Raw genomic sequence first — 57,671 nt, forward strand, 5'->3', positions numbered from 1 at the left:
TTGATCCTCTCTTACAAATAAATGTGCATCATCTTGTGTAAAAGAGCGGACCCGCAGCAAGCCATTTAAGCTTCCGGATTGCTCATGGCGATGAACAAGCCCGAGTTCGGCAAAGCGGATCGGCAGTTCTTTATAGCTGCGAAGTTTATGATTGAAGATTTTTATTGCTCCAGGACAGTTCATTGGTTTTAACGCATAACGTTGGTCATCTACTTCAGCGAAATACATATTTTCGTGATAATGCTGCCAATGCCCTGACCGTTCCCATATTTGCTGCTTCATCAAAAGTGGTGTTCTAATTTCCTCATAGCCTGAAATTTCATGTTCTTCTCGCCAAAACCGTTCCAATTCATTGCGAATGGCCATTCCCTTTGGCAAATAAAATGGCATTCCAGGAGCTTCTTCATCGGTCATAAATAATTCAAGCATACTTCCTAATTTTTGATGATTTTCTTTTTCCATTTTGCTAGCCTCCATCTTTTATAATATAAAAAAGACCATACTCTCCTCTGTACAAGGGACGAGTATGGTCGTGGTTCCACCCAATTTTCACAGCAAAAAAGCTGTGCTTCATTTCATAACGGTTTCCCGGTTATGGTTTCATTTTTAAAAAAATTCCCCATAACAGCTCAGCAGGCGGTAAATTCAATCATTTTCTTCGAAGCTTCCAGCCAAGGCTTCGTTCTCTTGTATAGAAATGATCGATTGAATTCATGTCCTCATCAGCGCATTTATATATAAATTTTTAATGCATATAAAAAGACCGTACTCTCCCTCCTAAAAGGGACGAGTACGGTCGTGGTTCCACCCAAATTCCACAGCAAAAGCGGCTGTGCTTCATTTCATAACGGTATCCCGGTTATGGTTTCACAAAAAAGATGATTCCCCATAACAGCTCAGGAGGCGGTAAATCTTCTGTATTTTCTCGAGGCTTCCAGCCATTGACCTCGTTCTCTGGTTAAGAAAATTGAAAAAGATTCATGTCCTCATCAACGCTTTAATTATTGATTTTTTTGTATTATATGATGAAGAGGAAAACTTTGTCAACAGTAGTTTTATGAAAACATTTATGTTAAAGATTAGTATATGATCATTAGATTAAGTTATTTAGGAAGGTGTAAAAATGGAAATCAAACAACTGGCCGTCAATGATACGGCGCCGATGGATTTACTGCTGCTTGCAGATCCTTCCGAGGAAATGATTTTATCTTACTTGCGAAGAGGAATTTGCTATATAGCGAAATGGGAGCATGAAACAGTCGGTGTATATGTGCTGCTCGAAACGCGTCCGAATACGGCTGAAATTGTTAATATTGCCGTGGCCACAGCACATCAGGGGAAAGGAATAGGGAAAACGTTAATTTTACACGCTATAAGATTGGCAAAAAATCTTGGTTATCATACTTTAGAAATTGGCACAGGAAATTCAAGTATTCATCAACTGGCACTCTATCAAAAGTGTGGATTTAGATTAAATTATATCGAGCACAATTATTTTAGTAAGCATTATAAAGAAAAGATTATGGAGAACGGTATTCACTGTGTTGATATGATTCGATTGACAATGGATCTTAATGACATATCGTAAAGTATACTGTTAAATTTGTACTATGATTATCATCCAATAAAGGCTATACGATTATAAATGTATATATGTTTATAAATTATGGCAACATTAAATTTTATTTTTAATTCGAGATAAATTCTTTGCCATTATTCTCTTTTTTAGTTAGGATAAATATAGTTCATATTACCTAACAACGGAGGATTTCCAAATGGCTATTTTTGATTATAAAGTGAAAACGGCAAGCGGTTTAACAACGACCTTGGAGAAATATAAAGGCAAGGTTATACTAATTGTAAATACTGCGACTAAATGTTCATTCACTCCTCAATTAACAGATTTACAAAAGCTTCAAGAAAAGTATGGAGAACAAGGTTTTCAAATTCTTGCTTTTCCATCCAATCAATTTGCGGATCAAGAGCCTTTAAAAGACGGAGAGATTGCTGAGTTTTGTGCAATAAAACACGGAGTGAATTTCCCAATATTTAAAAAGATTGATGTTCGCGGTGATAACGCTCATCCGTTATTTACATACTTATCAGAGCAGAAACCTTTTGATGGATTTAACTTAAATCATCCGGTCTCTAAATTGTTAATGTCTATTTTGAATAATCGTTATCCTCACTATTTGGTAGGAGATTCAATTAAGTGGAATTTTACAAAGTTTTTGATTGATCGTGAGGGCAATGTCATTGAACGGTATGAATCAACGGCTGAACCGTATGAAATGGAACCAGCTATTGAAGGATTACTTGAAGAAGCAGGCATATAAAGTGAAAGAAGGGATTGTTTATGCCTTTCTTTTTGAAACGAAAAGCATTTAAATTGTAAGGGCCAATACGGCTCTTTTTTTCGTTTACCCCAAAAGCGGGAAGCTTGGACTAGTACTATTTACCAAAGTGTTAGTTTTGGTTTAATATGGAAGAAGATAAGTGAGAGGATGTGTGATGAGTTGAAGACGGTCATTCTATCAATTGTTTTTTCAGTTGTTATTCATTTCATTTATATAATTGGTAATTTAGTTGCGGGCTATATCAAATCAAAATATTACAAACCAGATATTGAGAAAATGTGGAACAATCCTGAACCAATCCCCAATGAAGTAGCTTTCGGCGGAGCAGTTTCACCCTTCTTCTATGTATTTACCTTTATCGCGGCAGCATTTGTTTGCGGCTTAATAATCTTTTCTTACAAGAAATTGTTGAGTTAAACAACTGGGAATGTTTTATGGTGTACCTTTCTGCTCGCTGCTATTTTTTTAGATTTTTATATATTCAAATATCTATTTTTACATAAACGAAAATATAATAGTAGAAAGATTGGGGGGAAGATTTATGAATTTTAAATTTGATGAAGCCATTGAGATATTAGAAAGAACACCAAATATGTTAAGTGCTTTTTTAACTGGAATAAGCGCTCAATGGACGAATAGTAACGAAGGTCAAGACACATGGAATGTAAAAGAAGTCATTCTTCATTTGATTGAAGGTGAGCAATCCAATTGGATTCCGCGGCTGCAGTTTATTATCAAGGAAGGAGATAAAAAGGCATTTCCGGCATTTGACCGCTTTGCTCATTTACACAACAAAAGCACTACAGTAGAACAAGCATTAATCTTTCTTAAAAGGCTGAGACAAGAAAATATAAAAATCTTAAAAGAACTGATTTCTTCTGAAGAACTGCTTGAACAAACAGGCTACCACCCTGCCTTCGGAACAGTAAAAGTACGTGAGCTTATTTCAACCTGGGCAGTTCATGATTTAACTCATATTACGCAAATAGCTAGAATTATGGCTGAAAGATATCGATTAGATGTAGGTTCATGGATCGAATACTTAGGCGTTTTAAATACGGATAAATAAAGGAGATGCTTATGAAAATTAGAAAAGCAGTCATAGAAGATGCCCCGGCAATCGCCAGAGTTCATGTAGATAGCTGGCGTGAAACATATAGCGGAATTGTACCGAAAGCCTACCTGGAAGCTCTCTCTTATGAAAACAGAGAAAAGTTGTGGATTAATATGATTCCGAATACTGCAGTTTATGTTGCACAAAACGAGCTTGGGGAAATCGTTGGATTTGCTAACTGCGGAAACGAAAGGACAGGCAAGTATAAAGGATATCCTGGAGAAATATATACACTATATTTATTAAAAAAAGAACATGAAAAAGGAATTGGAAAGTCTCTATTTCAACACTGTACAAATGCATTGAGCCAAAAGGGCATAAATTCTTTCCTGCTTTTTGTTTTAGCCGATAATCCTACAGTAACCTTTTACGAAAAACTCGGTGGAGAGAAGTTGGATCGCGTAAACATAGAAATAGGAGGAGAAACTCTAGAAGAAATCGCATTTGGTTTTGATGTAATTAAGACAACAGACAAGTAAGTAACAAATCTAGTGGATATTTCCTATTTCTATTGTTCAGAATTCTTAGATAACATAGTATAATACTCATATTGAACATATGAAAGCAGGTGCACCATGTTAAGAATCGGAATTATTGGAGTTGGAGCAATTGGAGAAAGGCTGCTAAATACATTTTTGCAGCATGAAGAGGTGGAAATAGCGGGTTTATGTGATCAAAACCAAGAAAGATTAAACTCGTTTAAAAGTCAGCTTCCAGATGTGTCAACATATACAGATTACAGAGAATTACTGAAGGATGATAAGATCACTCTTATTTATTTGGCTGTCCCGCCTAAGTATCACCACCAAATTGCGTTGGATATTATCAGTACAGGCAAGCACTTACTATGTGAAAAACCGCTTGCGAATTCGCTTGCTGAAGCAGAGGAAATGGCCAGCGCTGCGAAGAAGGCGGGGATTGTACACGCAATCAATTTTCCAATGGTATATAGCAATGTTTTTCATCTATATAAAGAAAAAATACAGAGTGGTTCAATAGGTGAATTGAAAAAAGTAGAAGTTAATTTTCAATTTACTGAATGGCCACGTCAATGGCAGCAAAACGATTGGATAGCTGGCAGGGAACAAGGTGGCTTTATCCGTGAAGTTGCGCCCCATTACATACAAATGCTGCAGTATATCCTTGGCGACCTGCAGGTGACTGCTAGTTTCGCAGATTATCCTGAGGACCCGGCAAAATGTGAGACAGGCTTTATCAGCAGACTGGAAACAGCAAATGGGATACCTGTCCTTTTCAACGGCATTAGCGGGATTGGTCAAAAAGAACATTTATCATGCAAAGTATATGGAGAAAAAGGAACGATTGACTTAGTCAATTGGAGCATCCTTTCAGAAAGCAAGAAGGATACAAATAGTGAAGTCCTGGATGTTAATCGTGAAAAACAATTTGACCTTGTTCATGAATTGATAAAAGGAACAAAAGGTGAAACTTCACTATTAGTCGATTTTGACGAAGGAGTAAAAGTTCAAAGAGTATTAGAGGATTTACTGCATCAATAAATGAGATGTGACATAAGTATTTAACACACCAATAAAACCGAATGGTTAGGAAGTCATCTTTCTAATCATTCGGTTTTTTTATTTATGATTACAAAATATATTTTATTAACATGAGTGAAATGGAGCGGAGGATCCTCGACTCCAGTGGGCAATAGAGAAAAGGGTGAGACCCCGCAGCAGCCCTGCTGCGAGGAGGCTCAGCTTCCTCCCCGCGGAAAGCGAGGGTCCGCAGCGCAATGGAACGGACTTGTTTAATTACACAAATCAAAATATTGAATATTCGTGTTTTAGAAAGATTAATTTCATTTTGTCCCAGCCTCGTTTTTTTATGTCTTTTCATTTTTACTATTAAACTTGAGTTTTCTTAACCATGAGATTATCTGTTTTTTATAATCTGAACCTGTTTCATTATAAGAATTATAGGTTAATGATTCAAATACATAGCATTTTTGTCATATTTGTTGAAATAAAACGATCATGTATGTATAATTCTTCTCATAACTGTCTCGTGATGGTTTAGTCGCAGTTTTAATAAAAAGCATAATAAAAGGAGAAACGTTATAAAATGTATAACGTTATAGATACATAGAAACGAAATCTTTAAGGAGGTGTGCCATTTGGGAAATCCTTGCTGAGAATTGGTCAAGTAGCAAAACTAAGCGGTTTAACAACGAGAACGATAGACTATTATACACAGAATAACTTATTGCCAGTTGAGCGTTCAAGTTCAAACTATCGCTTATATCCTGAAGAAGCACTTGTAACTCTTGAAAAAATAAAAAAGCTGAAAAAAGAACAGATGTCTTTAAACGAAATAAAAAAGCATATACAAACAGATCAGCAAACCAATCTTATTATTAAAGAAGTGGAAGATAAAATTACATCTCTATATGAAAAAATACATCTGCTTGAGGAATCACTTGATCAGCTTCCGGATAAAGAGAGAGAACAAGTATGCTTAAACTTAGAAGAACAAATGAAAAAGACATTAATAAAATTATCCGCGATTTACTAATATGGAGGTGAATCCCTCATCAGAGGGAAGTAATTGGACATAATTACCATTACAAACTTAATTTTACTTGTTATTTTAATTGCAGCGACTGGATTTTTCGTTGCATCAGAATTTGCAGTCGTAAAGATTCGCATGTCGCGCATTGACCAGTTAATTGCTGAAGGAAATAAGAAAGCGATTATGGCAAAAAAAGTTGCAAGTGATCTTGATTATTACTTGTCAGCATGTCAATTAGGTATTACAGTTACTGCTTTAGGTTTAGGGGCATTAGGAAAGCCGGCCGTTGAAAGCTTACTGTATCCAGTCTTCGATTGGATCAATCTATCTGGGCCGGCTTCATCTGTTGCTTCCTATGCTATTGCCTTCTTGCTTGTTACCTTTTTGCATGTGGTTGTGGGTGAAATGGCACCTAAAACACTTGCCATTCAATTTGCCGAAAAAATGACGATGCTTCTTGCAGCACCACTGTATTGGTTTGGCAAGATCATGTACCCATTTATTTGGTCTCTGAATGGCACATCAAGATTATTATTAAAAGGTTTTGGTGTCCAGCCGGCAGGTCATGACCAGGCTTACTCAGAAGATGAGCTAAAGATTGTAATGGCTCAGAGTTTTCAGGGCGGGGAAATCGATGAGACTGAGCTAGGGTACATGGAAAATGTTTTTGCTTTTGATGAACGGATTGCAAAAGACATTATGGTCCCCCGTATAGATCTTGTGACACTTGATAAAGATATGACACAGCAAGAAATTGTGGCTGTTTTGGATGAACATAATTACACACGTTACCCTGTTATCGAGGGTGGCGATAAAGATAACATTATTGGTGTAGTCAACGTCAAAAAGATGTTAACGCTTATTGCAGCTGGTAAATCAATTAAGATTGAAGATTTTGTTCGAGATCTGCCTTTTATTCCTGAAGCAGCAAGAATACAGGATGCATTATTAAAAATGCAAAAGGAACAAGTTCATATGGCTATCATTATAGATGAATATGGCGGAACTTCTGGTGTGATCACAATGGAGGATGTTTTAGAGGAAATCGTCGGTGAAATTCGTGATGAATTTGATGCAGATGAAGATGAAGAAATCGTTCAAAGTGGTGACAATCAGTACATGATCAATGGCCGTACACTGCTTGTCGATCTTGAAGATCAATTTGGATTGAATTTTGAAGAGAGTGATGATATTGCAACAATAGGAGGGTGGCTGCAGCATCAAAAAGTGGATCTGCTACAATCTGGAGATACTTTTACACATGCTGAAAACACTTGGACTATCATTGAAATGGATCACTTTCAAGTGAAAGTAGTCATGCTTGAAACTTCAACTAATTAACCATAGCAATAAACGTAAACAACTTGGAGGTGAATCCCTCAGGGAGAGGGAAATAATTGGACGGATTAATAATGTTAAATTTATTTTTAGTGGCCGTATTTATCGGACTGACTGCCTTTTTCGTGGGAGCTGAATTTGCGATCCTTAAGGTTAGAATGTCCAGGATTGATCAGCTCATTGCTGAAGGTAATAAGAAAGCAGTTCTGGCAAAAAAAGTGGCACATGAGCTTGATTATTACTTATCTGCCTGTCAGCTTGGTATAACCATTACTGCACTTGTTCTTGGGGCTTTAGGTGAGCCGACCGTTGAAAGAATGCTTCATCCGGTGTTTGAGCACTTTGATATATCAGAACCATTATCAACCTTTCTTTCTTACGCAATCTCATTAGCTATTGTTACTTTTTTACATGTGGTTTTAGGAGAGCTTGCACCTAAAACCCTGGCTATTCAGTACGCAGAGAGAATGACACTTCTGCTTGCACCAGGATTATATTGGTTCGGAAGAATAACTAACCCATTCATTAAAGCATTAAATGGTTCAGCTACCTGGCTGCTTAGTTTATTTGGTGTAAAGCCTGCAGGTCATGAAACGATTCACTCTGAAGAAGAATTAAGATTAATTGTTACACAAAGCTATGAAAGCGGCGAGATTAACCAAACTGAACTTTCATATTTAGAAAATATCTTTGCTTTTGATACACGAGCTCTTTCAGACATCATGATACCAAAAGAGAAAATTGTGATGTTAAATAAAGACATGGCTTTTACAGAAATGATCGAAGTTTTGGAAGCGAATGATTACACACGATATCCTGTTAAAGCAAATGATAAAATCATTGGCTTTATTCATACAAAAGAAATGATGACAAGCATTGCTGCTGGAAGAAATGGGGCCATTGAAGATTTTATTCATGACATTCCCCGATTCCCAGAGAGTATTTCATTAAAAGAAGTGCTCCTTAAAATGCAGCAGAACCACGTTCATATAGGCCTAGTCATCTCTGGAAAAGGTGAAACAACAGGTCTTGTTACCATGGAAGATATTTTAGAAGAAATTGTTGGAGAAATTAAAGACGAATATAATGGAGAGTAAAGGAAAAGGTCATTCTTATGGATGACCTTTTTTCCATTGTTATGTTAAAGTTATGATATAGGGGGTAGGAATCATGCACCTAAAGTTGTACTTGGCAACACTGTTTGAAATCCTTATTTTCATTCTTATTGGTTTTACTGGTGCCCATTATGGACTTAGGATGCTTTATGAGTTATTTGGAGTAGAATATATAGGGAATATTGGAATAATCTCTTTTGCTTTAGCTTTTTTCCTGTTATGTTCATTTACCATCGTCCGTGTGTTACTTTTTAAAAGAAAGACAATCCTCTTAAATGAAAGAATGCATTCAATTACCTTTTGGTTGATTTTTATTTTGTCTGTTATTTCACTCATCTTACCCTTATTACTAGATCTATATAGGAAGTGATAATAATTCAGCAAAAAATTAAACTTGTCGTCCTCTTAATTGCCTCTATTGCTTTACTAATATTTCCGCTTATTATGCCAATCTACTATTTGCCATTCTATTATCTTTTAGCTGTCTTCCTGCTGCCTCTATCCATTTATCGCGTAATTAGACATGAACATTTTGAACAGAAATTTCTGCGCAGATGGAAAAAAGCAAGAGAAAAAGGGTATTGGATAAATGTGCTTATAGAAGGTGCTCGATCGATACTTCTATTAATAGCAGTGGCTATATTCACAACAGTGTTTGTTTATGGATTGACACCTGTAAGTTTATTTAGACAAGATTCAGGAGAAATAAATATTGCTTTCCTACTGTTCTTTATTATATTTTTGCTTGTATTTTATTTTATTGCCGGACTTATTCAGTATTATGAAAATGAAACAAGATATAATAAAGCAAATGAGTCAGAAGGTAAGAAATAGAATTAGTGAATAAGAATGGTTTTTGTAACACTAAAAGAAATCATAGGAAGGATATAGGAGGCAAGCAAAAAAATGACTATTATTGATATTACAAGAACTCTGAAAAACGGAATGCCAGTTTGGCCAGGTGATACGCCATTTTCATATGAAATCAGCTCTTCAAAGGCTGAAAATGGTTCAGCGAATGTTGGCAGAGTCGTCATGAGCACGCATACTGGCACACATGTAGATGCGCCTTTTCATTTTGATGAAAAAGGGAAGAGAATTGAAGAGTTAGATTTATCCTTATACATAGGGAAAGCTCTTGTCATTGAGATTGTGAAAAAAGAATTTATAACCGTGGCGGATCTCCAAAAGCATGACCTGCAAGGGTATGAGAGGCTGCTTTTTAAAACTGGATCATGGCCGGATCCAGCCACATTCCCTGAAACCTATACATGTATAGCTCCTGAAGCGGCGAGCTATCTTGCCGTTTCAGGTGTCCGGCTAATCGGAGTAGAGTCTCCATCGGTTGATCCGCTTAACAGCAAGGAAATGCTTGCTCATCATGCATTAAATAATAAAGGCATTCACATTTTAGAATCAATTGATTTACATGAGGCTGAGCCAGGGGAGTATGAATTAATTGCGATACCCCTCAAAGTAGAGAAGGCAGATGGAAGTCCAGTAAGAGCTGTACTTAGAAAAGAATAAAAAAGCGCCTGTTCATTTGAACAGGCGCTTTTAAATATGTAACGTTGAATACAAATCAACAATATGGTATGATAATAAACGGACTAAAGAATAAGTGGTTTCATTCATAAATATCTAATTATACTTTACTACAAAAACAAATGAATGTCAACCATCTTGCTTTAAAATTTTCATATTAGGAGCGGTAGCATGAGCGAAGAATTGAAAAAGAAGCAGGAAGAACAGCAAAGAGTCAATCTCGTAGTGAAGGAAATTAAGGAGAAAATAAAGCAGCAAGCAGGTTTAACAGATGTAATCGGTTCAGAGGCAAAGTATTTAAAGGAAACATTCTGGGAGGATGTTACTGTAAACTTAGATGAACCCGATGATGTTATTGAAACCTTTACAAGTATGAAGCAGCAGGCTGAACTTTTAGCTGAGCGTGAACGAAGCAAAGGCATTATTGATCAGCAATTAAACACATTACTGCGATTAGAAGATTCACCTTATTTTGCACGAATCGATTTTCATGAAGATGGTGAGAGTTCTCCAGAGCCGATCTATATCGGAATTGCATCCCTTATGGATCAAAATAATGAAGATTTTTTAATTTATGATTGGCGTGCACCGATTTCAAGCATGTATTATGATTTTTCACCAGGTGAAGCCGAATATAAAACACCATCTGGCATCATTCATGGCGAGATGACATTAAAGAGGCAATTTATGATTAAAAACGGTCTCATATCTGCTATGTTTGATACAGGTCTGACCATTGGTGACCAAATGCTTCAAGAAGTTCTTGGCAGCCAGGCAAATGCAAAAATGAAGAGCATTGTTGCGACTATACAAAAAGAACAAAATGCTTTAATTCGCAATGAAAAAAATCAAATCCTTGTTGTACAAGGAGCTGCCGGCAGTGGAAAAACCTCAGCAGCTTTGCAGAGAGCCGCATTTTTACTATATCGCCACCGTGATACATTGCAGGCAAGCAATATCTTGTTTTTATCACCTAACCCTTTGTTTAACAGCTATGTTGCAAGTGTTTTGCCTGAACTTGGAGAAGAAAACACGGAGCAAATGACTTATCAGGAATATTTAAAAAGGCGTTTATCGGGGAGTTTTGATATTGAAGATCCATTCAACCAGCTGGAAGAGCTTTTGATTTCTGCAGATTCACACGATCTTACACTAAGGCTGGAAGAAATTCAGTATAAGTCGCAAATAGCTTTTAAATCCTTTGTTGATGAATTTATCGCATCCTTATCCAGCAAAGGGCTTATCTTCAATGACTTGGTATTCCTGGGACGCAAGCTGATTGATGCCGAAGATATATACCAGCAGTTTTACCAATATGATCATTCGCTGCCGATACCAAATCGAATTCAGCTTTTACAGGAGTGGCTTTTAAAGGAAATTCGTCAATTGGAGAAAAAAGAACGTAAAGCTTCATGGGTTCAAGAAGAAATTGAGCTATTGGACCGAGAAGATTATTTAGAGGCATTTCAGCATCTCCAGAAAAAGGATGAAGAGTTTACTGAAGTTGAGCAAGAAGAGAAATATTTAATTAATAAGGTTGTTAGTCAAAGGTTTAAACCTTTAAAAAATCATGTGAAAAAACTTAAATTTATTGATTTAAAGAAACTTTACGAAGAACTTTTTTCAAGAGAGAATGACACGCTTTATTGGAAAGAGATAAGAGAAAAAACGATCAGAGAGATACAGCAGAATACTTTATCTTATGAGGATGCTACTGCATTTTTGTATTTAAAGGATCAAATTGAAGGCAGAAAAACCAATGGTTCCATTAAGCATCTCTTTATCGACGAGGCACAGGATTACTCGCCTTTTCAGTTTGCTTATTTGCGTTATTTATTTCCATACAGCAACCTGACTTTACTGGGTGATATTAACCAAGCAATTTACTGGCATTCTTTAGATCGCAGCACGATTTTTGCTGGTGAAGAAGCTGAATTTTTAACACTGACAAAAAGTTATCGCTCGACAAAGCAAATCGGTCAATTTACGGCAAGTTTAATTCCGAATGGTCACCTAATTGAACCGTTTGATCGGGAAGGCGAATTGCCGCTTATCAAAACAGTAGAGGAAGAGCATTTATACTCTTCCTTGAATGCAGACATTCATGACTTGCAGCAAAAAGGCTTTAAAAACATTGCCATTATCAGTAAAACAGCGCATAAAAGCACTAGAGTTTATGAGAATTTAAAAGAGAATATCACTGTCAGTCTGATTGACAAAACCACACTAAAATACGAAGAAGGCGTTCAAAGTATTCCCGCCTATTTGGCAAAAGGAATAGAATTCGATGCCGTAATCGTGATAGATGCAGATGACTATCAATTGGAACGTGAGCGAAAATTGTTTTACACTGCCTGTACTAGGGCAATGCATGAACTGCATCTCTATCAGACCAAAGGTACAAATTTATTTTTAAAAGAAGCTGATCCTTCAAGTTATCAACTTGAAGGAATTGAAAAAAACATATGAATAAAACAAAAGAGGCTGGGAAATAATTATTTAACACTCTTATAGAACCGAATGGTTAGGAAGTATCTTTCTAATCATTCGGTTTTTTTGCGATTATAAAATATATTTTATTAGCATGAGTGAAATGGAGCGGAGGACACTCGACTCCTGTGGGCAATAGAGGAAAAGGTGAGACCCCGGAGGAGCTTGCTTCGAGGAGGCTCAGCTTCCTCCCCACGGAAAGCGAGAGTTCGCATCGCAATGGAACGGACTTGTTTAAATACCAAACCAAGATATTGAAAGTTCGTGTTTTAGAAAGATTTATTTCGGTTTGTCCCAGCCTCTTTTTGAACGACATTAATAATAAGTACCACTTTTTATATATACTAATGTTTTATAAAAACAATTCTAAAGACCTATTAAATGATTATATGGGAATATTTACATGTAATATCTTTCTATTTTATAATGACAATTAAAAAAAGCGTGTTACTATTATCCTAGTGTAAGAGAATGGGGGATTCCTTTGGTTTTTAAGAGAAAGAAACAGATCATAAATCAAGTTAATCATAATGTTAATGTAACTATTAGTGTAAATAAAGGATGCAATAAACAAATTGAGATGATTGGTCTGACTGACGAGGATTTGCAGCAGCTTGTATCACTGCAGCCATTGGTGAAAGAGCAAATCACGAAGATTGTGGATGAATTTTATGAGAAGGTAGAAAAAGAGCCGCTGCTTGTGCAAATTATTCAGCAGCATAGTTCAATACAACGTTTAAAGGTTACGCTGCAGCGTCATATTTTCGAGATGTTTAATGGAATTGTTGACGATAATTATATAAATATGCGCAGAAGAATTGCCAATATGCATGTCAAAATCCAATTGCCAACAAAATGGTATTTAGGCGCATTTCAAAATTTACTTATATCCATATTGGATATTATAGAAGAAAATGTTGCTGTGAGAGAGGACATCTTTTTAAAGATGAAAGCAGTCACGAAAATTTTCAACTTAGAACAACAAATTGTACTAGAAGCTTATGATGATGAAATTCGTCGAATTCAGGCAGAAGCTGACAAGGAAAAACAGATTCTTGTTGATAATGTGACAAACTCCTCACATAATCTCGCTGCGATATCACAAGAAACACAAGTATCTTTCCATTTGCTTCATCAGCAATCCGATCATATTGTTCAGGTAGCCCAGCGGGGAAGTGAATTATCGACAATCGCAGAAAACAGTGCAGAATTGGGCAGCAGCCAGCTTAAGCAGCAGAATGAAAATATGGTCAATATCGAAAATGCTGTTTCTAAAATTTCAAAGGATATTGATATTTTATTAGGCATATCCAAACAGATGCAAGGGATTGTAGGAATGGTTACCGGCATTGCCGATCAGACTAATTTATTATCATTAAATGCAGCTATTGAAGCGGCAAGGGCTGGACAGCATGGACTGGGATTCTCTGTTGTTGCTGGTGAAGTCCGAAAACTATCGGACGAGACGAAAAAATCGGTCTTAGAGGTTTCCAGTCTTATTAACACCATTAACTCTCAAATGAATCTTCTAAACGATTCACTAGCAGAGATTCGCCATTCTGTTAAGGAAGGTCATCAGGGAATGGAACAGACAAAGGATCATTTTACTGAAATATTGACGACGATGAATGAAACAATGAAGCAAAATAATATGATTGAAAATGAAGTGTCTCAGTTTACGAAGGTGCTTGCAAATATCGGCAATGCTTTTGATGAAGTTGCCGCTTCCGCTGACAAACTTTCGACCATTGCTTCAGAAATCCATTAAAAGACAGGGAAAGATTCCTGTCTCTTTTTATATCTGCAGAAAAGAATTAACTGCAGATGAATGTCCTATAATGTTAAAAGGTGCCAAATCACCTATTTGTGATATTTTTCATCTGGGTTATTTTCTCATTTTTTTAATAGGAGTAAGATTGTCTTCTCTTTTTGCATATGGTTGAATGTCATTCGATCTTGAGAGGAGATGGAAAATGAGAAAGCCATTGTTTATTGTTGTTCTTTTTGCATTGCTTCTGTTTGCTGTTAGCCCGGCACGATCATCAGCAAGTACTATCCAGCCAATGGGGAAATTAAACCCGCCTGACGAAAGCTTTACTCCTGGTGAGTGGTTTCTTGGCAGTACACCCCCTAATGTTGAAAAGAATAAACCTCCTATCGTATTTGTTCAAGGCAGGAATGGAAGTGCAAGCAGCTGGTATGGAGAAACGGAGCATCATGGTGTGAACGATATGTACACAAAGGCATACGAAGCTGGCTATCGAACCGTATTCGTGCAGTTGCATGATGCAGCAGGAAATGGTTCGGCCACTCAATATGACAATGGAGGACTACTAGCCGAAATGTTAGCTGAAATTAGTGACCATTTCTCTGGACAAAAACTGAATATTGTCGCTCACAGCAAGGGTGGTCCAGATACACAGGCAGCGCTTGTTCATTTTGGTGCCCATCATTATGTTGGAAAAGTAATAACACTAGGATCTCCTCACCACGGGACACACCTTGCTGATTTAGCCAATAGCTGGTACGCAGGCTGGCTTAGTTCTCTATTAGGTCAAGATGATGAGGGCACAGTTTCATTGCAGACTGGGGAAATGGCTGAATTCCGTGCAAACACAGATGCACATGCCAATGTCAGGAAAAATGCTTATTATACTGTTGCAGGAACCAACCGCGGCCCTGCCTTTTCTGCTCTATGGATGGGCGGACAATATTTAGCCTCACACGGTGCAAATGATGGCCTTGTAAATGACTGGAGTACAAAACTGCCATATGCGACTCATTTATTTACAGACTCAAGTTTGGATCATGATCATATTCGTGTCGGCGGAAAAGTATTTTCCAGAATTGAACCTTATTTGCGCAATTCAGCTATTACATCAGCACAGACTTTAAAACTGCAAAAACCATCTCCGATTACAGATCGTTCATCAGAATTCATTCATGGAGCACCTCTACAGAAGCAGAAAAAAGTAAAGGTTCCTTTTTATATGAACGGAAGTGCAAAACCATCCTTTCAATTGTATAGCCGCAGTAAAGATTTAAATGCAAGTCTTGTTTCACCCTCAGGAAAAATCTATAGGAAAAGCAATATACCTACCCAAGAATATTCCATTTTCCACGGGGCTCAGCAATCTGATTTTGCTGGTGTTGCTGCGGAAGAAGGAGAATGGACATTACAGATTACAACACAAGAAGATAATGATGCATACTTTTTTATAGCGAACCTTAATGAAAGAGATCAATATTCTTTAAGCCTACCCGGGAAAATGAAAAAAGGAGAGCATTCATTATCATTCCAATCCCCATCTGCATTAAAGAATGTTCATACCCATGTTAAAGTGATTGATGAAACAGGTAAACTAGTTACTGAAAAAACTACAAATGATGTACAAAAGCTGATCTCGAATATTCGCAAATCCGGTATCTATAACATGACCATTGAAGTTACAGGCAAAAATACGCAAGGGAAAAAGATAACTAGAACCATAGTAAGATCCGTTTATATTGAAAAAGAATAAACAACTGCTAAAACTAGTTTTAATTTATCCTGATCGGGAAAAGGAGGGATGAAGGGAGAGAGTGAGAACATGAAAACATTTAAAGTTATCTACACGTTTGAAAAAGATTTGGCTATAACGGAAGAAGTAGAAGCAGAAAACAAATCAGAAGTCATCGGTAAAACAAAGGATTTAGATGGTTTTGTAGAGGTTTATTGCATAGAAAACCATTTTCATCGCTTTAACATAGATGATGTAAAGCTTATAACGATTCAAGAGTAAAACTCGCCAATAGGCGGGTTTTTTTCTTGTTGAAAAACATTTGCATTTAGTGTAATATTACACTAAATAAACCAAAAGGGGTTATACGATGAAAGAGAGCATAACCAATATGGAGCAGCAAATTTTTCATAAAGAGTTAAAACGACTAAAAAAACATAACTATATTTCAGAAAAGATTTATGAAGTGGTAGATGCCGCATATTTAAATTTCTATGATGATCTACAAAAAATAGAAACGATCGTTCCTGAAAAGGTTCAGGAAGATACAATAGAAAGCGTTTCAAAGGAGAATGTTAAAGAGGCGGAATTGAGTAAACCATTAGTGAAAAAAACCCTTAAAAAACGATCTCCAGAAGAAGTTAGGGAAAGGAATATTACATGGCTTCTCAATATCGGTGTTTTTCTTCTTTTAATTGGCGGCTTATTTGTTGCAACAAGTCAGTGGGATACTATGTCGGGACTGCTGCGCACCAGTTCAATTGGTGCAGTTTCGCTGCTGTTTTTTACATTAAGCTTTATCGCTCAGAAATTTTTGAAGATTAGCAGATCCGCGTTTGCTTTTCACGTGCTAGCTAGCCTCTTTCTGCCGATTATTCTTTTATCGGCAGGCTGGTTTGAACTTTTTGGGTCCTATTTTTCCGTTTTAGGCGAAGGTCGGTTCTGGTATGGAAGCGGAGGAGCGCTTCTTCTATTCCCTGTATATATGTATTTTGCCAAATCACTTCAGTCTCGCTTTTATGTTTGGTTTTCCTATATAGCACTCTCTTTCTTTGCCAGCTTCTTTTTAGCAGCGTGCCAATTATCTCGTGACGCTTTTTTCTTAGGAATGCTTCTTTTTCAGCTTCTCTTAATCATTGCCTATCATCGTGTAAAGAAACAAGAGAAATATAAATTATTTACTGCAGAACTTGTTTATTATGTGCAAATTCAATTTATCGTTTCTTCATTATTTATGGCTTCACTATTTGAGAGCCACATATTTGCCGGCATAAACGGAATGATTGCTGCAGGTATGTATCTGGCCTTAATCTATGTTTCAGGACGGAAGGAATATCACTTTGTATTTACCATTTTTACGTTATACGGATTATTTCAAGTTATTGAATTTTCGATTTTAGATGCTTGGAGCCCAGTTTTGCTTGTAGTAGCTGCAGGAAGTTTTTTGTTCATTCCAAAGTTATTGCCAGAAAAACATTCATGGGACAATGTATTTAGAATTACAGCTGGTGCTGTGTCATTTCTGGGCTTTTTCTATAGCTTGGCTGAATTAGTTTTAGCTGGGCAAGGACAGCCTTCTATCATTTTGTCACTGTCATTTGTTATCCTCTTTGGGCTTCATGTCTATTTAGCAAATGCGTTTAACAAAATGCTGTACACATATATACCGCCATTATTCGCAATGGCCGCTATGTTTGAAATGGTTAGAATAGGAGAACCAGCAAGCTATTTAGTTCCTATATTCTTAATAGGTGCAGTTATATGTTTACTATTTGGCTTCCTCAATAAGCATTCTTTTTTCAGAGTGATCCAAAATAGTTCACGTGATGCTGGATTTATCGTTATGTTTTATACTGCTATGATGGGGTTAACTTTTCAAGATCATTCCAAAGTAGCCTTGATGCTAATACTGTTAACAGTCATCCTCGGAATAAGCTACCGACAGGATGAAAGGAAATTTTATCAACAGCTGACGCCTTGGGCGATTCCTGTTTCTTTTGGCATGGCAATCATTGCAGCTTGTGAAGCTATAAATTCAGCAAGCGAGTTGTATCATGATCATTTAGGGATTGCAGTCAGCTTTGCAATTGGCGGCGGGATGCTCCTTATTTTAAGCAAGACAGCTGAAAGATATCAGATCCAGGACATAGCAAAGATTGCTTATGCAGCAGCTGTTGTGATCTATAGTGCTGCAATCCTTTTAAGTTATCTTGATTTTGTCTACAATCAGTTCGTACAGCCTGCTATTTTGTTAACGGGATTACTCATTTATTGGAAATATTATAAAAAGTGTTCATATAAGTGGATACCTTTTATCATTCCAATTGTTATGCTATTAAGTTATTTCTCCATGCTGAATATATTCGTTGAAGATTCACCGGTTATTTTAGCAAGAATGCAGTATACAATAGGTGGCGTTATTTTGCTGCTGGCTGCTGTGTTATTGAAAAAGGATCACTGTTTAGCAGCAGGTTTCGCTTGGATAGGACATCTGTTCTTGCCTTTTGCTTTGTCCCTAACTTATATAGCAGAAGGAAAGCTAGCAATTGACAGCTTTCTGCTAGCAGTCGCTATCTATTTTATGAGTTCAAGAATGACGCGTGAAAATTGGAAGGTAAAAGTATTTCTGTATAGCTGTTTTATATCATCATATGGAGCTCTTCTATTTGCAATGGACTTATTGAACAATGGACAGCATAAGGAGTTTTTACCATTTATTATAAGCATAGCTGTTTATCTATTATGGCAATTTGGAAGAACATCAGACCAAAAACATATTAACTGGTTCTTAATTCCGTGGTCTGTTTTTGGAATTCTAAACGTTCTCCTGGCATATCCAAATACGTTCCTGCACTATTCTGTCATTCTTGCTTATGCTGCAGCTTTCATTTTCTATTTGTTTAAAAGCCGTTTTTATTATTTGGCCAGCATACCGCTTTTCCTTTCTTGGGCAGGAACCTTGCAGTTCATTCTCCTGCACGTGTCAAATGCCGGTGTGAAGCAGGGTATTTTGGCTGCTTTTGCTGTATCACTTGCCTTGAGCGGCATGTGGGTGTATAAAAAATATAAGCAAAAAGCTGCAATATTTTCATATAGTGATCCATTTTTACTTGGTTCACTTCTGTTTGCATTAAGTTTATATCTTTTCCAGAGTGATGCCATCATTTTCAAAATGGCACCCGGATTGCTAATTAGTAGTCTTATTATTTTGATGCGTACACGATTTAAGGGAGAATTGATGTGGATTCCTGCAGTCATTTCGCTTTTATGGCTGATTCAGCCTTATTACAGTTTTATAGGATATATCCATATTCCAACTGTATTCATGCTTGAAGTTCAAGTACTGCCACTCGTGCTGCTCGTCATTTTGGGCAAAATGATTTTAAAGGGAAGATACAGATCTAAAACAAATAAACTGCAATGGTTTGTGCTAATAGCTGTATCATTTTTACTGATTGAAGATGGATTGCAAAGTTCTACAGTGATGGATGCGATTATTCTCGGCACACTATCGCTGATGTCCATTTTAGGAGGCTTTTATTTTAAAATTAAGGTATATTTCTTTGTCGGCTGCGGTGTTCTTTTGCTGAATGTGCTTCTTCAGACAAGACCATTTTGGGGCAATATGCCATGGTGGGCATACTTGTTGCTAGCAGGAACCATTTTAATCAGCGTTGCCAGCTATCATGAATGGCAGAAACAACAGAAGACTAAAGGAAAAGAGACAGTGTTCATTACGTTTAAAAATTGGATAATGCGGAAATTAAAAGAGTGGAATTAGGAGGGATATGCATGTTTCATAATAAAACGGTCATTATTACAGGTGCAGCGAATGGAATTGGCAAAGCATTGGCTGAAGCATACAGTCAAAAAGGAGCCAATGTGATTGCCGCTGATCTAGATGAAGAAGCCGGCAAGAAACTTGCGGAAACCGGTAATATTCATTTTGTGAAAACAGATGTAAGAAAAGAAGAAGAAATCATCAATCTAATGAAAACAGCAGCAGAGAAGTTTAGCAGAATTGATGTGTTAATTAATAATGCAGGTGTTTCGAGGTGGAAATCTCCCTATGATTTAAGTGCAGATGAATGGGATGATATCATCGGAACGAATTTGAGAAGTGTGTTTTTAGGTTCTAGAGAAGCAGCAAAATATATGAGGAAAAACGAAGATGGCGGTTCTATTATTAATCTAGCATCTACTAGAGCGACCATGTCAGAGCCTAATTCAGAAGCATACGCTGCCTCAAAGGGGGGGATTGTCGCACTAACTCATGCATTAGCAGTTTCTCTTTCAGAAGACCGCATTACCGTTAATAGTATATCACCTGGCTGGATTGAAACAGGAAATTATGAAGACCTGCGTGAGGTCGACCATCTCCAGCATCCATCAAGAAGAGTCGGCAAACCGGAGGATATTGCAAGAGCGTGTTTCTATTTATCTTCCTCCGAAAATGATTTTGTAACTGGGATTAACTTGGTTGTCGATGGCGGGATGACTAGAAAGATGATATATGAGGAATAGAAAGTTCTAATTTTAACAGACAGAATGAATGTCCTCTTTATTGGAAAAAACTATGAGTAGTGATTCCGATAAGGAGGATTTTTATTATGACTGAGAAACATCCTGATTTTATGAATAGCTCTTATTTTGTTGACGAACCCGGGAATTGGCACATGAAGGCTGGGGCACCGAAAGAGCTGCTGGAACAATTGGAACTATATTTACAGTCACTTGAAGAGCCGAATAATGAACCAGGCACGATATATGGGATCCATATTGATTATCCGTACTGAGCAAAGGAAAATGCTTACCATAGGACGAGTGAAATTTTTATGATTAAGGTAGGTTTTGAATTAAGTGTAAAGTGAGCGGGGGATTAGTACTTTTTGGGCAAGAATCTACTTAAATGCTGAAGGGTTGTAGCTTGATTAGGCCTTTTCAGGACATAAATACCCAAATTATGGATAATCATGGGGTGATTAGGCGCTTTTCGAGACACAAATACCCAAAATCCGAATAATCGTGGGATGATTAGGCGCTTTTCGAGACACAAATACCCAAATCCTGGAGAATTGTGGGGTGATTAGGCACTTTTCGAGACACGAATACCCAAATCCTGGAGAACAGAGGGATGATAAGGCACTTTTCGAGACTCGAATACCCAAATCCTGGAGAACAGAGGGATGATAAGGCACTTTTCGAGACATAAATACCCAAATCCTGGAGAACAGAGGGATGATAAGGTATTTTTCGAGACTCGGATACCCAAATCTTGGATAACCGAGTCGTGATTATCCGCTATTCACGACTCTAAAACCCAAATATGACATAATAATTGACCGATTAAGCATTTTAAATCTCACTCATACGAAATTTTTTAAAATACTATCAATAATGATTAATAATACTAAAGAAATACACAAGATCATGGAAAATTTTATCGTAAACTCTATTCCAACAAAAAATCCCCTACATCAGCAGGGGATTTTCCAAACTAATTCAATTGATTAGACCATTCTTCTACATCCCAAGTCTTCGTAATCCAGCCTTCATAAAAATCAGGTTCGTGGCATACTAGAACAACCGTTCCTTTGTACGCTTTTAACGCACGCTGCAGCTCTGCTTTAGCCGTAACATCAAGGTGATTGGTTGGCTCGTCAAACAGCAGCCAGTTACTCTCGTGCATCATTAGCTTACATAGACGGACTTTCGCTTGCTCGCCACCGCTCAGTTGATTTAGCGGACGGGAGATATGCTCATTTTTTAATCCACAGCGGGCAAGTGCAGCACGGACCTGATGCTGATCCATACCAGGGAACTCGTTCCAGACGTCATCGATTGGTGTAATGTTATCTGCCTTTACTTCCTGTTCAAAATAAGAAGGGAAGAGGAAGTCACCGTGATGGATTTTTCCGCTGATCGGTTTAATTTTTCCAAGCATCGTTTTTAATAGTGTTGATTTACCGACACCATTGCAGCCAACGATGGCAATTTTTTCACCGCGTTCAATGGTCATGGACATTTTCGGCAGAAGTGCGTGTGAATAGCCGATTTCAAAATCTTCGCCTTCAAACACATAGCGGCTGCTTCCGCGAGATTCTTTAAATTCAAAAGTAGGTTTTGCAGCCGTTTCAGGTCTATCAATGCGCTCCATACGGTCCAACTGCTTTTGACGGCTTTTTGCCCGGCCGGTTGTAGAGTAACGCGCCTTATTTTTTGCAATGAAATCTTCTTGTTTCTTAATAAATTCCTTCTGTTTTTCATAGGCATTGATATGCTGATTTTTATTAATCTCAGCAAGCTCCAGGAATTTATCGTAGCTCGCTGTATAACGGCTCAGCTTTGAAAATTCTAAATGGAAGATCGTGTTCGATACAGCGTTCATGAACTCTGTATCATGCGAAATCAGCAAAAAGGCATGCGGATACTCTTTTAAATAGTTTGTAAGCCACTTAATGTGTTCAACATCCAAATAGTTGGTTGGCTCATCCAGCAACAATACTTTAGGCTGTTCCAATAGTAATTTTGCCAGAAGTACTTTTGTACGCTGCCCTCCGCTCAACGCTGCTACATCACGATCGATTCCAATCGCATCAAGACCAAGACCTCGTGCTGCATCTTCAACTTTGAGATCTAGTGTATAAAAGCCGCCTGCATCTAAGTGATCCTGAATTTCGCCCATTTGCTCCAGCAGTTCTTCCAGTTCTTCAGGAGTGGCATCTCCCATTTTAGCTGTAATTTCATTTAACTCTTTTTCTTTTTCAAACAATGGAAGAAACGCTTCATTTAATACATCACGAATTGTTTTTCCTGCAGTTAGTGCTGTATGCTGATCTAAATAGCCATAATGAACAGTTGGCGTCCACTCAACCTTACCGGAATCATGGATCAGCTGCTTTGTAATGATATTCATCAATGTCGATTTTCCAACGCCATTTGCGCCGACAAGTCCGACATGATCTTCTGCTAATAAACGAAATGAAACATCTTTAAATAATGTACGGTCACCAAATGTGTGACTCAAATTTTCTACTGTTAATAAACTCATTTTTTGTTCCCCACTTTATTTGTCATCATCTCTACATCATACTAAAAAAATGCGATAAAAACTAGACCCTTTACTTGTCAATGATTTATACTAAATGGAAAATAATGTGGTCATATAGAAAAGCGGAAGCGCCTTGCTCAGCCGCGACAAGCTTAAGACGATCTGGCTGGAAGGTTGTTCTTTAACCTTCTGGACAGATTGGCTTAAGACCTCGAGGGGCTAGGCGCTGCAGCTAGACCAGGAAAAGCAAAAGGCGCTTGTCATCCATAGTGCTTGGAGCTAGACAATTTTCTTAATAGATATTTTTAATTCTAAAGGAAGTGAAATCATGCAGTTAACTCTTAACACAAAGGGGCAAAATGCCAGTGTGATGTCTTATTTACTGGCTAAAAACCCGAATAATATATATGAACGAAAGCAAAAGGGGCATTATGTTCGCCTTTTTTACAGTAAGTTTTCAGAAGAAGAGACAGAGGTTACCATTTTCGTGACACCTGATCCGATTGAGCTGACGAAAAATTCATCTAGTACATACGATATTACACATTATATTAATGACCGCGAATTTGCCGTCAGCAGCATTTTTTGTTCGTTTATTCGGACTGCACTTGGAACGGCTTTAAATGGCCAGCCTGCTGATGAATATAAAAAGTGGGTAGATGAGCCATTCGATTTTCAAGTAGATTTTGGACCTATTGCATCTAGCTTATCTGATGAAACACTGTACAAGTTGTTTACACCACTAGGCTTTGACGTACTGATACAAGAAGGAGAGGCCAATTACCAGTTTGAGCTTAAGAAACGCAGCACAGCACGTTTTATCACTTTAACTGGAAAAACAACCTTACAGAGAGTACTAAGACAGCTATTTGTGCTCATTCCAGTTATCGATGATTATAAGCACTATTATATTGATGAAAAAGAAATAGAGAAGCTGGAGCGCTATGGAGAAGGCTGGCTAGATGATCATCCGTTAAAAGAGATGATCTTAAAGCAATCACTGCGTTTTGAGGAAGTGTACAAGCTAATCGATCAGCCTGCTAAGGAAAAACACAAAGCGGAAGAACCAGTCAAAAAGCGATTAAATGACATGCGCTATGAAAAAATCATTGAAACAATTGAAAACCTTCCTAAAAAAGAAACCATTGTTGATTTAGGAAGCGGCGAAGGAAAATTATCGGTTCGCTTAGGTTTTATTGAAGGTGTCAAACAAATTCTAGCTGCGGAACCTTCACAAATAGCCACAAAAAAAGCATTGGAACGCTTTGAAAAAGCCGCGAAGAAAGAAAGTTTCCTTATGCCAGAAAGAATTTGGAGCTCTTTGTTCTATTATGATGAGAGACTGGCAGGGAAAGATGTTATGATTCTGTGTGAAGTTATTGAACATATCGATTATGAACGTCTACCGAAAATAATGGATACGATCTTTTCAGAATATAAGCCAGAAAGCTTGATCATCACAACACCTAATGCAGAATATAACCAAGTTTATGAATTAGGAGATTCTTTCCGCCATACGGATCACCGCTTTGAGTTAGATCGGAAGCAATTCCAAGAGTGGTGTGCAAAAAGAAGCCATGATTACCCATATAGTTTTACCTTTGAGGGGATTGGGGAAAAGCACGAGACTTTAGGAGCCCCCACTCAGCTATGTTTATTTACAAGAAAGGAGGAACGAGCATGAATATTTCCTTTCCAGTTGGATGTATTGCTCTCTTAATCGGTCCTTCAGGCAGCGGTAAAACAACACTGCTCTCAAATTGGATTGAAAAGGGATATATAAAATCATCCGAAAAAGTAAGTTCAGATGATTTTCGTGTTTTAGTAGGAGATACAGAATATATCGATTACAGCAATCGCTCAAAAGCAGAAAGTGATGGCTTATTTAACGAATATCAAAAGATCTCCCAAGCTGCCTTTAAGCTCCTGGATCAGACGGTTGAAGCCCGCGCACGGTTAAATAACGTAACCATAGTGGATGCCACCAATCTTTATAGCGATGGCCGCAAAAAATATATTGAAATGGCGAGCAGGCAGCATGTTCCGATCATCGCTATTGTTCTTGATATAAAGGAAGACACACTGATTTCCAGGGATTCAGAAAGAAAAGATCCTCGCGGGAAAAAGCGGATTAAACAGCAGTACAGTACCTTTAAGCGCGAGAAACGATTTCTTAAAAACGAAGGCTATACACGCGTTTATTATATGAAGGAAGAAGATCAGCAAAACATCACGATAACCAGGGAGCAAAATAAACTAACGCTCGATGTCGCTGCAGGCTTGGATATCATTGGCGATATTCACGGCTGTTATGATGAAATGATTCAGCTCTTGGAAAAACTGAATTACAAGCAAAATGAAGAAGGCTACTACGTTCATGAAGAGGGAAGAAAGCTTCTTTCCATAGGAGATGTGATGAGCAGAGGTCCAAAATCGCTGGTGACGATGGATTTTTGGCTGAGACATATACAAGCAGGATATGCCTATATGATTGACAGCAACCATGGCTGGAAAATCGCGCGCTGGCTCGATGGGCGTAAGGTTACGTTAAGTCATGGAGATGAAAAGGTAGAAGAAGAGTTTAATGCCTATGCTAAGGAAAAGGGAATGCAAGCTGCGGAAGCATTGAAAGCAGAATTAAAACACCTATTACTTCATGCACCTTCACATTATGTGCTGCAGCAAAATGGAGTAAATGTAGCGGTGTGCACACATGCGGGCATTAAAGATCATTATATCGGCAAAAGCTCGAAGCGAATTAGTGATTTTTGCCGATATGGAGATACAGATGGAGTAGATGAAAGAGGCAAGCCGATCCGGAAAGACTGGTTTATCCATCATCACTCCAGTGAATTAATTATTTGGGGTCATGATCCAAAGCCAAAACCGCTCATTGTTGGTCATACAATCAATATTGATCAGGGAGCTGTTTTTGGAGGTGAGCTGACCGCCCTGCGTTTTCCTGAAAGACAATTTCTTTCTGTTGAAGCTCAGCACGACTTCTCAGGAACAGACCAAAATCCATTAATAGAATGGAAAAAGAAACGTTTTGCTCCGCCAAATATCAGTAAATTCATCAATGGATATACTGTTTCTCCTGAACATATAAAGGAGATTATGGTAGGTGGTGAATATGTTAAGCCGGCGATTGATGATATGTCGCATTTTACGATTCCGATCGAACAGCTAATTTATATCCCGCCAACAATGACACCGCCTCCAGCTGCTTCGTCATTGGATAATTACTTAGAGCACCCTCGAGAAGCGATCCAATATTATCGCAAACATGGTGTCCAAAGAATGATTGCTGAGAAGAAACACATGGGTTCACGTGCAATCCTGCATATTTTCAAAAACACAGATGCCGGTAAACTCTCTTTTGGATATCCTGCCTTAGGGGTTATTTACTCGAGAGCTGGAAGACGTTTTTTCAATCAAGAAGCTGAAACTAAAATACTAACTCAACTATCAGAAGAACTGAAGCCTTATTTTGAAAAATATCAAACTGATTATGTCCTGTTAGATGCAGAAATCATGCCATGGAATTTAAAGGCGAAAGAACTGATCAGCAAGCAGTATGCACATGTTGCTGAGCATGCGATATTAGACAGAAAGAAGCTTCTGTCGAAACTCCAAAAAGCGGAGCATCCTGAAACGAAGATTTGGCAGGAGCAATACGAGCAAAAGCTCGAAAATGCAAAAACCTTTCAGAATGTTTTCCAAAAGTATTGCTGGGACCTGCATGATCTCGCTGAAATCAGCATCGCTCCTTTCCATGTCCTTGCTCACAGTAGTGGTGAGTTCTTTGATCGAACACATGAATGGCATATGAAGCAGAATCATGAGCTTGCACAGTTATCAAAGCTATTTACAGTGACTGAATATAAAATGATTGATGATGAACAAAGTGAAGAGGAAGCCATCAGCTGGTGGGAAAGTATGACAGAGGATGGTCACGAAGGCATTGTCATTAAACCTGAACATTTTATGGCAAAAGAAAAAGGAAAGCTGCTTCAGCCAGCCATTAAAGTAAGAGGGCAGAAGTATTTGCATATTATTTATGGCATTGATTACTTAGAGCCTGCCAATCTAAAAAGGTTGAAAGAAAGAAATACAAACAAAAAGCAGAGGAATGCATTGAAGGAGTTTGCACTTAGCATGGAAAGTGTTAAGCGATTCATAGCAGGGGAGTCTGTTGAACGTGTTCATGAATGTGTGTTAGCCTCATTAGCATTAGAAGCTGAACAAATAGATCCTCGTTTATAATCAGGAAAGGTCATCTAATGATTGCTTTTTTTGTTGCCAGCAATTCAGAGAGAAGGAGTTATCTAAGTAGACTGATCCTTCTCTCATGGTGAAGAAAGCAGATATCTCAACATATTAGGAAATCGCTTTTTTCGTTTTGATTTTTATACCACAGGCACATAAACTGCTATGCTTTAGTTGTTTAATTGGTGTGCGGCAAATTGTACATATGTTTCGATTGTTTTTCATTATAATCACCTTTCTACGACTGTTTACATTGTAAACATTGGCCATATACTTCCATTTTATGTGTATGAATTTGAAACCCTGTTACACTTGAAGCAAAATTTTCGACTACTTTTAAATCCGGTAAGTTTAAATCAGCTATTTTTCCGCAAGTTTCACAGATGACATGGTAATGTTGAGCTTTGAACAATTCAAAGCGGCTAACACCATTTCCGTAAGGCAGCTCTTCGACAATACCAAGCTTTACAAATAATTTTAAGTTATTGTATATAGTAGCAAGACTGATAATGGGAATTTTACTCTGAATATCTTCAGCCGTTGGATGTCCATCAAATTCCATCATGGCTCCTATGATTTGGATACGCTGCGGCGTGATTCTTAGCCCCTTTTCTTTTAAGAAGGGAACAAGTTCCGTTATTCGTTCATCTTCCATTACTAATCAGCCTCTTTTTATAAAATAGAAGGAGCCAGTTAATTTATAACAGCTCCTCCGAGAAGAATTTTGTCGTTAAATGAGAATTGAGAAGATAAAATGAGAATTTAACATTTAGATTGTTGCTTTTTTTACTTTACTTCTTCGCCAACTGATAATCCTAATCCTTCTGCGATCTTTGTTCCATATTCAGGATCTGCTTTATAGAAATTCTGAATCTGGCGCTGTTTAATTTCATCAAGTTTCACTTCTTTCATTGATGCCACAATGTTAGCAACAAGACGTTCACGCTCATCAGCATCCATCAAACGATAGAGGTCTCCCGCTTGTGTGTAATGATCATCATGATCATATGAAACACTTTCTGCAACACCATTTACAGCAAAGCCTGATGTTTTGTTTTCAGGTGTCTCTGCAGGGCCGTTAAAGCTATTAGGTTCGTAATAAACAGAGCCGCCGCCATTGTTGTCAAAACGCATTTGTCCATCGCGCTGGTAGTTTGCCTGCTCGTTTTTTGGACGGTTAATTGGCAGCATATTGTGATTTGCACCAACACGGTAACGGTGAGCATCAGAGTATGCAAATAAACGTCCTTGAAGCATTTTATCCGGTGAAGGCTCAATACCTGGCACCATATTGCCTGGTGAAAGAGTAACCTGCTCGACTTCAGCAAAATAGTTTTCTGGGTTTTTATCTAAAACCATTTTACCAACTTCAATTAATGGATAATCTTTGTGAGACCATACCTTTGTCACATCAAATGGATCGAAGCGATACGTATTAGCATCTTCAATAGGCATGATTTGAACTTTTAATGTCCAAGAAGGGTAGTCGCCATTTTCGATCGCATTGAATAAATCTTCTGTATGGTAATCAGGATGCTCACCGGCAATTTTAGCTGCTAATTGCGGATCCATGTTTTTAACGCCTTGGTCTGCAATAAAGTGATATTTCACCCAAACAGCATCGCCTTCTTTATTGACCCATTTAAATGTATGACTGCCATAGCCATTCATTGTGCGAAGACTCGCTGGAATCCCGCGATCACCCATTAAGTATGTCACCTGATGTAATGATTCTGGTGAATGTGACCAGAAATCCCAAACTGCGGTAGGGTTTTTAAGATGTGTTTTAGGATCTCTTTTTTGCGTATGAATGAAATCAGGGAATTTAATCGCATCACGAATAAAGAAGATTGGTGTATTGTTTCCGACTAAATCATAGTTTCCATCTTCTGTGTAAAATTTCACTGCAAATCCGCGCGGGTCACGAACGGTGTCAGCTGAGCCAAGCTCACCGGCAACCGTTGAGAAGCGGATAAACATTGGTGTGCGTTTGCCAACCTCTGAAAGAAAATCAGCTTTTGTGTATTTTGATAAATCGTTTGTTACTTCAAAGTAACCGTGTGCGCCAGCACCTTTGGCATGAACAACACGCTCAGGAACTCGTTCTCTATTAAAATGTGCCAGTTTTTCAAGCAAATGCACATCTTGCAGTAAAGTAGGTCCGCGACCGCCTGCTGTCATTGAATTTTGGTTGTCTCCAACGGGTGAGCCCCAGCTTGTTGTTAATCGATTATTAGTTGTCATTCAAATATCACCTCAAAAAATAGTTTCGATTGCTTATGAACTAATGATAACACTTATCACTCAAAAATCAATACTTTTTTATAATAATTATAAATAAAAACTTTTTGTAATGTAAAATTCTTTATAATTATTATTAGACGAGCATAAGTCTATCAGTTATTTAAGCACATATTCTATTTATATTTTTTGAAGTATAGGATAGAACGATCTTTTTAAAAGATCTAAAAAGGTGGATGAGTGTTTGCGGCAATTAGATCATTTAATCTAAGTAAGAAGGGTAGTGTTTAGAACAATGTTACTAACTCTTAAATCTGCTATTCGGAACAAAAATAAAAAATAATCTCAGTTAATTGAAGAGAATTATATTTGGTCTGTATTTAATATGAATTCCTATCTATGTGTATTAACTCTCTTGGTATTTGTAAAATTTAGACTTTATGGTAAGGTTTCATAAAGGAGGGTGAGGGTATGTTGCGTTTTCAAATGTGAAGAGGCTAACTAAATGTACTTTTTATTTCTTGTCATTTAGGAGAAAAATTAAAAGAACATTTAGGAGGAATAAATAATGAAGAAAAGCGATTTATTAGAAAAAATCAATAAAACGGCCCATAAGATTAAATTTTCAGGAACATTTTATGTGAAATCCAAAGTACTTAGTTTAACAGAGAGTTATGGATATGCTAATCGATCTGAAAAGATAAAAAACCAATCCAAGACTCGATATGGAATAGCTTCTGGCTGTAAAATCTTCACTGCTATCGCCATTTGTCAGCTTGTTGAAGAAGGGAAGATTTCATTTTCTTCAAAATTGAATGAGTGCATTGATATAGACTTCCCTTATTTTGATCAAAATGTGACCATACAACAATTGCTTACTCATACATCTGGTATCCCTGATTATTTTGATGAAGAAGAGATGGATAATTACGAAGAGCTATGGGTTACTACACCTATGTATCATATAAGAGACCTGCAGGATTTTTTGCCATTATTCCAAAATAAAAAAATGCAAGATGCTGCGGGAAGTACTTTTCATTACAATAATGCTGGCTATATTGTCTTAGGGCTAATTGTTGAAAAGGTAAGCGGATTGACCTTTAGTGATTATATTGAAAGATTTGTTTTTCAAAAGGCTGGAATGATGGAGTCTGGGTATTTTGAAATGGATGAATTGCCTGCGAAAGTGGCGTTAGGATACGTGAAGAAACCTGATGGCGGCTGGAAAACAAATACTTACTCACTTCCAGCTAAATCTGCATCTGATGGCGGGGCATATGTTACAGCAGAGGATATGATTCATTTTTGGGAAGCATTACTGAATGGTCAGCTTTTAACACCAGAAATGACACAGACATTATTGAAGTCAACGGCAGAGATAGATGAAGATCTGTTTTACGGCTATGGAGTATATATTCTTAAGGAAGAAGAAGCCGTGGTAAAATATATTTTAATGGGGTATGACCCCGGGGTAAACTTTCGCAGTGTATATTATCCAGATAAACAGCTTAGCATTGTAGTGTGCTCAAATGAGTCAGATGGTGCTTATGAAATACTGAAAGAGATTGAGGTCTCTATTTAGAGGACTGACTATATTTTTTCCTGATAAATTAATAGAATTTTAATTTGATTTTAGTATTAAAGCCTAATTTCTTAGTTTTTTAATTAAGAAATTAGGCTTTTCAATTAATTAGAAATTTAGTTATGAATTCGTTCATTAGACTATAATTCTAAAGTCTATTACGAATAAAAAATATTAAACAGTTTATCTGACGATATCCATTATAATGGCTGGGCCCAGTCTGGCATTTTCATCGAACATAAAAGCTCAAGTTCTGTTTTTCTCTTATCAACATATGAGCTCACAGTGCGAAGTTCATCATCAATTACAGCAGGGTGGGTCATGACTTCAATCGATTCATATGGCAAATCTTTTAAATTATTAAATAGTTGGCCGTCAACACCATCAGCATAAAAATCTGTCCAAAGTGCCTGAGTTAAGAGAATATCAGATTCATCCTTAATTGATTCAGCGAAACGTACAGGAACCTTGTATTTTTTTGCGAGCCGGATGATGACTTCTTTTAAATCAGGCCAGCCATGAACATGGTGGTGACTGTCAATATGGTGAAGAGGAAGTCCAGTTTTTTGGAATACTTCAATCTGGGATTGCCATTCTTTTTCTACCACCTGAAGATCCTCTTCAGTGATTGTAGTGTCAGAGTTTTTGAATTTGAAAAGCCCTTTTTCATTTGTCAAGGAATCACTATCAGCAGCAATCGGCTTTCCCCAGGTCAGTACAAGATGAATGCCAACTTGTAAGCTTGGGTACAGCCGCGCTTGTTCAACAGCATATGATGCAGCAAGTCCATTCATCATCAGTGTTGCTGACTGAACTATTCCATTAACATGTGATTGAATAATCCCATCTGTAACTCCTTTTGTAAGTCCGTAATCATCTGCATTTAAAAGTATTTTCATATGAACCCTCCGATTTCTTATTGTTCCTCCGTGTAGTTTCTCTCAATGATAAAGTTCGTTTTATCTCCTCTAAAATAAGAACGGGAAAATTCTACGCGCCGCCCTGATGTATCCAAAGCAATCGTTTCAAGGTAAAAACAAGGAAGATCACGTTTGCATTTTAAATAATTGCTCGTGCGTTCATCTGCAAGAGTAATTTCCACATTTTCCGTTGTTTTAGCAATACGGACGGAAAATTGCTGTTTTAAAGAAGTATATAGGGATGATTCAGCATGTTCTTTGGTGATGCCTGGTGCGACTTCCCATGGAATATAGGAGATTTGATATTGTGTTGGTTCACCGTTGGCACCTCGTGTACGCTCAATTCGCTGAATGGGCGCATTCGCGCTAACCTCCAATATATTTTGCAGAAACTCATTAGCAGGAATCACTTGAATGCTGATGAGATGGGTGGTTGCTTGTTTTCCTTGCATGGCCACTTGATCACTATATTTTTTGACTGTCTGTGTGAGCGATTGACTCACTTTTGGATCGGCTACAAAAGTGCCTTTGCCTTGGTGACGGACAAGATAGCCTTCTTGAGTGAGCTGCTGCAGTGCAGCACGTATGGTTGTTCTGCTGACATCAAATTCTTTGCAGAGTTTATATTCAGTCGGAAACTGCTCTCCATGCTTGTATTTGTTTGATTTAATTTGATTCATCAGCTCTTCTTTTACAAAAGCATGCAGTGATTGATTTTTTTCCATTATGGACCCCTAACACATAATCATTTAGTTAATAAAATTTTAGAAAGCGGTAACAATTTTACTTTTTCTTATAGTTTACAAGAACATACATTATAAAACAATTAGTAAATTGTAATTACAAATTTTTATACAAGATACCTATTTCTAATTATTATTCATTTATGAAAAATATAACTATTATTTAAATAAGAGGGAATTTAATGTAAATAATTTGTTATTATGATATGATTTGGTTGGTTGACCAACTAAAAGGGAGGATTACAAATGCACCAGATTGATAAACGATCGAGATTAATCAAAGCAGCTTACAAAATTTTTAGTCAAAAAGGATTTTATAATTCTTCTATAAAAGATATTGCAGCGGAAGCTGAAATTACCCCTGGCCTTGTTCATTATTATTTTAAAAACAAGGAAGAACTGCTGTTTTCAGTACAAGAATCTATTCAAACGGAATACCAAAAGCAATATGAAGGAAAGCAAATGAATGTAGATATGGTTCTGCAGGAAATTCAATCTAGAGTTGAAGAAGACCCTGATTGGTATAGGTTTAGATATGAACTCTATTCTCTGGGGCTGAAAAAAGAAGAGTATAAAGATGAAGTAAAGGCCATTTTGCAATCCGGGAAAAGAAGTCTAGCACAGCCACTTGAGGATCATTTTATAATGAATAAGAAAAAATCTGAGGGGCTGTCAAGCATCCTGTTAGCTTGTTTTGATGGACTTGCTTATCAAAAGTTAATTGATGAAAACTTTGATTTGGATGAATCCTATAGAACACTAAAAAAGATGGTAGAAATATATATATGTGTTGGAGGAGAAAAAGAATGAAAAGGTATTTAGTTATCCTCTACATTTTTCTAACAATAGTTCCATCTTTCGAAGTAAGTGCTCAAAATAATAAAACTGATAAAATTAATGAATATATTAAGGATGCAATGGACCAGTATCAAATTCCTGGAGCAGCTCTTACCATTATTGATGGAGGGGTAGAGATCATCAATGAGCAATGGGGAATATTAAGTAATGGAGAAGTCGTGACAGATGACACCCCTTTTCTGACTGGATCTTTGAGTAAACCTTTTACAGCACTTGCCATTTTGATTCTTGCAGAAGAGGGAAAAATTGAACTTGATCAGTCCATTGATACATATATACCAGAGTTTAAATATGTTGCCTCACATGACCATGAAATCACAGTTTACCACTTATTGAGACAAACGAGTGGAATTTCTCAGTATGATGGTTTAAAGGTAACAGATAGAGAAAACACTGAAAACTGGGATATTTCAGCAGCGATAAAGGAACTGAGTGGTGTAAAACTCGCTCACTCACCAGGAGAAAAATATGAATATAACTCTGCTAATTACTTGCTGCTGGGAGAAATTGTAGAGCATGTCAGCGGGGAATCTTTTGGTGATTTTCTAGTGAGCCAAGTTTTTAAACCATTAGAAATGAATCATACAGGAGCAAGTGTAGAACAAGTCCGTGAGTTACATTTAGTACCTGGTTTTGAGTCATGGTTTGGCAAGCCGGTTAAAAGTGAATTTTTATACGATCCAGCTGGGGCACCATACGGATATATTGCATCGACGGCAACCGACCTAACAAAATTTCTAACATTTTTATTAGAAGGGAACAAAGACATCATCTCTGAAGAAGGCATGAGACTTTTCACATCACTCCCTGAAGATGGAAATTCGTATGGAATGGGCTGGCATTTTAACGAAGAAGGAAGATTCTTATTTCATGGCGGCGCTACCCGTGATTTTAGAGCTGAGATGTATTTTCGGCCGGAAATACATCAGGCTGCTATTCTTTTAACGAATAAGTACCACTCACTTGAAGACCCACAGGTTTATTATATAATGAATGGAATTAGAGATTTACTAATCCATGATCATACAGAAGCATTGCCCGATCAGTCTTTATTGTTTCAATGGATATTGCTTGCCATCATTATATTCCTTATTATTTTGGCTATCATGAGAATTATGAGAAAGAGTCAAGTAAAGAAAAGATATCTGACCTATTTTCTCTCTACAATATTTGTGGTTATTTCGCTTGGTGCCATTCCAATGATTGTAATCACACAACAAATTCCGTGGAGAAGCTTTCAAATATTTGCACCTGATTTAGCTTTTTTAGTTTACTGCATAATGTTCCTGTTTTTATTACATGCAGTAATTCCATTAAAGTTCTTTTTTTTAAAAGATAAGAGCAGTTCAATAGCAAAATAAACATAAAGCGAGGGACTCCAATCATAGGAATCCCTCGCTTTACTTATAAATTCTCCCTAACCAGTGGCATGCTCATGCAACGCGGGCCTCCACGGCCTCTTGACAGTTCTGAGCTTTCAATTTCGATGACTTCAATTCCATGTTCACGGAGAACGTTATTTGTAACTGTGTTGCGGTCGTAGGTAACAACAACGCCTGGTGCGATGGAAAGTGTATTAGAGCCATCATTCCATTGTTCCCGGGCAGCTGCGATCGGACATCCGCCACCACAGGGAATTAGAGTGATTTCTTTAAGATTTAACACTTCCTTTAATGCACTTGTTAAATCAGATTTCCTGGAAATCGCAAATTCGCCTTCTTCGCTTGTTTTTTCAAGAATATAGATATTAAGTCCGCCTTCTTCACTTTCAATCCCAGGATGATAAGTGAATTTGTCATAATCAACCATCGTAAACACAGTATCTAAATGCATATAAGCTCGTTTTTTCGGAATCTCAACTGCCATTACTTTCTTAAATGTATTGTTCTGTTTAAACACTTCTGATGCTAATTTTTCAATACCTTGGGCAGTTGTTCTTGCACTTACGCCAATTGCTAAAACTTCACTGCTTAAAACAAGCTGATCGCCGCCCTCCATTGAATAAACATCATTCCTGGAGAAGTACGTTTGTGTTTGAGCGTCTCGAAAGCAGGGGTGATACTTCATAATCGTATCAACAAAGATGGACTCACGCCTTCTGGCAGGCTCATACATACGATTAATGGAAAGCCCATTCCCAATGACCGCTGCTGGATCTCTCGTAAAATAAAGATTTGGCATCGGATCTAAATAAAACGGATAGTGCTCATTTGTTATTTCATGCAGGTGCACTTGCTTGCTTTTAGGAATTTTTGATTTAGGGACTCCTGACATGACGATGCTGACGAGCTCGTCTCCTCCTAATGATTGAAAGTACTCTTTTACACTATCGTATGAGCCGTCTAAGTTTTCCAAGCCATCTTTTAAGATCTCATCCATAAAATATTGCCTTGCATCCTGATTCTGTACGGCTTCTTTCATTAAAACGTCAAGATATAGAACTTCGATGTCTCTATTCGTTAATTGTTGTGCAAAATAGTCATGTTCTTTTTGAATGATGGGAAGGTGAGGAGTATCATCGAATAATAGTCTTTCTAAGTATTGTGGCATTAAATGCTCGATTTCTAATCCTGGTCTATGTAGCATAACTGTTTTAAGTCTACCGATTTCTGAAGTTACATTTAATTGCTGCTGCATTCTATATTTCCTCCTAATTTCTTTCTATTTGAGCCGTTCCCTTCAAATTGGTAGAGTAAACAGATCAATTGCATGTATAAATATTCACCCCTTCCTTCGAAGGATAAAAGCGAATATTTTCACCAATAGTATGGGATGGGAGCGTAAATTCATGCATAAGTCTCAGAAATTTATGTCCGCTATATATGTACAAAACAAAAAAATATGATAAAGTTATAAGTGGAAATACTCAACAGTATAAGGTTTTCGCTGTCCTCACAGAGAGGACAAATGTATTATTTGATTAAAGAATCGAATGGAGGCTAAATTTATGACAAGCAAAAAATTAGATTCATTCCTTGATGAAAATTTAAATGATCTAAAAGGCAGAGGTTTATATAATGTAATTGATCCATTGGAGAGTCCAAATGGTCCAAAGATCAAAATTAATGGGAAAGAACTCATTAATTTATCTTCTAATAATTATTTAGGACTGGCAACAGATGAAAAATTAAAGAAAGCTGCAAGAGAAGCTGTAGAAAAATATGGTGTAGGAGCAGGGGCTGTTAGAACGATTAACGGTACACTCGATATCCATTTGGAGCTTGAAGAAAAACTTGCACAATTTAAGTATACCGAAGCAGCAATTGCTTATCAATCAGGATTTAATTGCAATATGGCTGCTATTTCAGCTGTAATGGATAAAAATGATGCCATTTTGTCTGATGAATTAAACCACGCTTCTATTATTGACGGCTGCCGTCTATCAAAAGCAAAAATCATTCGATTCAATCATTCAGATATGGATGATTTACGTGCGAAGGCGAAAGAAGCAACCGAGTCAGGTCTTTATAATAAAATCATGGTGATTACAGATGGTGTTTTCTCTATGGACGGAGACATTGCGAAGCTGCCAGAGATTGTGGAGATTGCAGAAGAGTTCGACTTAATTACATATGTAGATGATGCACATGGTTCAGGCGTTCTGGGCAAAGGAGCGGGTACTGTTAAGCATTTTGGTTTATCCGATAAAATTGATTTCCAAATTGGGACACTTTCAAAAGCAATTGGGGTTGTAGGCGGCTATGTTGCCGGAAAGCAATCGTTAATTGATTGGTTAAAGGTCCGCAGCAGACCATTCTTATTCTCCACATCTTTAACACCTGCAGATATTGCTGCATGTATTAAATCAATTGAAATCTTAATGGAAAGCACCGAGCTAAATGAAAAGCTATGGGAAAATGCTAATTACCTTAAGGATGGCTTGAAAAAGCTTGGCTTTGACATTGGAGAAAGTGAAACACCCATAACACCATGCATTATCGGAGACGAAGTAAAAACGCAGGAGTTCAGCAAGCGCCTAAATGAAGAGGGTGTTTATGCAAAATCGATCGTGTTTCCGACAGTACCAAGAGGAACTGGCCGAGTAAGAAATATGCCTTCTGCAGCACATACAACTGATATGCTTGATGAAGCAATTGGTATTTATCAAAAAGTTGGCAAGGAAATGGGATTGATATAAAGAAATAGGTGAAGGGAAGGGAACGTGTGATCCTTCCCTTCTAACTGGTAAAGGAAAAGACTTGAAATTCCCTCGTCACTTTACCTTCCAAATTCCTTGGAACTTTCATCAAATAGTAAAAGTTTATTAATATCAATAGAGCTATAGAGCTTTGTCTTCACATTAGAAAGGGCTGGGGATGAGAATGAAACGAATAATGATTACTGGGGCATTAGGGCAAATTGGTTCAGAGCTTACAGTGAAATTAAGAGAAATTTATGGTGCAGATCAAGTTATCGCAACGGATATACGAAAAAATGAGACAGAAGCCGCTTTGTCTGGACCTTTTGAAATGGTAGACGTGACGGATGCACGGACGATGTTAGAGGTTGCAAAAAAATACAATGTTGATAGTGTAATCCATATGGCTGCCCTGTTGTCGGCAACAGCTGAAGCAAACCCTGTTTTTGCTTGGAATCTAAACATGGGCGGACTGATGAACGCTCTTGAAACGGCACGAGAATTAAATGCCCAATTCTTCACACCAAGCTCAATTGGTGCATTTGGACCATCAACACCTAAAGATCGAACACCGCAGGATACTATACATCGACCAACAACGATGTATGGAGTAAATAAGGTAGCTGGAGAATTGTTGTCAGATTATTATTTTCATAAGTTCGGAGTGGACACAAGAGGATTGCGTTTTCCTGGTTTAATTTCATATGTCACTCCTCCAGGCGGCGGAACAACGGACTACGCTGTGGAAATCTACTATGAAGCAGTTAAGAATGGCAAATATACTTCCTATATTGATAAAGGAACATATATGGATATGATGTATATGCCAGATGCTTTGGATGCAATCGTTCAATTAATGGAAGCCGATCCAAGTAAGCTAAAGCACCGCAATTCGTTTAACGTTACTGCAATGAGCTTCGAACCTGAACAGATTGCTGCAGAAATTAGAAAACATATTCCTCATTTTGAAATTACGTATCAGGTTGACCCTATTCGCCAAGCAATCGCTGATAGCTGGCCAAATTCCATTGATGACTCTGCCGCAGTCGAAGAATGGGGCTTCAAAGCCAACTTTGACTTACGGAAGATGACAGTGGATATGCTGGATAAACTTAAACAAAAATAAGTGATCTCATTCAGAGGTAAAACCATTCACAAATGAGTGTAATGATACAAAATAGAATAGATAAAAAAACAGGCTGACAAAACGGATTGTCAGCCTGTTTTTTTATAGAGTGCCGTATTAGCAGCAATTTGACAGGGCAGAAGACCTCATGGTGATTGTTATGATAAATTAGCGTCATATGATCTCTCAAGTGATGAAGTCTGCAACCAGTAATAAATAAGTAATTCCCTGATAACTTCCATATCATCCTGTAATTACGAATGAATAGTAGAGAATTGGAAATATTAAGGATCTACAGTTCAAAAAAACAGCAAAGATTTAATGAACTAGAGATAATTTAAAGTAAGAAGGATGATATGTATGACTTATCAGGAAGGTTTAAATCAAATTGATAAAGCCACGGAAAGAATTGTTGAAGCAAACAGGTTAACGATGGAAGCAGTAAATAATGCTTTCTTGTTTACATGGCAATGGTGGATCGCGTTGGCAATGATTATCATTCCATGGGTTATTTGGTTAGTCTTTCGAGACCGTAATAGTTCAGCCCGCATTTTTGCTGCAGGTTTACTATTAATGGTTTTGTCAGAAGTTCTTGATATTGTTGGAGTTGGTTTAGGAAAATGGGCGTACCCTGTAAAAGTTATACCTATTGCAACTGTCAGCTTTTCTTTTAGATTATCTCTTCTTCCGGTTTTTGCTATGCTGTTAATGCAAATTAAACCGAAACTAAATCCTTTTATAAAAGCGATGATCTTTGGGATTTTTGGTGCATATATTGGTTTGCCTTTGTTAAGTGTAATTGATTTATATAAAAAAATAGATTGGTCCCTGCATTATTCATTTATAATCCTGACAATTATGTATTTGCTCGCTCATTGGTTCAGCAGACGGAAATCCTTCCAAGCAGTAGAGTAATTTATTAAAACCAAAAATCTCAGAGCAAAGCTCTGAGATTTTATAATGGAATCTGCCGATATAGATTATTCATGAATGAAAATCAGCTTTTCTTTCGGATTCGTTACTCTCCCAATGATGGAGGAATGGATCAAGCCTGCCTGATGCAATTTCTCCACATATGTCTGCGCTTGTTCTTCCGGCATTGCGACGAGCAAACCGCCTGATGTAATCGCATCACATAGAAGAAGCTGTATATCTTGACCTATTGATCCATAATCGACATCGTTCAACAGCCACTTATGATTCGCTTTAGAACCGCCAGGCACTACTCCAGCCTCTGCCAGTTCTTTTGCACCTTCTAACACCGGTACATGATCGACAGTGATTTCTAAGCTAACATTGCTTCCTTTAGCCATCTCGCTTCCATGTCCAAGAAGCCCAAATCCTGTTACGTCTGTAACTGCATGCGGCGAAAAATCCATCAGAATTTCTGCGGCTGTTTTATTTAATTCGGCCATAACTTCAGTAACTCTTTTTTCTTGCTCACTTGTAACAGCATTTCTCTTAATGCCTGTAGTTATAATACCCACACCAATTGGCTTCGTTAACACTAAAACATCACCAGGCAATGCGCCTACATTTTTCCATACTTTATCCGGATGTACAATGCCTGTAACAGAAAGACCAAACTTAGGCTCCTGATCATCAATAGAATGACCGCCAACTGTTACTGCACCTGACTCTTTTACTTTATCAGCGGCTCCTCTTAAAATCTCAGAGAGCATATCAGCACCTAGTTTTTTAACTGGATAGCCGACAATGTTTAATACCGTTTTCGGGTGACCGCCCATCGCATAGACATCGCTTAAAGCATTGGCTGCGGCAATTTGGCCGAACATATATGGATCATCTACAATTGGAGTAAAGTAGTCAATCGTTTGAATGAGGGCAATTGTATCCGTTAATTGATAGACTCCTGCATCATCTGATGTTTCATGCCCAACGAGCAGCTCTGGCACTTTTTCTTGCTTAGGCAGCAGACGCAAAACTTGCGCCAAGTCCTCAGGACCAATTTTGCAGCCTCAGCCAGCTTTTGTAGACAATGATGTCAGACGAATTTTTTCATGTTCACTCATGTTAAGCACCTCCATACAACAGTATACCTTTATTTATTCAAAAAATTAAAGCTAAAAAAAGTCTTAATGAAAAGCAAAAGCACATTCTTAACATGTATTTTACATTTATTAACTAGTAAAAAAGTCTTAGTTATGATAATTTAATTTAGTTATTAAACAAACATAATCGCTAATACATAAGAGAGTTTAATACATATAAAAATAACTTGGGAGACATTTGTATGAAGAGCATCAAGATTAAACTGCTAGGCAGTTTTGCTGTTATTGTATTGCTCATGACTTGTATTGCTGTATTTAGTTTTTTAACCATTAATTCTATTTCAACTAGTTTAAAAAAGATAACTAATAACGACATGAATATGGTTGAAGCTGTTAATGAAATGTCATTTAGTGTAGCATACAGGGCAAAGATTGCCAGAGATTATATTCTCTTTGGAGATAACCAGTTTAAAGACAAATTTCTTAATGAGTCAGAAAAAGCGAATGAATTAGCACTTGAGCTTCAAGCTATGCTGACAAACAGAGAATCATCTGAAGCGTTAGCCGCAGCATTTACAGAAGCATTTGAGAAAACACAAAAGTGGCAAGATCTTGTGACAGATGAGATAATTCCTCTTTTTGATAGTGGAGATCTAGAAGGGGCCATTAGCTTAATGGAAGAGCTTTGCTTGCCATATAGTGAAGATGCAATTAATTCCTGGGTGAATGTAGTAGATGTTCAGAACGCTGCAACACAAACAGAAACAGCGCAAGTTAATGATCTGGCTTTAAGAAACTCCATTATGATTATAATTATCTCGATCATCGCAATTATTGGTTCAGCCATTATTGCCATTACCAATTCTGTGAAAATTACAAGACCGATCATTTCAGTGGTGCATAGACTTGAAGAGATAGCAGACGGAGATTTATCAGGCAGGCCATTGCAAACTAGATCCAAGGATGAAATAGGACGTCTGTTTCTGGCGATTAATAAAATGTCAGCCAGTTTAAAAAGATTGCTGGAGAAAGTCTCGGAAACCACAAAACAAGTTGCTGCTTCATCGCAGAAATTCAATCGTTCTGCTGAAGAAACCGTCAAAAGTGCAGAACAAGCTGCTGTTTCACTTCAAAATATAGCAGCTGGCGCGGACAGTTCAGCAGTAAGTGCAGAAGAATCAGTAAAAGCGATGACACGATTATCTGCTGGTGTCCAGCTTGTAGCAGAATCATCTGCAGCAGTCTCAAATGAATCACAAAAGGCTGCCCAGCATGTACAGAATGGGCATACATTAGTTGAAAATGCCATATCTCAAATGAATTCAATTGAAACAGCTGTAGCTTCAGGAACTAACCAAGTGGAGTTGCTCGGACAGAGATCAAGTCAAATCGGACACATTATCAATGTCATGAGAGAAATATCAGAACAGACCAATCTTCTCGCCTTGAATGCAGCAATCGAGGCTGCCAGAGCAGGGGAAAATGGAAAAGGATTTGCAGTTGTAGCTGACGAGGTGCGTAAGTTAGCTGAACAATCAAGTAAATCAGCTTACCAAATCGCAGAACTTATTACTCAAATACAAGATGACACAAATGAAGCTGTTCAATCGATGTCTCAAGGAAAGCTAGAAGTAGAATCCGGCACAAAAATTATAAATGAAACAGGATTATCTTTTGCTGAAATTCTAAAATCAATTGGAATGGTTTCAGATCGAATGGCAGAAGTTACATTCTCAGCAGAGGAGATGGCTACTTCAGCAGAAGAAGTAAATGAGACAATGGAATCCTTGGCATCTCTAGCAAATCAAACATCAAATCATACCGGCCACGTAGCTGCTTCGTCTGAACAGCAGCTTGCTGTGATGCAAGAAATCAGTGCATCTGCCGCGGCGTTAAACAAGCTGGCTGAAGAACTTGCGAATGAATTGAATCACTTTAAACTATAATATTACTGTCTTTTGAAGGAGCTCTTTTCTGAATTAAAATTTTATTCAAGAAGCGGGATAAGAAGATGCAGAGGTCTATAAGTCTCTTTGCATCTTTGGTTTGCATTCATTTTAATTATGCACGAAGAATAATTGGGATATTTCCATTTAACTCGTTTGTTTCAGAGTTTTACCCATAATACGAGGGTGTTTTCTGCTTATATTTTGAAGGTAAGTGTTATTTCGTCCCAAAGTTCTAGACTTTATATTTAAAAATCAAATCACACATACATACACAAAATTCATATCTGTCTTACCTGATTTAACGTAATTTTGGATAAACCTTTCAGCATCGTCAATACTAATAAAAGGGAGGATGATGTATGAAACAACCATTAATGGCTTCAGAAGTTGGCATTCTGTGGACTTCCTATCAAAACGACAGTATGTCTTGCTGTATCCTGTCACATATGTTGAGATATGCAGAAGATCAGGAAATAAAGAAGACAATAGAATCTGCATTAGACATTGCATCCATACATATAGAAAAACTGACCCGTTTATTCGAAAAGGAAAATTACGCTAAACCAACAGGCTTTACTGAGAAAGACGTAAATTTAAACGCACCACGGCTTTTTTCTGATGCTTTTTGTATTACATATATTAATCACATGGCCAAAGCAGGCATGTTAGGCTATAGCGGCATGCTTGCTATGAGTGCAAGAGAAGACATTGTTGAATATTATTCAAAAGCACTGCTAGAAACAAGAAACTTATATGAATCAACCTTAAAAGTAATGATAAAAAATGGATTATATGTCAGAGCTCCTTATATTCCACTACCATCTGAAACAGATTATGTAGATTCGAGCCAGTATTTAAGCGGTCTTAACCCTTTTTCTAAGAAACGGCCATTAAATGCCATTGAAATATCTCATTTATTTCTTAACATTCAAACCAATTCAATTGGCGTAAAATTATGCTTGGCGTTTGGACAGACATCACCTCGTACTGAAGTGCAGGATTTTTTGCTGCGGGGGAAACAGATTTCAGAAAAACAAATGGCTGTCTTTACCCGTACTTTATTAGACAATAATATTTCAGCTCCTACATCTCCCGACGAATGTGTAACAAAGACAACAACACAGATCTTTTCAGATCAATTAGTGATGTTTCACATGTCATTGTTAAGTGCTGCGGGAACAGGCAATTATGCGACAGCAGCTGCAGCCAGTCAGCGCAGTGATTTGGCCATCAACTATGAGCGATTGTCATTTGAAATTGCCAGGTATGCAAAACAAGGAGCCGACATTATGATTAAAAATAATTGGCTTGAACAGCCTCCTGGAACCATTGACCGAGAAAAATTGGTCAGAGATAAAGGCGAGGCATAACATTGTATTAATTCAATCACATTGCCAAAAGCTTTAAGTTGTACTACAATCTTAATTGTGAACGTTTAGTGAATTTTCACAGTATTAAGGAGGATTTAAACATGAAGCATACAGTTAAAATTGAATTTTGCATGATGTGAAACTACGCACCAAAAGCCGCGGGTCTCGCGGAAGATCTTTTTACACATTTTCGTGGAAACATCACTAGCCTTGAGTTAATTCCTAGCTCAGGTGGTGTATTTGAAGTGACATTGAATAATGAGAATATTTACTCGAAAAAGGAAACAGGTGTTTTTCCAAAATCACAGCAGATTATTGATCTAATAGAAGCATAAATGCTAGGTTAACCTTTCTTTATGAAGCTCTTTTGCTAAAATAAAGAAAGGTTTTTTCTTAATTTAGTTATTAGAGGAGAAGATCATTTATTAAATGTCTTATAGTGTTTAAAATACAATAAAATTATTATGTTAACTAGAATTTGAAAAAAGACTTACTCACTTATAATAATATATCTCTTTTTCCCATTGCCGCTCAGATTCTTGTCAATCCACACCTCAAGAATACCGTTAGCAAACTGGGCATGGACTCTTTTGTCTGCCACTCGAAAAGGCAATTCGATCGTCCGGCTGCAAGAATCTTTATTTTTCTTTTTCGCAGCTATTGTAATATTATGATCCTCTAATACAATGTCTATATCTTCCGGCTCCGCATCCGGCAATAGAGCCTCAACAATAATATGTGTATGGGTTTCATATAAATCGATGCGAAATGTAAGTTGATCCATATAAGATGTCAGCGGATCAAGGAAAAATTGTTCCATCCACTTTTCTACCTCCGACATATCATCCTTTTTATGTTCATTATGGTCATTCATCATGAAACCTCCTCAACGATAATATATTCAGCTCATGCCTATGTGTGAAAAATGATATACTAAAGTTGCCACAGATTGGAGGGGACCGCGGTGAAAGAAGTATTAAAGAATATTCCGCCCATTCATGAATTATTAAAACATCATTGTTTTCTAGAGATAACAGAAAAATATAGTGTCGATACAGTATATGCTTCAACCCGGCTGAAATCCGTTATAACTGAAATACGCCAGCTTTTGCTGCAAGGTGAATGGTATGGTGCTGCACCTGGTAATGCCTTGTTTTATGATGAGATTTTTCAGCGTGTAGAGGAAGCCATTCGAACGGAGTTTCAATATACTTTAAAAAAAGCAATTAATGCCACAGGCACCATCCTCCATACGAATTTGGGAAGAGCAAGAATGAGTGAAAATGCAATGAAGCATGTCGTCGAAACAGCTCAGTCCTATTCAAACCTTGAATATGATTTGTTTAAAGGTGAACGAGGCTCACGGCATGTGCATGCTGAAACATTAATTAGGACGATTACAGGTGCCGAAGCAGCTATGGTTGTGAATAACAATGCAGCTGCAGTTTATTTAATCCTCAAGGCACTTGCTCAAGATAGCGAAGTGATTGTTTCGAGAGGTCAGCTGGTGGAAATTGGCGGGTCCTTTCGAGTCTCATCCATAATGGAAGAGAGTGGAGCAAAACTGATTGAGGTAGGGACCACAAATAAAACACATTTAGCTGATTACGAGAATGCCATCCATTCAGAAACAGCTATGATCATGAAAGTACATACAAGTAATTTTAAAGTGATTGGTTTCACAAATACAGTTGGAACAAAGGAGCTTGCTCACTTAGCTTCAGAGAATAATATCCTGTTTTATGAAGATCTTGGCAGCGGCGCTTTATTTGATTTCCGCAGTAAAGGCATTGGAGAGGAGCCTACTGTAAAGGAAGTATTAGCACAGGGCGTTCATCTAGTATCTTTTAGCGGTGATAAACTGCTCGGCGGGCCGCAGGCGGGTATTATTGCAGGTAATAAGGAGCTCATTCAAAAGCTGAAAAGGCATCAGCTAGCGCGTGTGCTAAGAGTAGACAAGATGACGTTAGCTGCACTTGAAGGCACGTTGATGCACTATGCAAAAGGGGGAGAGGAGCTTAATAAGATTCCTGTCCTACGTGATTTGCTGGTGCCACTAAATCTTCAGCATGATCGCGCGCTTCGCTTCGCTGATAAGCTCGCTGCTTTAACTACTGTATATACAGCTGAGATCTTTGAGAGCATCGCTTATGTTGGCGGAGGAACGATGCCTGACGTTGAGTTGCCATCCTACTGTATAGCCATTCAGCATCAAACCAAGTCAGCCATTCAGCTTACAAAAGCACTCCGGAACGAAAAACCTGCCATTGTCACTCGCATTAAACACGAAGAGCTGCAAATCGACCTTCGAACAGTTACCGATGAAGAAGAGCAGATGATCCTGCAAGCCTTAAAAGTCATTCAATAACAGGGAATTGACCATACAATAGGAAAAGCGATGTCAAAGATGACATCGCTTTTGTATTTATAGGTTTTTACATATCATGATGGGAATTATGCTTTTGTCTGGAATGATTGCGGTTTTTCACCTTTTTAGATCCTCTTAATGGCTCAGGCTGGCCGTGCTGATCTCCTTTAGGTGCATTTTTTCGCATATCCTTGCCGTCATTTTTATTCATTACCATCCCTCCTACTTATAGGATGGAAAACACAATGAAAATTATGCGGAATATTTTCGAGGAGGACTGCGCAATTTAATGTTACAAATCAAATAAGGAGGGAAACACATGCCATATCATAAAGATAAACAACAGGCATTTCAGGCTGCACAGCAAGGTCTCGAGGATGCCCAAGAATTATATTATGAGATTGTACGCGATTCTTCTGCATATGGACATCAGCTCAAACACCTTAAACAGGAAGTAAATGAAGCATACGAACAAATTCAAAATGCACTTGAAGTTGCTTCTGAAGGTCAGCGTGAACAGCTGGAAAGATTCCAGCAGGATTTAACATCAATGGTAACTGAAGTAAATGAAATTGAATAACAGAGATGAGGCAGCCGGTATAGAGCTGTCTCTTTCTTTTTTATTTTGCCTCAAAACAAAAAAGGACAGAAATTTGTCCTTTCAGACTGTAGACAAACTCGATGAAAATCGAGTTTGCCTACAGTCTTTTTTGTTTTAGAATAAAAGGAGAATAAGGTTAGAGGTGATGAAGATGCTTTCCAAACATAATTCAATTCAACGTGATCAGCTTGAAATGGTTGCGTTAGATCAACTGGTACCTGAAAACCATTTAGTACGAAAAATGGAGGCTGCAATTGACTTCTCCTTCATTTATGATTTAGTAAAAGATACATATTCAGAAGTAGGTCGTCCAAGCATTGACCCGGTAATTTTAATAAAGCTTACTTTTATTCAATATACCTTCGGTATTCGGTCCATGCGCCAAACCATTGAGGAACTAAAAACAAACATGGCTTATCGCTGGTTTTTAGGATATGGATTTTATGATAAAGTTCCTCACTTCTCTACCTTCGGTAAAAACTATGAGCGTCGTTTTAAAGATACTGATCTATTTGAACAGATCTTCTATCGAATCTTAAAAACGGCCACGGAAAAGAAATTAATTAGCGCTGAACATGTTTTTATTGACTCGACACACGTAAAAGCAAGCGCGAATAAACATAAATTTGCGAAGAAAGTTGTGCGTAAGGAAACACGCGCATATCAAGAACAGCTTCAAACAGAAATCAACGATGACCGTGAAGATCATGGGAAGAAGCCATTTCCACCTGATAAATTTGAAAAAGAGGAAACAAAAGAGATCAAAGAAAGTACCACAGACCCAGAAAGTGGCTACTACGTCAAAGACGAACGCACTAAACAGTTTGCTTATTCGTTTCATGCCGCCTCTGATCGCAACGGATTTATCTTAGGAAATATAGTTACACCAGGAAACATTCATGATAGTGGAATCCTTGAGCCTTTAGTTGAACGAGTGATTGATAGAGTTGGAAAACCTGAAGCCGTTGCCGCAGACGCAGCTTATAAAACACCTGCCATCACGAAGTACTTAATTGAACATGAAATAACACCTGCACTCCCTTATACACGACCACGTACAAAGGATGGATTCTTCCGAAAGCACGAATATGTTTATGATGAACATTTTGATTGTTATATTTGCCCAGCGGGCAAAATTTTGAACTATTCAACTACCACCAAGGAAGGCTACCGTGAATACAAATCATTGAAACAGACTTGTGCCACTTGTTCATTATTGCACCAATGTACACAGAGTAAGAATCACCAAAAAGTGGTGACCCGGCATATTTGGCAGGAATATGTGGAGGAAGCGGAACATCTTCGCCATCACAAAGATGTAAAACCAATATACGCAAAGCGAAAGGAAACGATTGAACGTGTTTTCGCTGATGCAAAAGAAAAGCATGGAATGCGTTGGACAACGTTAAGGGGACTTAAAAAATTGTCGATGCAAGCGATGCTTACTTTCGCGTCCATGAATTTAAAGAAAATAGCCAACTGGACGTGGCAGGACCCAAAAACAGTATAAATCTGAGGATAGGATAGCTGCATTCTGTCCTCTAAAGGAATAAAAATAGAAAAAAACTTCAAAAGGGGTTCGGAATGAGACCATTCCGAACCCCTTTTGTCTACAATCTGAAAGGACAGAAATTTGTCCTTTTTGTTTTACACTATTGGTTTTTCTTACGCTTCTTATTGTTTTGCTTCTGTTTCTCTGTCAATGGTTCATTGGCAAATTCTTCGTTATAGCCAGCTCCCATGCCCTGGCCTTTTGCCGCATTCATTCCAGGTATCAGATGATTCGATTTTCTTTTTGCCACAATCATCACCTCCATCTTCATTTTGTGTAATTTTAGTTATTTTATGTTGCAAGAAAATACCCGCTTAAATAATATGCCGAAATAATAAAGAATATTAAACGAGGGATAGTACCTAATTGAAAAACACTATCAATTAAAGCTTTCAATCAAATTCTGAATTGATAATACTCTTTATCATAAGTAAAACTTATCAAAAACAATAACTTTCTTGTTATTTACTTATATATAGGGTTGTATTAATATAAGAATTGTGAGAAAAGTAGGGATGGTTCAAAATTCAAACTTTTCGACAATTACCTAATAATTGTTATATGATGAATACGAGTTCGAATTGAGGGGGAAATCGTATGGCTAAGAACGATGTTTTTAATGCCCGCAAATCTTTTGACATTGACGGGAAGCGTTACCATTATTATCATTTGGGCGCACTTGAAGAGGCTGGCATAGGAAAAGTATCTAAACTGCCTTATTCTGTAAAGGTTCTATTAGAGTCTGTCCTTCGTCAGTATGACGGACGTGTTATTACAAAAGAGCATGTTGAAAACTTAGCAAAATGGGGAACTGCAGAAGTACGTGAAGTAGATGTGCCATTTAAGCCATCTCGTGTTATTCTTCAAGACTTTACAGGTGTTCCAGCTGTTGTTGATTTAGCTTCGTTAAGAAAAGCAATGGCAGATATGGGTGGAGATCCTGACAAAATCAATCCTGAAAAACCGGTTGATCTTGTTATTGACCACTCTGTTCAAGTTGATAAGTACGGCACACCAGATTCACTTGAAGCAAACATGGTGCTTGAATTTGAACGAAATGCAGAGCGTTACCAGTTCTTAAGCTGGGCACAAAAAGCATTCGATAACTACCGTGCAGTACCGCCTGCAACTGGAATTGTTCACCAAGTAAACTTGGAATTCTTAGCGAATGTTGTTCATGCACTTGAAACAACAGAAGGCGATTTTGAAACATTCCCGGATACATTAGTTGGTACTGACTCACATACAACAATGATCAACGGAATCGGTGTTTTAGGCTGGGGTGTTGGCGGAATTGAAGCAGAAGCAGGTATGCTAGGGCAGCCATCTTACTTCCCTGTACCTGAAGTAGTTGGTGTAAAATTAACAGGAGAACTTCCAAATGGTGCTACAGCAACAGACCTTGCTTTAAAAGTAACACAAGTACTAAGAAGCTTTGGCGTTGTCGGCAAGTTTGTTGAGTTCTTTGGACCTGGAGTACCGGCACTGCCGCTTGCAGACCGTGCGACAATTGCCAATATGGCACCTGAATATGGCGCAACTTGCGGATTCTTCCCAATTGATGCAGAATCACTCGATTATATGCGTTTAACAGGCCGTTCAGAAGATCAAATTAAAATCGTTGAAAAATACTGTAAAGAAAACGGTTTATTCTTCGACCCGGCATTAGAGCCTGTTTATACAGACGTTGTTGAAATTGATTTAACTGCAATCGAAGCAAACCTGTCTGGTCCTAAGCGTCCGCAGGATTTAATTCCGCTTTCAGTTATGAAAGAAGAATTTAATAAAGCGATCACAGCTCCACAAGGGAACCAAGGCTTCGGCTTGGATAAAAAAGAAATTAATAAAGAAGTAAAAGTTGAATTCCATAACGGCGATTCAACCGTAATGAAAACGGGTGCTGTGGCAATCGCTGCGATTACAAGCTGTACAAATACATCTAACCCTTACGTATTAGTTGGTGCAGGTTTAGTTGCGAAAAAAGCAGTTGAACTTGGATTAGAGGTACCAAAATACGTAAAAACTTCTTTAGCACCTGGTTCAAAGGTTGTTACAGGTTATCTTCATGATTCAGGCTTGCTTCCATATTTAGAGCAGCTTGGTTTTAACCTTGTTGGATATGGCTGTACAACATGTATCGGTAACTCCGGGCCATTACGTGAAGAAATTGAGAAATCAATTGCGGATAATGATATGCTTGTGACTTCAGTATTATCTGGAAACCGTAACTTTGAAGGCCGTATTCATCCGCTTGTCAAAGCAAACTATTTAGCTTCACCGCCATTAGTTGTTGCGTATGCACTTGCTGGTTCTGTAGATATTGATCTTCAAAACGATTCTTTAGGAAAAGGGAAAGACGGAAAAGATATCTTCTTCAAAGATATTTGGCCAACAACTGAAGAAATCAATGAAGTTGTTAAGCGTACCGTTACACCTGAATTGTTCCGCAAAGAATATGAGCATGTATTTGATGATAATGCTCGCTGGAATGAAATTAAAACGAGCAATGAGCCATTATACAGCTTTGATGAAACATCAACTTATATCCAAAATCCTCCATTCTTTGAAGGATTAACACCTAACGCGGATGAAGTAAAACCATTAGCAGGTTTACGCGTTGTTGGTAAATTTGGCGACTCAGTAACAACTGACCACATTTCACCTGCAGGGGCAATCGGCAAAGATACACCAGCAGGAAAATACTTGCGCGAAAATGGCGTTGAGCCTCGCGACTTTAACTCTTATGGTTCTCGTCGAGGAAACCATGAAGTCATGATGCGCGGAACGTTTGCAAATATCCGTATCCGTAACCAAATTGCACCAGGCACAGAAGGCGGATTTACTACTTACTGGCCAACTGGTGAAGTAACTTCAATCTATGATGCATGTATGAAGTACAAAGAAGATGGAACTGGCCTTGTTGTTTTAGCTGGAAAAGATTACGGAATGGGATCTTCCCGTGACTGGGCAGCAAAAGGTACAAACCTTCTTGGCATCAAGACTGTAATTGCTGAAAGTTATGAGCGTATCCACCGTTCTAACCTAGTGCTGATGGGTGTGCTTCCGCTTCAATTCAAAGCTGGAGATAGCGCTGAATCACTTGGATTAACAGGTAAAGAAGAAATTTCAGTACAAATCGACGAAAGTGTTCGTCCTCGTGATTTCGTTCAAGTCACTGCAACGGACGAAGATGGCAACAAATTAACGTTTGAAGCACTTGTTCGCTTTGATTCTGAAGTTGAAATCGACTATTACCGTCACGGAGGAATTCTGCAAATGGTTCTTCGTGAAAAGCTTGCAAACTAATAGGACTATGCTAAGCACCATGTGAAAAATCACATGGTGTTTTTCTCTTTTTTTTGGAAAGAATAGGTGCAAAGCACAAATAAATTCTAGAAAGAAGGGAAACATCATGTTAAAAAAAACTCTATTTTTGCTTTTTGGTTTCTTCGTTTTCATATCGGGTCAATCCTCTGCACAAAATGAATCTCCACCAGAAGATCGGCTGCCTGGCCTAAAAATTGGCACTGCAGCACCAGATTTTTCTCTTAAAGACTTAAATGGAAATATGGTAAAGCTTTCAGATTATAAAGGAAAAAAAGTCATGCTCAATTTTTGGGCAACATGGTGCCCGCCATGTAAAGCAGAGATGCCTGCAATGGAAAAGTTTCATGGTGAAGTGGGAGAAGATGTCGTCATCCTAGCCGTCAACATTGACGCTCGCTATAATGTAAAGGCCTATGTAGATAAAATGGGCGTTACCTTCCCAATTCTTCTCGACGAAAAGGACCAAGTCAATAATGATTATCAAATTTTGACCATCCCAACAACCTTTTTCATCGATAAAGAGGGGATCGTTCGCCATAAATACCTAAGTGCCATGCCAATTGAAATCATGCGGGAATATAGCAGAGATTTGTAAGGGTATATGCACACACACTGCAAAGGGGGACACCAAAATGGATGTTTCCCTTTTTACTAATATGCGTATCTCTGCTTGGTGCCGTTCATTTAAAGAGTAATGTGAAAAATAAGCGGAGAAATTCCCCTTATTTACAAAATTGAGCTATTTGAGGGCGAAATAAGCGGAGATTTTCCGGTTATCTTGATTAAATTAGCCTATTTGCCTGTTTTTCGGTGGAATAGTCGGAAACCCTCCGTCTATTTAAGCTTATTTTGAGTGTTTTTTCGATTTAGACGGAATTCTTCCGTCTATTTTTAAGTGAATATTACAGAGACCTATAAGGTACGATCCTCCAGTGAAAAATAAGCGGAGAAATTCCCCTTATTTACAAAATTGAGCTATTTGAGGGCGAAATAAGCGGAGATTTTCCGGTTATCTTGATTAAATTAGCCTATTTGCCTGTTTTTCGGTGGAATAGTCGGAAACCCTCCGTCTATTTAAGCTTATTTTGAGTGTTTTTTCGATTTAGACGGAATTCTTCCGTCTATTTTTAAGTGAATATTACAGAGACCTATAAGGTACTATGATCCAGAGAAAAATAAGCGGAGAAATTCCCCTTATTTACAAAATTGAGCTATTTGAGGGCGAAATAAGCGGAGATTTTCCGACTATCTTGATTAAATTAGCCTATTTGCCCGTTTTTCGGTGGAATAGTCGGAATTTCTCCTCTATTTAAGCCCATTTTAAGTGTTTTCACGATTTAACCGGAATTCTTCCGTCTATTTTTAAGGTTTTTAATTTTTGCGGTTTTAGACAGGTTAATGTGAGCAGAAGGTGCGAGTCCCCTGCAGGAGTGGGGGACAGGTGATACCCACGGGATCGTAAACGACCAGGAGGCTTAGCGCCCACCCGCGCATAGCGAGCATCCAGAGCGCAATTCCACTTCTACTTTTTTAAGGTTCATAGCAACAATCCTTGCGAAGACAGCCTTAAGTTACAACAACAAGCTTTAATATAACAGTCTAACTAAAAAGCAAGTTAAATATTATGTTTTTTTGTAAATATTTCATTTCTCTTTTAAATTTTCGAAAAGTTGTAATAATTAAAGCGGTTTCAGGACATAATAACTGTTACAATATGTTTAAAGGAAGGTGAACCTTATGCGAAAACCACGTAAGCGCTCTTTTGCAGAATTGGTTTCTGAAAATAAGCGACAATTACTTAAAGATCAAGCCGCTATGGAGAAAATAGAAGCTAAGCTAGAACAAAAACGTTTAAATAAAGCTGAATAAGCAGGATTTGCCTTTCATACCTTCTCCTCTAATGTACATACTGTAAATGAGGGGGGATAAACAATGGGCAATCCAAAAAAGCATTCACAAGGTTTCAGACCAAGTCATACTGGAACACAAAGCCATTCTGCAGGTGGCAATAAAGGGAAGCAGATGCAGGATCAATCCGGTCAGCATCCTCAAGTCATCCAGACAAAAGGTGAATAATAATTGAAACTAGCCGGCCAATTTATCGAAATGGCCGGCTTTTATGTATCCAATTATTAATACCAAAGAAGTTTGTTGCTTCCATCCACTCATTTCCTTCATTATTTCTCACAGTTCCTTCACACACTACTTATTGAAAGCGCATCTAACTTCAGGGAGGTAATTTGAATGGCATTTAACCGTAAATCTAACCCAGATGACCGCAGTGATAATGTTGAAAAGCTTCAGTCCATGATTGTTCATACCATTGAAAATATGGAAGAAGCTGAACATGCGATGGAATTTGCAAATGAGGACGAGCGTGCAAATATTGCAGCTAAAAACGAACGTCGCCGCAATAGCTTAGAAGCATTTCGTGCAGAAGTAAAAGATGAAGCAAAACATAACAAGTAATAGCTTTCATACAGCCTGATCCTAAAGATCAGGCTTCTTTATACATATGCAGTTTCCTTAACGAAATAAGTCTAATTATGGTATGATGAACGTTGGAATCTAAAAAAAGAAGTGATTATAAATGGATAATAAACAATTAAACATATGGGATGAGGAGCTTAAAGAGAAAGGTTTTATTGAAAACGAATTAGCCCTTTTACAAGAAATATCCCTTCTGGATGAACAGGAGGATGCCAAACAGATATCCATCCTGTTAACAATGGCTGCTATGTCAAGAGCACATCATAATAAACAAAGCACATTGGTTCATGCATGGATGCAGAAAGCATTAAGTCTTGATAGCAGCAACAGTAAGGCAGCTCAATACTTAGCACAGTATGAGTGGGAAAGTAAAAAAGATTTTTTGGAGCTGCTTAAGTATCCTCCGTTAAGAGAAACGGATAATCGAGCTGCAAAAAAGAAAACAGCAGAGCAATTTATTGAAATTTCCCGAAGCTTTTTACATGCTGCTGAAGAAGAAATGGAACAAATGCAGAAAAATAAATTAGCTGCAGAGCAATTTCAGGAAGAAAATCAGCCTGGAATTTATGAACAGCTCATCGCGATCTTAGAAGAGACGATTGTTGAGACAGCAGGGCTTTTAAAAGCCAGCGAAGAATATGAACAATCGATTTCTGGTGTGTTTCATACTTCCACATATTACGCAGATATGAAAAAACACTTAGAAAATCTTGCGAGGCTTAAGCAGGAATGGAACCAAATATTCAGCTCATATAAAGTGCCTGTACCTGAGAAGAAACCGCTTGATGAGCTGCACAATATGATTGGCATGAACTCTGTAAAGAAGAGAATCAATGATTATTACCGTTTTCTAAAATATCAAAATGAACGCAAAAAACTTGGTCTTCAAACGAAGGACGAACTAAGTTTAAATATGGTCTTAACAGGTAACCCGGGAACAGGAAAAACAACGCTGGCACGTTTACTGGCCAAAATTTATTATGACCTAGGAGTATTGCCGCGCAAAGAAGTGGTTGAAGCGGATCGTACGTCACTCGTTGGTTCATATGTTGGACAGACAGAGGAAAATGTACGGGCAATGGTAGAAAAGGCCTTAGGCGGAGTACTGTTTATCGACGAAGCCTATAGCTTGAAGCGAGAAGGTCAAACAGGCAATGATTATGGACAAACCGCCATCGATACTTTAGTTTCTTTAATGACAGGATCTGAATATGGGGGAAGATTTGCCGTTATTTTAGCCGGATATCCAGAAGAAATGAGGCAATTCATTGACTCTAATCCTGGATTGCGCAGCCGATTTCCTCAGTCCAATCAGATTCCTCTGCCAGATTATTCAAATGTAGAATTACTCAAAATCGCTGAAAAAATGGCTGCGGAGAATGATTATATTTTGACTGAACAAGCAAAAACGGAGCTGCTAAAGAGAATTGACAATGAACGAGTCGATGATACATTTGGAAACGCCAGAACCGTCTATAACATCGTATTGGATGCTATCTTCAAAAAAGGTTCACAGGACGAAAAACATAATCATGTCCTTTCTTTTTCTTTGCTCGAAAAAGAAGACTTCCAAATAAATAAAAGCAGTAAACGCGAAAAACCGCTTAAACAATTACAGCAGCTCATTGGCCTTGAACAAGTAAAAGATGAGGTCACAAAGCTGATCTCTTATGTGAAAATGCAGCAAAAACGCAGAGAAATGGGCATGCCATCATTGCCGATACAGCTGCATTCAGTCTTTACCGGAAATCCGGGTACTGGAAAGACAACAGTAGCTAAGCTATATTCTGAGCTGTTAAAAGAATGCGGCATTCTAAAAAGAGGGCATCTTATTGTTGCAAGCAGAGCTGATTTTGTTGCCGGCTACGTTGGACAAACTGCCATTAAAACAAAAAAACTGATTAGGGAAGCGCTTGGAGGCGTTTTATTCATTGATGAAGCATATTCGCTTTTATCAGAAACATCAGGTGACTTTGGCAAAGAGGTCATTGATACCCTTGTTGATGAAATGACTAAGCATAATGAAAACCTAGTTGTGATTTTAGCTGGATATCCAAAAGAAATGGAAAAGCTTTTAAATAGCAACCCTGGCCTGATGTCCCGTTTCAAGAAGTTTTATCATTTTCAGGACTATACTCCACAGCAATTAATCGATATTCTGCGTTTTTATATTGAAAAATATGAATATCAGCTGACAGAAGACGCCCAGGAGTTCTTGTCACAGTCATTGCCTGGTGCTGATATTAGCGGGAACGGCAGATTTGCATCTAATTTAGCTGATGAAGCTATTCAAGCTCAGGCATTACGGCTATTAAACGAAGAAGAGAGTGTTATGGACATCTCTCCTTATTTAACAAAAGAAGATTTTGAATACGCGCTGCAAAGCTTTGAAAGAGGGGAATAAGATGTTGATTTCTACGAAAGAAATAGAGGTTCGGTATGCTGAAACCGATCAAATGGGAGTAGTTTATCATGCAAATTATCTTGTTTGGATGGAAGTGGCCAGGACCCAGATCGTTAAAGACTTAGGGTTTAACTATGCGCATATGGAGGAAGAAGGCGTGCTTTCTCCTGTAACTGACGTTCAAATCAGCTACAAAAAACCGCTTCGCTATGGACAGTCGGCAACAGTGAAAACCTGGATTGAAGATTACGATGGTCTTCGTACAACCTATGGTTATGAAATTTACACAGAAGAACAGGAACTGGCGATTACCGCCTATTCAAAGCATGTGTGTGTACAAAAGGATAGTTTTCGCCCTATTTCAATAAGAAGAAAATTTCCCGATTGGCATGATGCATATGAAAAGGCTAAAAAACCGGAATCCTTTGTAGACTAGAGGCGATTATCATGGCTTTTGGAATTAAACGCAGTGACCTGCAGCAATGGAAGGAAAAGATTAACCAAGGGGAAATCGCCTTTTTAACTCATTATTGGATTGATGACCGCTTTCCTGGCTGTACAACGGTCACGAAGGTAGGCTGTGGGGATCTTGATAAGCTTATAGCTTGGGGGAAAGAGCACGGCTTACAAGCTGAATGGATTCACAACCGGAAAGATGGTTATCCTCATTTTGATTTAC

General features: G+C 37.9%; 50 protein-coding genes and 1 pseudogene (2 of these 51 running past the window's edge). 40 read left to right on the top strand and 11 right to left on the bottom strand.

Going from position 1 to position 57,671, the window contains the following annotated elements; genetic code table 11:
* Positions 1-462, bottom strand: the 5' portion of a protein-coding gene (gene thrS, locus J1899_RS11305) for a threonine--tRNA ligase (RefSeq protein WP_343216715.1). 729 nt of this gene lie to the left of the window's left edge; only the first 462 of its 1,191 coding nucleotides appear in the window; its start codon is at positions 460-462; the stop codon falls past the left edge of the window.
* A 661-nt stretch (positions 463-1,123) separates the two neighbouring features.
* Between thrS and J1899_RS11310 the strand changes: the two genes are divergently transcribed.
* The 18 genes from J1899_RS11310 to J1899_RS11395 all read left to right on the top strand — a co-directional run bounded on the left by J1899_RS11310 (position 1,124) and on the right by J1899_RS11395 (position 20,787).
* Positions 1,124-1,588, top strand: a complete 465-nt coding sequence (locus J1899_RS11310; RefSeq protein ID WP_214473735.1) for a GNAT family N-acetyltransferase — start codon at positions 1,124-1,126, stop codon at positions 1,586-1,588.
* 187 nt (positions 1,589-1,775) lie between these two features.
* Positions 1,776-2,336: a glutathione peroxidase gene (locus tag J1899_RS11315; RefSeq protein WP_214473736.1), complete on the top strand. Its 561-nt coding sequence runs from the start codon at positions 1,776-1,778 to the stop codon at positions 2,334-2,336.
* A gap of 180 nt (positions 2,337-2,516) precedes the next feature.
* Positions 2,517-2,774 (top strand): hypothetical protein, encoded by a 258-nt coding sequence (locus J1899_RS11320; RefSeq protein WP_214473737.1) that lies wholly within the window; start codon positions 2,517-2,519, stop codon positions 2,772-2,774.
* A 124-nt stretch (positions 2,775-2,898) separates the two neighbouring features.
* Positions 2,899-3,426 carry a DinB family protein gene (locus tag J1899_RS11325; protein WP_214473738.1) on the top strand — a complete coding sequence of 176 codons (528 nt, stop codon included), beginning with the start codon at positions 2,899-2,901 and terminating at the stop codon, positions 3,424-3,426.
* Positions 3,427-3,437: 11 nt separating this feature from the next.
* A complete protein-coding gene (locus J1899_RS11330; protein WP_214473739.1) occupies positions 3,438-3,950 on the top strand; it encodes a GNAT family N-acetyltransferase in 513 nt (170 codons plus the stop codon).
* A 96-nt stretch (positions 3,951-4,046) separates the two neighbouring features.
* A complete protein-coding gene (locus J1899_RS11335; protein ID WP_214473740.1) occupies positions 4,047-4,991 on the top strand; it encodes a Gfo/Idh/MocA family protein in 945 nt (314 codons plus the stop codon).
* 610 nt (positions 4,992-5,601) lie between these two features.
* A complete protein-coding gene (locus J1899_RS11340) occupies positions 5,602-6,006 on the top strand; it encodes a MerR family transcriptional regulator (RefSeq protein ID WP_246586458.1) in 405 nt (134 codons plus the stop codon).
* Positions 6,007-6,039: 33 nt separating this feature from the next.
* Entirely contained in the window at positions 6,040-7,344 is a 1,305-nt protein-coding gene (locus J1899_RS11345) for a hemolysin family protein (RefSeq protein ID WP_214473741.1), read from the top strand.
* Between the two features lie 56 nt (positions 7,345-7,400).
* Positions 7,401-8,438, top strand: a complete 1,038-nt coding sequence (locus tag J1899_RS11350; protein ID WP_214473743.1) for a hemolysin family protein — start codon at positions 7,401-7,403, stop codon at positions 8,436-8,438.
* Positions 8,439-8,822: 384 nt separating this feature from the next.
* Positions 8,823-9,290 carry a hypothetical protein gene (locus J1899_RS11355; RefSeq protein WP_214473745.1) on the top strand — a complete coding sequence of 156 codons (468 nt, stop codon included), beginning with the start codon at positions 8,823-8,825 and terminating at the stop codon, positions 9,288-9,290.
* A gap of 72 nt (positions 9,291-9,362) precedes the next feature.
* Positions 9,363-9,983, top strand: a complete 621-nt coding sequence (gene kynB / locus J1899_RS11360; RefSeq protein ID WP_214473747.1) for an arylformamidase — start codon at positions 9,363-9,365, stop codon at positions 9,981-9,983.
* Positions 9,984-10,172: 189 nt separating this feature from the next.
* Positions 10,173-12,470 carry an RNA polymerase recycling motor HelD gene (gene helD, locus J1899_RS11365; RefSeq protein WP_214473749.1) on the top strand — a complete coding sequence of 766 codons (2,298 nt, stop codon included), beginning with the start codon at positions 10,173-10,175 and terminating at the stop codon, positions 12,468-12,470.
* 505 nt (positions 12,471-12,975) lie between these two features.
* Positions 12,976-14,259 (top strand): globin-coupled sensor protein, encoded by a 1,284-nt coding sequence (locus tag J1899_RS11370; protein ID WP_214473751.1) that lies wholly within the window; start codon positions 12,976-12,978, stop codon positions 14,257-14,259.
* 205 nt (positions 14,260-14,464) lie between these two features.
* Entirely contained in the window at positions 14,465-16,012 is a 1,548-nt protein-coding gene (locus J1899_RS11375; RefSeq protein ID WP_214473753.1) for an alpha/beta fold hydrolase, read from the top strand.
* Between the two features lie 69 nt (positions 16,013-16,081).
* The gene (locus J1899_RS11380; protein ID WP_066451609.1) at positions 16,082-16,273 is read left to right on the top strand and encodes a hypothetical protein; all 192 of its coding nucleotides are present in this window, start codon (positions 16,082-16,084) and stop codon (positions 16,271-16,273) included.
* An 88-nt stretch (positions 16,274-16,361) separates the two neighbouring features.
* On the top strand, positions 16,362-19,772 hold the full coding sequence (locus J1899_RS11385; RefSeq protein WP_214473755.1) for a hypothetical protein: 3,411 nt from the start codon (positions 16,362-16,364) through the stop codon (positions 19,770-19,772).
* Between the two features lie 11 nt (positions 19,773-19,783).
* On the top strand, positions 19,784-20,515 hold the full coding sequence (locus J1899_RS11390; RefSeq protein ID WP_214473762.1) for an SDR family NAD(P)-dependent oxidoreductase: 732 nt from the start codon (positions 19,784-19,786) through the stop codon (positions 20,513-20,515).
* 86 nt (positions 20,516-20,601) lie between these two features.
* On the top strand, positions 20,602-20,787 hold the full coding sequence (locus J1899_RS11395) for a hypothetical protein (RefSeq protein WP_214473765.1): 186 nt from the start codon (positions 20,602-20,604) through the stop codon (positions 20,785-20,787).
* A 701-nt stretch (positions 20,788-21,488) separates the two neighbouring features.
* Here J1899_RS11395 and J1899_RS11400 read toward each other — a convergent pair.
* Positions 21,489-23,042 (bottom strand): ABC-F family ATP-binding cassette domain-containing protein, encoded by a 1,554-nt coding sequence (locus tag J1899_RS11400; protein ID WP_214473767.1) that lies wholly within the window; start codon positions 23,040-23,042, stop codon positions 21,489-21,491.
* 328 nt (positions 23,043-23,370) lie between these two features.
* Here J1899_RS11400 and J1899_RS11405 point away from each other — a divergent pair, with 328 nt between their 5' ends.
* A complete protein-coding gene (locus J1899_RS11405) occupies positions 23,371-24,726 on the top strand; it encodes a 3' terminal RNA ribose 2'-O-methyltransferase Hen1 (RefSeq protein WP_214473769.1) in 1,356 nt (451 codons plus the stop codon).
* Entirely contained in the window at positions 24,723-27,308 is a 2,586-nt protein-coding gene (locus J1899_RS11410; RefSeq protein WP_214473771.1) for an AAA family ATPase, read from the top strand. Before J1899_RS11405 ends, J1899_RS11410 begins: the two co-directional genes overlap by 4 nt.
* A 241-nt stretch (positions 27,309-27,549) precedes the next feature.
* On the opposite strand, the gene J1899_RS11415 is transcribed toward J1899_RS11410, so the two are convergent.
* Complete coding sequence (locus J1899_RS11415) at positions 27,550-27,966, bottom strand: Fur family transcriptional regulator (protein ID WP_214473773.1); 417 nt, start codon at positions 27,964-27,966, stop codon at positions 27,550-27,552.
* A 131-nt stretch (positions 27,967-28,097) separates the two neighbouring features.
* Positions 28,098-29,555: a catalase KatA gene (gene katA / locus J1899_RS11420; RefSeq protein WP_214473779.1), complete on the bottom strand. Its 1,458-nt coding sequence runs from the start codon at positions 29,553-29,555 to the stop codon at positions 28,098-28,100.
* 565 nt (positions 29,556-30,120) lie between these two features.
* Here katA and J1899_RS11425 point away from each other — a divergent pair.
* Complete coding sequence (locus J1899_RS11425) at positions 30,121-31,134, top strand: serine hydrolase domain-containing protein (RefSeq protein WP_214473782.1); 1,014 nt, start codon at positions 30,121-30,123, stop codon at positions 31,132-31,134.
* A 200-nt stretch (positions 31,135-31,334) separates the two neighbouring features.
* Here J1899_RS11425 and chbG read toward each other — a convergent pair whose 3' ends face one another.
* Together chbG and J1899_RS11435 are read right to left on the bottom strand one after the other, a co-directional pair.
* The gene (chbG, locus tag J1899_RS11430; RefSeq protein ID WP_214473784.1) at positions 31,335-32,033 is read right to left on the bottom strand and encodes a chitin disaccharide deacetylase; all 699 of its coding nucleotides are present in this window, start codon (positions 32,031-32,033) and stop codon (positions 31,335-31,337) included.
* 17 nt (positions 32,034-32,050) lie between these two features.
* Complete coding sequence (locus tag J1899_RS11435) at positions 32,051-32,779, bottom strand: GntR family transcriptional regulator (protein ID WP_214473786.1); 729 nt, start codon at positions 32,777-32,779, stop codon at positions 32,051-32,053.
* A gap of 264 nt (positions 32,780-33,043) precedes the next feature.
* Here J1899_RS11435 and J1899_RS11440 point away from each other — a divergent pair, with 264 nt between their 5' ends.
* Together J1899_RS11440 and J1899_RS11445 are read left to right on the top strand one after the other, a co-directional pair.
* Positions 33,044-33,607, top strand: coding sequence for a TetR/AcrR family transcriptional regulator (locus J1899_RS11440; protein WP_214473787.1), 564 nt, complete (start codon positions 33,044-33,046; stop codon positions 33,605-33,607).
* Positions 33,604-35,016, top strand: a complete 1,413-nt coding sequence (locus J1899_RS11445; RefSeq protein WP_214473789.1) for a serine hydrolase domain-containing protein — start codon at positions 33,604-33,606, stop codon at positions 35,014-35,016. Before J1899_RS11440 ends, J1899_RS11445 begins: the two co-directional genes overlap by 4 nt.
* A 43-nt stretch (positions 35,017-35,059) precedes the next feature.
* Here the strand turns inward: J1899_RS11445 and arcA are convergent, their stop codons facing one another.
* The gene (gene arcA / locus J1899_RS11450) at positions 35,060-36,292 is read right to left on the bottom strand and encodes an arginine deiminase (RefSeq protein ID WP_214473791.1); all 1,233 of its coding nucleotides are present in this window, start codon (positions 36,290-36,292) and stop codon (positions 35,060-35,062) included.
* A gap of 310 nt (positions 36,293-36,602) precedes the next feature.
* On the opposite strand from arcA, the gene J1899_RS11455 reads away from it, so the two are divergent.
* The 3 genes from J1899_RS11455 to J1899_RS11465 all read left to right on the top strand — a co-directional run bounded on the left by J1899_RS11455 (position 36,603) and on the right by J1899_RS11465 (position 39,834).
* Positions 36,603-37,793 (top strand): glycine C-acetyltransferase, encoded by a 1,191-nt coding sequence (locus J1899_RS11455; protein ID WP_214473793.1) that lies wholly within the window; start codon positions 36,603-36,605, stop codon positions 37,791-37,793.
* Positions 37,794-37,977: 184 nt separating this feature from the next.
* Positions 37,978-38,919 (top strand): L-threonine 3-dehydrogenase, encoded by a 942-nt coding sequence (locus J1899_RS11460; RefSeq protein WP_214473795.1) that lies wholly within the window; start codon positions 37,978-37,980, stop codon positions 38,917-38,919.
* Positions 38,920-39,279: 360 nt separating this feature from the next.
* On the top strand, positions 39,280-39,834 hold the full coding sequence (locus J1899_RS11465) for a CBO0543 family protein (RefSeq protein ID WP_246586460.1): 555 nt from the start codon (positions 39,280-39,282) through the stop codon (positions 39,832-39,834).
* Positions 39,835-39,899: 65 nt separating this feature from the next.
* On the opposite strand, the gene selD is transcribed toward J1899_RS11465, so the two are convergent.
* On the bottom strand, positions 39,900-40,952 hold the full coding sequence (selD, locus tag J1899_RS11470) for a selenide, water dikinase SelD (RefSeq protein ID WP_082851674.1): 1,053 nt from the start codon (positions 40,950-40,952) through the stop codon (positions 39,900-39,902).
* 221 nt (positions 40,953-41,173) lie between these two features.
* Here selD and J1899_RS11475 point away from each other — a divergent pair, with 221 nt between their 5' ends.
* The 3 genes and pseudogenes from J1899_RS11475 to J1899_RS11485 all read left to right on the top strand — a co-directional run.
* Positions 41,174-42,877 carry a methyl-accepting chemotaxis protein gene (locus J1899_RS11475; RefSeq protein WP_214473797.1) on the top strand — a complete coding sequence of 568 codons (1,704 nt, stop codon included), beginning with the start codon at positions 41,174-41,176 and terminating at the stop codon, positions 42,875-42,877.
* Between the two features lie 362 nt (positions 42,878-43,239).
* Entirely contained in the window at positions 43,240-44,250 is a 1,011-nt protein-coding gene (locus tag J1899_RS11480; RefSeq protein ID WP_214473799.1) for a DUF3231 family protein, read from the top strand.
* Positions 44,251-44,402: 152 nt separating this feature from the next.
* A pseudogene (locus J1899_RS11485) lies at positions 44,403-44,585 on the top strand (Rdx family protein); the annotation flags it as partial.
* A gap of 155 nt (positions 44,586-44,740) precedes the next feature.
* Here the strand turns inward: J1899_RS11485 and J1899_RS11490 are convergent.
* Positions 44,741-45,127: an Hsp20/alpha crystallin family protein gene (locus tag J1899_RS11490; RefSeq protein WP_246586461.1), complete on the bottom strand. Its 387-nt coding sequence runs from the start codon at positions 45,125-45,127 to the stop codon at positions 44,741-44,743.
* 87 nt (positions 45,128-45,214) lie between these two features.
* Between J1899_RS11490 and selA the strand changes: the two genes are divergently transcribed.
* Positions 45,215-46,618, top strand: coding sequence for an L-seryl-tRNA(Sec) selenium transferase (gene selA, locus J1899_RS11495; protein ID WP_214473801.1), 1,404 nt, complete (start codon positions 45,215-45,217; stop codon positions 46,616-46,618).
* A 67-nt stretch (positions 46,619-46,685) separates the two neighbouring features.
* Here the strand turns inward: selA and J1899_RS11500 are convergent, their stop codons facing one another.
* Positions 46,686-46,829 carry a small acid-soluble spore protein P gene (locus J1899_RS11500; RefSeq protein ID WP_066445609.1) on the bottom strand — a complete coding sequence of 48 codons (144 nt, stop codon included), beginning with the start codon at positions 46,827-46,829 and terminating at the stop codon, positions 46,686-46,688.
* A 108-nt stretch (positions 46,830-46,937) separates the two neighbouring features.
* On the opposite strand from J1899_RS11500, the gene J1899_RS11505 reads away from it, so the two are divergent.
* Both J1899_RS11505 and J1899_RS11510 read left to right on the top strand, forming a co-directional pair.
* Entirely contained in the window at positions 46,938-47,198 is a 261-nt protein-coding gene (locus tag J1899_RS11505; RefSeq protein ID WP_214473803.1) for a hypothetical protein, read from the top strand.
* Between the two features lie 172 nt (positions 47,199-47,370).
* Positions 47,371-48,729, top strand: coding sequence for an IS1182 family transposase (locus J1899_RS11510; protein ID WP_214475360.1), 1,359 nt, complete (start codon positions 47,371-47,373; stop codon positions 48,727-48,729).
* 142 nt (positions 48,730-48,871) lie between these two features.
* Here the strand turns inward: J1899_RS11510 and sspO are convergent, their stop codons facing one another.
* Entirely contained in the window at positions 48,872-49,021 is a 150-nt protein-coding gene (gene sspO / locus J1899_RS11515) for a small acid-soluble spore protein SspO (RefSeq protein WP_080846086.1), read from the bottom strand.
* Positions 49,022-49,368: 347 nt separating this feature from the next.
* Here sspO and acnA point away from each other — a divergent pair, with 347 nt between their 5' ends.
* From acnA to J1899_RS11555, 8 genes are all read left to right on the top strand, one after another.
* Complete coding sequence (gene acnA / locus J1899_RS11520) at positions 49,369-52,077, top strand: aconitate hydratase AcnA (protein WP_214473804.1); 2,709 nt, start codon at positions 49,369-49,371, stop codon at positions 52,075-52,077.
* 106 nt (positions 52,078-52,183) lie between these two features.
* Entirely contained in the window at positions 52,184-52,693 is a 510-nt protein-coding gene (locus J1899_RS11525; protein ID WP_214473806.1) for a peroxiredoxin family protein, read from the top strand.
* Positions 52,694-53,835: 1,142 nt separating this feature from the next.
* The gene (locus tag J1899_RS11530) at positions 53,836-53,967 is read left to right on the top strand and encodes an FbpB family small basic protein (protein ID WP_066445591.1); all 132 of its coding nucleotides are present in this window, start codon (positions 53,836-53,838) and stop codon (positions 53,965-53,967) included.
* Positions 53,968-54,030: 63 nt separating this feature from the next.
* Positions 54,031-54,174 (top strand): acid-soluble spore protein N, encoded by a 144-nt coding sequence (locus J1899_RS11535; RefSeq protein WP_066445588.1) that lies wholly within the window; start codon positions 54,031-54,033, stop codon positions 54,172-54,174.
* Between the two features lie 168 nt (positions 54,175-54,342).
* Positions 54,343-54,567: a small acid-soluble spore protein Tlp gene (tlp, locus tag J1899_RS11540; RefSeq protein ID WP_066445585.1), complete on the top strand. Its 225-nt coding sequence runs from the start codon at positions 54,343-54,345 to the stop codon at positions 54,565-54,567.
* 121 nt (positions 54,568-54,688) lie between these two features.
* Complete coding sequence (locus tag J1899_RS11545; protein ID WP_214473807.1) at positions 54,689-56,992, top strand: AAA family ATPase; 2,304 nt, start codon at positions 54,689-54,691, stop codon at positions 56,990-56,992.
* Position 56,993: 1 nt separating this feature from the next.
* Positions 56,994-57,428, top strand: coding sequence for an acyl-CoA thioesterase (locus tag J1899_RS11550; protein ID WP_066445581.1), 435 nt, complete (start codon positions 56,994-56,996; stop codon positions 57,426-57,428).
* Positions 57,429-57,439: 11 nt separating this feature from the next.
* On the top strand, positions 57,440-57,671 hold the 5' portion of the coding sequence (locus tag J1899_RS11555; RefSeq protein WP_214473808.1) for a hypothetical protein. The gene runs 77 nt beyond the window's last position; the window shows 232 of its 309 coding nt (coding positions 1-232); the start codon lies at positions 57,440-57,442; the stop codon falls past the right edge of the window.

The sequence above is a fragment of the Cytobacillus gottheilii genome (assembly GCF_018582665.1).
In the GTDB taxonomy this organism is placed as follows: domain Bacteria; phylum Bacillota; class Bacilli; order Bacillales; family Cytobacillaceae; genus Cytobacillus; species Cytobacillus gottheilii.

What these genes read in the sequence shown, in the direction of transcription:
- J1899_RS11385 (WP_214473755.1), top strand. Translation starts at nt 16,362, where the DNA reads ATGAAAGAGAGCATAACCAATATGGAGCAGCAAATTTTTCATAAAGAG.
- J1899_RS11460 (WP_214473795.1), top strand. Translation starts at nt 37,978, where the DNA reads ATGAAACGAATAATGATTACTGGGGCATTAGGGCAAATTGGTTCAGAG.
- J1899_RS11535 (WP_066445588.1), top strand. Translation starts at nt 54,031, where the DNA reads ATGGGCAATCCAAAAAAGCATTCACAAGGTTTCAGACCAAGTCATACT.
- J1899_RS11380 (WP_066451609.1), top strand. Translation starts at nt 16,082, where the DNA reads ATGAAAACATTTAAAGTTATCTACACGTTTGAAAAAGATTTGGCTATA.
- J1899_RS11475 (WP_214473797.1), top strand. Translation starts at nt 41,174, where the DNA reads ATGAAGAGCATCAAGATTAAACTGCTAGGCAGTTTTGCTGTTATTGTA.
- J1899_RS11375 (WP_214473753.1), top strand. Translation starts at nt 14,465, where the DNA reads ATGAGAAAGCCATTGTTTATTGTTGTTCTTTTTGCATTGCTTCTGTTT.
- J1899_RS11510 (WP_214475360.1), top strand. Translation starts at nt 47,371, where the DNA reads ATGCTTTCCAAACATAATTCAATTCAACGTGATCAGCTTGAAATGGTT.
- J1899_RS11500 (WP_066445609.1), bottom strand. Translation starts at nt 46,829, where the DNA reads ATGAATAAAAATGACGGCAAGGATATGCGAAAAAATGCACCTAAAGGA.
- J1899_RS11545 (WP_214473807.1), top strand. Translation starts at nt 54,689, where the DNA reads ATGGATAATAAACAATTAAACATATGGGATGAGGAGCTTAAAGAGAAA.
- J1899_RS11405 (WP_214473769.1), top strand. Translation starts at nt 23,371, where the DNA reads ATGCAGTTAACTCTTAACACAAAGGGGCAAAATGCCAGTGTGATGTCT.
- tlp (WP_066445585.1), top strand. Translation starts at nt 54,343, where the DNA reads ATGGCATTTAACCGTAAATCTAACCCAGATGACCGCAGTGATAATGTT.
- J1899_RS11390 (WP_214473762.1), top strand. Translation starts at nt 19,784, where the DNA reads ATGTTTCATAATAAAACGGTCATTATTACAGGTGCAGCGAATGGAATT.
- J1899_RS11335 (WP_214473740.1), top strand. Translation starts at nt 4,047, where the DNA reads ATGTTAAGAATCGGAATTATTGGAGTTGGAGCAATTGGAGAAAGGCTG.
- helD (WP_214473749.1), top strand. Translation starts at nt 10,173, where the DNA reads ATGAGCGAAGAATTGAAAAAGAAGCAGGAAGAACAGCAAAGAGTCAAT.
- J1899_RS11395 (WP_214473765.1), top strand. Translation starts at nt 20,602, where the DNA reads ATGACTGAGAAACATCCTGATTTTATGAATAGCTCTTATTTTGTTGAC.
- J1899_RS11530 (WP_066445591.1), top strand. Translation starts at nt 53,836, where the DNA reads ATGCGAAAACCACGTAAGCGCTCTTTTGCAGAATTGGTTTCTGAAAAT.
- J1899_RS11415 (WP_214473773.1), bottom strand. Translation starts at nt 27,966, where the DNA reads ATGGAAGATGAACGAATAACGGAACTTGTTCCCTTCTTAAAAGAAAAG.
- J1899_RS11465 (WP_246586460.1), top strand. Translation starts at nt 39,280, where the DNA reads ATGACTTATCAGGAAGGTTTAAATCAAATTGATAAAGCCACGGAAAGA.
- J1899_RS11445 (WP_214473789.1), top strand. Translation starts at nt 33,604, where the DNA reads ATGAAAAGGTATTTAGTTATCCTCTACATTTTTCTAACAATAGTTCCA.
- J1899_RS11325 (WP_214473738.1), top strand. Translation starts at nt 2,899, where the DNA reads ATGAATTTTAAATTTGATGAAGCCATTGAGATATTAGAAAGAACACCA.
- J1899_RS11525 (WP_214473806.1), top strand. Translation starts at nt 52,184, where the DNA reads ATGTTAAAAAAAACTCTATTTTTGCTTTTTGGTTTCTTCGTTTTCATA.
- chbG (WP_214473784.1), bottom strand. Translation starts at nt 32,033, where the DNA reads ATGAAAATACTTTTAAATGCAGATGATTACGGACTTACAAAAGGAGTT.
- J1899_RS11455 (WP_214473793.1), top strand. Translation starts at nt 36,603, where the DNA reads ATGACAAGCAAAAAATTAGATTCATTCCTTGATGAAAATTTAAATGAT.
- J1899_RS11480 (WP_214473799.1), top strand. Translation starts at nt 43,240, where the DNA reads ATGAAACAACCATTAATGGCTTCAGAAGTTGGCATTCTGTGGACTTCC.
- J1899_RS11440 (WP_214473787.1), top strand. Translation starts at nt 33,044, where the DNA reads ATGCACCAGATTGATAAACGATCGAGATTAATCAAAGCAGCTTACAAA.
- acnA (WP_214473804.1), top strand. Translation starts at nt 49,369, where the DNA reads ATGGCTAAGAACGATGTTTTTAATGCCCGCAAATCTTTTGACATTGAC.
- J1899_RS11330 (WP_214473739.1), top strand. Translation starts at nt 3,438, where the DNA reads ATGAAAATTAGAAAAGCAGTCATAGAAGATGCCCCGGCAATCGCCAGA.
- J1899_RS11310 (WP_214473735.1), top strand. Translation starts at nt 1,124, where the DNA reads ATGGAAATCAAACAACTGGCCGTCAATGATACGGCGCCGATGGATTTA.
- J1899_RS11400 (WP_214473767.1), bottom strand. Translation starts at nt 23,042, where the DNA reads ATGAGTTTATTAACAGTAGAAAATTTGAGTCACACATTTGGTGACCGT.
- J1899_RS11490 (WP_246586461.1), bottom strand. Translation starts at nt 45,127, where the DNA reads ATGATGAATGACCATAATGAACATAAAAAGGATGATATGTCGGAGGTA.
- katA (WP_214473779.1), bottom strand. Translation starts at nt 29,555, where the DNA reads ATGACAACTAATAATCGATTAACAACAAGCTGGGGCTCACCCGTTGGA.
- J1899_RS11550 (WP_066445581.1), top strand. Translation starts at nt 56,994, where the DNA reads ATGTTGATTTCTACGAAAGAAATAGAGGTTCGGTATGCTGAAACCGAT.
- J1899_RS11425 (WP_214473782.1), top strand. Translation starts at nt 30,121, where the DNA reads ATGAAGAAAAGCGATTTATTAGAAAAAATCAATAAAACGGCCCATAAG.
- J1899_RS11505 (WP_214473803.1), top strand. Translation starts at nt 46,938, where the DNA reads ATGCCATATCATAAAGATAAACAACAGGCATTTCAGGCTGCACAGCAA.
- arcA (WP_214473791.1), bottom strand. Translation starts at nt 36,292, where the DNA reads ATGCAGCAGCAATTAAATGTAACTTCAGAAATCGGTAGACTTAAAACA.
- kynB (WP_214473747.1), top strand. Translation starts at nt 9,363, where the DNA reads ATGACTATTATTGATATTACAAGAACTCTGAAAAACGGAATGCCAGTT.
- J1899_RS11435 (WP_214473786.1), bottom strand. Translation starts at nt 32,779, where the DNA reads ATGGAAAAAAATCAATCACTGCATGCTTTTGTAAAAGAAGAGCTGATG.
- J1899_RS11410 (WP_214473771.1), top strand. Translation starts at nt 24,723, where the DNA reads ATGAATATTTCCTTTCCAGTTGGATGTATTGCTCTCTTAATCGGTCCT.
- J1899_RS11315 (WP_214473736.1), top strand. Translation starts at nt 1,776, where the DNA reads ATGGCTATTTTTGATTATAAAGTGAAAACGGCAAGCGGTTTAACAACG.